We start from the raw sequence: 56317 nt of genomic DNA on the forward strand, positions 1-56317 counted from the left end.
GTGGTGCCCGACAGCTGCGAGCTGCAGGGCACGGTGCGCACCTTCACGACCGAGGTGCTGGACCTGATCGAGCGGCGCATGCAGCAGATCGCCGAGCACTGCTGCGCCGCGCACGAGGCGCAATGCGAGTTCGAGTTCGTGCGCAACTACCCGCCCACCGTGAACTCGGCGCCCGAGGCCTTGTTCGCGCGCCGGGTCATGGCCGGCATCGTCGGCGAGCAGAACGTGATGGCGCAGGAGCCGACCATGGGCGCCGAGGATTTCGCCTACATGCTGCAGGCCAAGCCCGGCGCCTACTGCTTCATAGGCAACGGCGAGGGCGAGCACCGCGATCTCGGCCACAGCGCGGGCCCCTGCACCCTGCACAACCCCAGCTACGACTTCAACGACGCCCTGATCCCGCTGGGCGCCACCTACTGGGTGCGCCTGGCCGAGCAGTGGCTGGCCGCGCCGCGGCCGGGCAAAGCCCCATGATCCCGGTGACGCAGGCCTTTGCGGCGAGCTACGCCCAGGCCCGCGTCAAGTTCCTCGAGGCCGCGGCGGCGGCGGGCACGCGCATCGAGTCCCTGCCCCACCCCCTGCCGGGCCGCGAAGGCGAGGCACTGGCGCTGGACGTGGCGCGCGACGGCCCGGCCGATGCCGACCGGCTGCTGATCCTCAGCAGCGCCTGCCACGGCGTCGAGGGCCACGGCGGCAGCGGCGTGCAGGTGGCCGCGCTGCATGACGCCGAGTGGCGCGCACAGGCGCGTGCGCAGGGCGTGGCCGTGCTCTACCTCCATGCGCTGAACCCGCACGGTTTTTCCTTCGGCCGGCGCGTCACGCACGAGGGCGTGGACCTGAACCGCAACTTCGTCGATTTCACGCGCCCGCTGCCGGTCAACGCCGACTACCGCGAGCTGCACGCCTGGCTGCTGCCCGAGCGCTGGCCGCCGGGCACCTTCAACCAGCTGCGCACGCTGCGCTACCTGACCACCCGCGGCAAGTCGGCCCTGCAGGCGGCGATCACGCGCGGCCAGTACGAGTTTCCGGGCGGCCTGTTCTTCGGCGGCTTTGCGCCGAGCTGGAGCAACCTGGCGCTGCGCCGGCTGCTGCGCGAACAAGGCCGGCAGGCGCGGCGCATCGCCTGGATAGACCTGCACACCGGCCTGGGGCCGAACGGCGTGGGCGAGCGCATCTTCGCCGGACGCGGCGACGACGCCGCGGCACTGAGGCGCGCGCGGTCCTGGTGGGGCGGGCAGCTGACCTCCACCCACGACGGCTCGTCCAGCTCGGCCGAGCTGAGCGGCGAGATGTGGAACGCGCTGTACGAGGAATGCCCGCAGGCCGAGTACACCGGCATCGCGCTCGAATTCGGCACCCGGCCCCCGCTCGAGGTCATGCAGGCGCTGCGCGCCGACCACTGGCTGGCCTGCCACCCCGGGGTCCCGGCCGAGCTGGCGCGGCAGATCCGCCAGCAGATGCGCGAGGCCTTCTACTGCGACACCGAGGCCTGGAAGGGGCAGCTCGTCAGCCAGGCGCGACAGGCGCTGTTTCAAGCCGTCGACGGCCTGGCCGCCTGAGCATCCCTCACTGACCCGACAGCTGCCGCATCTCCGCGTAGAGGTCGGCCTTGCCCTCGAAGCCTATGCCCGGCAGGGCAGGCAGGTTCACGTAGCCGTTGTCCACCTTGACGCCGTCCGGGAAGCCGCCGTAGGGCTGGAACAGGTCGGGGTAGGACTCGTTGCCGCCCAGGCCCAGGCCGGCGGCGATGGCCAGCGACATCTGGTGGCCGCCGTGCGGAATGCAGCGCGAGGGTGACCAGCCGTACTCGCGCAGCATGTCCAGCGTGCGCAGGTACTCGACCAGGCCGTAGCTCAGCGCGCAGTCGAACTGCAGCCAGTCGCGGTCGCGGCGCATGCCGCCGTAGCGGATCAGGTTGCGCGCGTCCTGCATGGAGAACAGGTTCTCGCCGGTGGCCAGGCTGCCCACATAGGCCTCGCCCAGGCGGGCCTGCAGCTCGTAGTCCAGCGGGTCGCCGGCCTCCTCGTACCAGAACAGCGGGTACTGCGACAGGGCCTTGGCATAGTCCAGCGCCGTCGCCAGGTCGAAGCGGCCGTTGGCGTCCACGGCCAGTTGCTGGCCGGGCTGCAGCATCTTGAGCACGGCCTCGATGCGCTCCTGGTCCTCGGCCAGCGAGGCGCCGCCTATCTTCATCTTGACCACCGAATAGCCGCGGTCCAGGTAGCCCTGCATTTCGTCGCGCAGGCCCTGCAGCCCCTTGCCCGGATGGTAGTAGCCGCCGGCCGCGTAGACGAACACGCGCGGGTTGGCGCGGCCGTTGCCATAGCGCTGGGCCAGCAGCTCGTGCAGCGGCTGCTCGGCGATCTTGGCCACGGCGTCCCAGACCGCCATGTCTATCGTGCCCACGGCCACCGATCGCTCGCCGTGGCCGCCCGGCTTCTCGTTGCTCATCATGCAGGCCCAGACCTTGTGCGGGTCGAGGTTGTCGCCGCTCTCGTCGACCAGGGAGGCCGGGGCGGCCTCGAGCACGCGCGGGCGGAAGCGCTCGCGGATCAGCTGGCCCTGGCCGTAGCGGCCGTTGGAGTTGAAGCCGTAGCCGATCACCGGCCGGCCGTTGCGCACCACGTCGGTGACCACGGCGACCAGGCTCAGGGTCATCTTGGAGAAGTCGATGTAGGCGTTGCGGATGTCCGACTTGATAGCACGGGTGGATTCGAGGATGTCGACGATGTTCATGGGAGGAATGATCGAGCCCCCGCACGATCGCGTCCAATACCCGAATCGCATACAAATATTCATTCATGGGACCTGTCAACCGACCGCTTGACCTGGAATGGCTGGAGGACTTTCTGGCCCTGGCCGAGAGCGGAAACTTCTCGCGCGCCGCGCAGGCGCGCGCGATCGCCCAGCCCGCGTTCAGCCGCCACATCCGCTCGCTCGAGGAATGGGCGGGCCTGGCCCTGGTGGACCGCACCACGCATCCGGTGGCGCTCACCGCGGCCGGCCAGGCCCTGCAGCCGCTGCTGGCCGAGGTGGTGCAGCGCCTGGTGCAGGCGCGCACGCGGGCGCACGAGGCGCAGGAGGCCTCGGACCGGCGCCTGCAGCTCGCCGCCACCCATGTGCTGTCCATGACCTACTTCCCGCTCTGGCTGCAAAAGCTCGAGTCGCGGCTGGACATAGGCGCGATCCAGATGGTGTCGGACAGCTTCCAGGCCTGCGAGGACCTGATGCTGCAGCGCAGGGTGCAATGCCTGCTGTGCCACGGCCATCCGGCGCTGAAGACGCGCCTGGCCGAGCCCGATTTCATCCATGTGGCGGTGGACCAGGACCTGCTGCTGCCGGTGGCCGCGCCGCTGCCCAGCGGCCGGCCCGCGTTCGAGATCGAGTCGGCTGCGGACCGGCCTCTGCCCATGCTGTGCTACAGCCAGGAGTCGGGCCTGGGCCAGATCATGCGCGCCGCCCTGCCCCAGGCCTTAGCCGAGACGCGCTTCGTGCCGGGCTTCACCTCGCACCACGCGGTGTTGCTCAAGACCATGGCGCTGGAAGGCCGCGGCCTGGCCTGGCTGCCGCGCAGCCTGATCGCGCCCGAACTCGCTCAGGGCACGCTGGTGCCCGCGGGCGGCGAGGCCTGGCAGATCCCGGTCGACATCCGCCTGTATCGCCAGCAGGGGCCGCTGTCGACCGCGGCCGAGGCACTGTGGCGCCTGGTCCAGCCGCAGTAAGACCTGTTCACGCCTGAGCCGCGAAGCGCTGCTGCGCCACCACCAGCAGGCCGTCGAAGATCAGGCTCTCGACCAGCTCGAAGCTCACCGACATGCTGGGCGCCATCTTCCAGCCCGCGCCGCCGGTCATCACGCACAGGGGCTCGGCGCCGCAGTGCGCGCGCACATGCTGGACCATGCGCTCGCAGGCGCCGGCGATCGCGTAGGTGCCGCCGCTGGTCAGGGCGTCGCTGGTGTTGGTGGGGAACTCGCACACCTCGCCGGTGGGCACATGCAGGCCGGCGGTGCCGGACTCCAGGGCGCGCAGCATGATGCCGTGGCCCGGCAGGATGTAGCCGCCCAGGAACCTGCCGCCGGCGTCTATCGCCTCCACCGTCACGGCCGTGCCGACCATGACCACGACCATGGGCCGGGCCGGCCCGCTGGCCAGCATGCGGTGGTAGGCGCCTATCATGGCCACCCAGCGGTCGGCGCCCAGGCGCGTGGGGTGGTCGTAGCCGTTGACCAGGCCGGCCTCGGCGGCGCTGGCCACCACCCATTGCGGCGCCACGTCCCACAGCTCCATCTGCTCCTGCACACGGCCGCGCACGGCGTCGCCCGCGACGATGCAGCCCAGCATCTGCGCAGGGACGGGCAGCTCGGCCCAGGCCCCGTCGGCGAGCTTCTCGATGTTCTCGAGGAACTCGGCGCCATGGGCCAGCAGGGCCGCGCCGGGACGCGGCGCCTCGTACAGCGCCCACTTGAGGCGGGTGTTGCCCACGTCGATCGCCAGAAAACTCATGGTGTGTCTCTCTCTGGGCGCATTATGCGGGCGCGCGCCCCAACATGGGGAACGGCGCGCCGCCTACCCTGGCTCAGGGCCGGGTGCGCGTGCCAGGCGCCAGCTTCTTCCAGGGCAGGTCGGCCGGGTCGGCCGCCATCGGTCCGGCGGCCTTGGCCACCAGGATCTGCGAGGCGATGGGCGTGAAGTCGGCGCGGAAATGGTTGGAGCTCTTGACGGCCAGGATCTTCATGGCCTCGGGCTCTATGCCGACCATGCGGAACAGCTCGCGGTCCAGCATCTGCTGCTTGCCGCTGGCCACGGCCACCAGCAGGCCCTCGATCTCCAGGCAGGCGCAGGCGCCGAGCTGCACGCTGAGGCCGGTCATCATCGGCCCCTTGAGCGTTACCGCGCCGCCGCCGACGGCACGCACCGTGAAGCGCCCGGCCAGCGGCGGGTCGCTGGGCCGGCCGGTGAAGGTGGGCACGGCCGCGCCCAGCGTCAACGGCAAGGTCGCGCCAGGCCCTGCGGCGCAGGCGGCCGCGGCCGCCTGCGGGTCGTACATCAGGCCCAGCGCGACCCGGCCGGGAAAGCGCCGGCCAGCACCCTGCTGCAGCAGCGCGTGCAGCAGGCCCGTGGTGTTGCTGTCGCCGCCGGCGCCCGGGTTGTCCTGGGTGTCGGCCAGCACCACGGGGCGCTCGCTGTGCTCGGCCAGGGCCAGGGCGCGCTGCACGGCGGGGCCGGCGTCCAGGTACTCGGGACGCCACTGCGTGGGCTCGGCCGCGCGCGCGGCCAGGCGGTGCACGGCTTCCTCGGCCCGCGCACCATGGCCCCAGACCATGGGCGCGCATTCGGCGAAGTCGGCGGCGGGAAAGCCCATGCAGAAGCTCAGCACGCAGTCGAAGTCGCGCGAGAGCTCGGCCAGCTCCTCGTAGATCGCCTGGGCCGGCGCCATCCAGGTGCTTTGCGCGTTGAGCGGGATCAGGAAGGGCAGACGCTGGGCGTGCATGGGCTCGCGCCGGCCCAGCCTGAGGCGCCGGGCCAGCAGCTGCGCGGCCAGCTCACCGGTGGCCGCCATGTCCACATGCGGGTAGCTGCGGTAGGCCACCAGGGCGTCGGCCTCGGCCAGCATGCGATGGCTGACGTTGGCGTGCAGGTCCAGGCTGGCGACGATGGGCAGCCCGGCGCCGACTTCGCGGCGTATGCGCGCGATCAGCTCGCCCTCGCTGTCGTCCACATGCTCGGCCACGGCCGCGCCGTGCAGGTCCAGGTAGACCGCGTCGAAGCCGCCGCGCCGCACGTCGGCCAGGATGGCGGCGGCGATGCGCTCGAAGGCGTCCTCGGTCACGTAGGACGAGGGGATGGCGCCGCACCAGCTGCTGGGCACGAGCTGCCAGCCCAGGCTGCGCGCCGCGTCGATGAAGCCGCCGACCGGCAGGTTGACGCCGCTCAGCTGCGCCAGCATGGCCCGGCCATGGACGAAGGCCGGGAAGGCGTCGCCGCGGTTGAACGCGGCCCAGTCGGCGCGGGTCGGGGCGAAGGTATTGGTTTCGTGCTGGTAGCCGGCGACCAGGACTTTCATGACGGCCCCCTTTGTCGTCCTAAAGCGCGCCCAGCCAGCAGGCGCGCTGGATGGCGGCGAGCTTGCTGTCCACGCGCAGCTTGGCCATGGCGTTGGCCAGGTGGTAGTTCACCGTGCGCTCGCTGCAGTCCATGCGCGCCGCGCTCTGGCGCGCGGTCAGCCCCTCGAAGGCCAGGGCCAGGCATTCGCGTTCGCGCGGGCTCAGCAGGGCGCGCTCGGCCACCAGGGCGCGCCGCACCTGCGGCCAGATGTTGAGCGCCGACCAGACCAGCATGGCGGCCTCGGCGCGCTCGTGCAGCTCGCGCGGGCTGAACATGAAGCACTCGAAGGCGCGCTCGGCCGGCAGCGAGAACTCGACGCGGATCACGCTCTGGAAGCCATGCGCCAGCCACAGCCGGCGCCAGCGGCTGTGGCCCGAGGCGTCGTTGCGGCCGATGTGCTGCCAGGCCACCAGCGGGGCGTCCGACTCGCGCCAGGGCGCGCCGAAGTCGCGGCTTTGCGCCAGCGAGTGGGCCGCCTCGGCCAGCACCGGCGGGTGCACCGCCACCACCTGGCGGTCGTCGCGCCCGCCGAAGGGATCGGGTGCCAGCACCACCACCGCCTCGACCGCGAACTCGCGCAGGGCCAGCACCCAGTCGCTGAGCAGACCGTCCAGCTTGACACTGTCAAAGTTAACAGGTACTTGCATCGCCATGTATCCAGGAGGCGGGACAATAGCACGGACCACCCTGACCGAACCGCCCCTTGCCGATCGCCCGCCTCCGCCCCAGCTCGCCAGAACGCCGCCGCCCCGGCGCGCGCAGCTGGCGCGCGCGCCTGGCCGCGAGCCTGAGGGACTGGCCGCTCGAGCCCCTGCTGCACGCCTCGCCCTGGCGGCTGCGCCTGATCGGCCTGTTCAACCTGGTGGGCCAGCCGCTGTTCGGCTGGATCTGGACGGTCTGGCTGCCCCAGCCCTGGGAGAGTCCCTGGCTGCGCCTGGGGGTCGCCGCGCTGGGCATCCCCTTCCTGGCCCAGCGGCGCCTGCGCGAGCCGCAGGGCGACCGCGCCCGGCAGCTGTTCGCGCTGATCTGCTGGCTGCAGCTGCCGCTGTACTTCAGCTGGATGTACCTGTGCAACGGCGGCAACGCGGTCTGGCTGTCCAGCCTGGCGGCCGTGATCCTGATCTACCACCAGCTGACCGACTGGCGCCTGGCCGCGCTGGGCACGGCGACCGGCGGCGGGCTCGCCTGGCTGCTGTTCCTGTGGCTGGCGCCGGCCGGCGCGGCGCCCATGGACGCCACGCAGGCGCAGGTCAACGCCCTGGTGCTCGTCTTCGCCTGGAGCACCGCGCTGGCGCTGGGTTTTTCCGCCGCCAACCTGCGCCGCGAGCAGGTCAGCCACACCCTGGCCAGCATGGGCATCATGGCGCACGAGCTGCGCACGCCGCTGGCCACCATGGCCCTGGTCGGCGACGCGCTGCGCGGCGAGGCGGCGCAGGCCGAGGCCGGCGCCGCGCAGGAGCGGCTGGAGCGCCTGGCCGGCAGGCTGCACAGCCTGGTGCGGCACATGAACCACCAGATCGACATGCAGATAGCCAACGCGCGGCTGCTGCGCCTGCGCGCCCACGCCGACACCGTCTCGGCCGCCGACGTGGTGCGCGACGTGGTGCACAACTACCCTTACCGCAGCACGCGCGAGCGCGAATGCCTGACGCTGGACATCAGGCAGGACTTCCAGTTCGTGTCCTCGTTCACGCTGTTCACCCAGGTCATCGCCAACCTGCTCAAGAACGCCCTCCACGCGCTGGCCGCGACCGGCGAGACGCCCCGGCCCGGCGACCTGCACATCGAGGTGAACCGGCGCGGGGCGCTGGGCCTGATCGTGGTGCGCGACGCCGGCGTCGGCATCGCGCCGCGGCTGCAGACGCGCATCTTCGAGCCCTTCTTCTCCACCAGCCACGACACCGGCCACGGCCTGGGCCTGGCCTTCTGCCGCCGCGTGCTCGACAGCGTGCACGGCCGCATCCGCGTCGCGTCCCGGCCCGGCCAGGGCGCCACCTTCACCCTCGAAATCCCGCTCCACTAGCCATGTCCTTCCCCCTGTTCCGCCGCCCCGGTGCCGTGGTCTTCCTCGACGATGATCCGGCCTACCTCGACATGCTGGCCGTGATCCTGCCGCCGCGCTGGCCGGTCAGCCTGTTCGTGCGCCAGCAGGCCTGCCTGCAGCACCTGCAACCCGAGGCCGAGCGCTGGGAGGCCGACGCCTGGACCCAGCAGCAGATCATCGAGCGCTGGCGCGGCGGCGCGGCGCTGATCCCGCAGATCCTGCGCTACTGGGCCGGGCACGAGCAGCGCCAGGCGCTCACGCGCGTGTGCGTGGTCGACTACGCGATGCCGGGCATCAACGGCCTGCAGGTGCTGCAGGCCCTGGGCGACTGGCCCGGCGCGCGCGTTCTGCTGACCGGCCAGGCCGACGAGCAGCGCGCGGTGGACGCCTTCAACCAAGGGCTGATCGACCAGTACATCCCCAAGCAGTCACCCGACATCGCGCGCCGCCTGGTCGACGCGGTGCAGCAGCTGCTGGACCGGCCGCACCCGCGCCAGGCCCAGATCTGGCACGCCACGCTGAGCCCGGCGCAGCAAGCCCTGCTGCGCCGGCCCGCGGTGCAGGACGAGCTGTCGCGCCTGATGCGCAGCCACTGGGTCGAGCATGTGGTGCTGGGCGACCCGTTCGGCGTGCTGGGCATGGACGCACTGGGCCAGGTCAGCTGGCTGCAGCTGGAGCCGGCCACCGGCCTGGCCGAGCTGGCCGAGCTCGCGGCCGCCCAGGGCCTGGACGAGGCGGCGCTGGCCGAGCTGCGCGCGGGCCGCAGCCTGGCCGGCCTGGAGCTGCACCAGGCCCTGGGCCAAGCCGCGCCGGCGCTGGCACCGGCCTTCGAAGTCGGCCAGGGCAGCGGCCTGCTCGGCGCCCTGTTCTCGGTCGACCCCCGCCCGCTCGGCATCGCGCCGGCCGGCCACGCGGCTTGGCTGGCGCGGCAAGGGCCGCGCCTGGTACACGACTGAGGCCTGTCATTGCGAGCCCCGCGGGGGCGCGGCAATCCACGGTGGATCGCCACGGCCTTCGGCCTCGCGATGACGCTATCGCCAACGCTTTCAGGCCGCCGCGCCGGCCCGCGCGCGGCGCGCGATCGGCCAGTCCCAGGGGCGCAGCTCGCGCGCCACGGCCCTGGCCGCGGCTTCGACATGGCTGAGCTCGGCCTCGGTCAGCGTGGCGTGCAGGGTCAGCCGCACCATGGCGCGGTTGCGGCTGGTGGCCGGGGCGCAGAACACGGCGCCGTACACCTCGTGCGCCTCCAGCGCGTCGCGCAGGCGCATGGTGTCTGGCTCGGAGCCCGCCTCCAGCGCGATGATCTGCTCGCTGCCCTGGTGGATGGGGTAGCCCAGCGCAGTCAGGCTGGCGCGCAGGCGGCGCGTGTGGGCGTGCAGGCGCCGGCGCCCGTCGTCGCTGCGGCGGATCACGCCCAGCGTGGCCGCCAGGCCCGCGATCTCGTGCGGCAGAAGGCAGGAGCTGAAGATGTTGGGGAAGCTGTGGTGCAGCACGAAGTAGCGCAGCTCGGCCGGCACGGTGAAGAAGCCGGCGCGCCCGGCGAAGGCCTTGGCCAGGCTGGCGGTAATGAAGTGCACGCGCGACACCAGGCCCAGCTCGGCGCACAGGCCGGCGCCGCCGGGGCCGTGCGTGCCCAGCGAGTGCGACTCGTCGACCAGGATCATGCAGCCCCCGCGCTCGGCCGCCTCGACCATCTCGGCCAGTGGGCACAGGGCGCCGGTGGTGCTGTAGACCGAGTCGACGATCACCAGGCCCGGCCCGTGGCGCGCGATCATGCGCGCCAGGTGGCCCGGGTCGTTGTGGCGGAAGGCATGGGCCGTGGCGCGCGCGGCATGCACGCCCTCCCAGAGCGAGGTGTGGGCCAGGGTGTCCAGGTAGACCGGCGTCTGGTCATCGGCCACGGCCTGGATCAGCCCCACGTTGGCCGCATAGCCCGACTGGCAGACGAAGCCGTCCTCCTTGCCTATCCAGGCCGCCAGCGACTTCTCGAGGTCGCGCACCGGGTTGGAGTCGAGCAGGAAGGCGCCGGACTGGATCACGCTGTCCTGGCCGCGCCGCAGCACCTCGGTCTGGGCGCGCACGATGTCGGGGTGGCCCGACACGCCCAGGTAGTCGTTGCCGTCCAGGCGCACGGCGTTCGGCCCGGGCTCGCGCCCGTGCAGTATGCATTTGCCGCCCCACTCGCGGTTCCAGTGGTCGAGGAAGACCTGTTCGTAGCGGCGCTGCAGGCGCGGCAGCAGGGGCGGGTTGACGCGGGTGCGCGGGGCGGTCTGGACGGGGGTGTCGACGAGGCTCATGGAGGCTCCTGTTACGGATGGAAACCTCCAATTGAAGGGCCAAAGCCCTGGAAACGCCGCTCAGACCCTGTCAGGATTGACAGGGGCTTGTACTTGAGACTTGAGCGCCGCCGGGCCGCCCCAAGGCGCGAAGGCCCCCTTGGGGGGCAGCGACCCACACGCAGTGGGGGAGCGTGGGGGCTATTTCAACCCTGGCGCCAGGGCAGGCCGTGGAAGCGCCAGCCGCCGGTATGGCCGCGCTGGGCATGGGTGTCCGGGTCGCCCTCGAAGCCCTCGAGGATGTTGTAGGCCTCGTAGCCGAGCTCGGTGGCGCGGCGCGACGAGGCGATCGAGCGCACGCCGCTGCGGCACAGCATCACCAGCTTGCGCCCCGGCGGCACGGCGGCCTGCAGCTGGGCGTCGAAGTTCGGGTTCACCGCCATGCCGGGCCAGAGCTTCCACTCCACCGGCACGGCGCCGGGGATGAAGCCGACCCAGGCCCGCTCGGCGTCGCTGCGCACGTCGACCAGCACCGCCTCGCCAGACTGCCACCATTGGCAGGCCAGCTGGGGCGAGACGTCGCCCGCGTAGCCCTGGGCCGGATGCGGCTGCGCCAGCGCCCCGCCGCCCGCGTCGTGGCGCAGGCCCGAGCTTAGGTTGGCCGGCACGGCCTCGTCGATGCGGCGCGGCTTGGGCAGGTGCAGCGAGTCCATGATGGCCACGAACTCGGCCAGGGTCTTGCCGGCCACGCGGGCGTTGCCGGCCTTCTCGGCGGCGATGGTCGAATGGCTGCGGCCCTGGTAGTCGTGGGCGGGCCAGACCAAGGTGTCGTCGGGCAGCTTGAACAGCACCTCGGTGAGGCTGCGGTACAGCGCCTCGCTGCTGCCGGACTGGAAGTCGGTGCGGCCGCAGCCGTTGATCAGCAGGGTGTCGCCGGTGAACACATGACGCCCGTCGGGGCGCTCCCAGTAGTAGCTCATGCTGCCCGCGGTATGGCCCGGGGTGTGCAGGGCGCGGATGCGCTGGGCGCCGAAGCTCAGCTGGTCGCCGTCGTTCAACTGCACCGCGGCGGTGCTGATGCCGCAGCCCGCGGGCGCCGCGGTGCGCGCGCCGGTGTGCTCGGCCAGCAGCCCGGCGCTGGTGATGTGGTCGGCATGGGCATGGGTCTCCACGGTCCACAGCAGCTTGAGGCCGTATTCGCGCAGCGTGGCCAGGTCGCGCTCGAGCTGCTCGTCCACCGGGTCGATGAGCAGGGCCTCGCGCGTGGCTTCGTCGAACAGCACGTAGGTGTAGGTGCTGGAGGCGGGGTCGAACAGCTGGATCGGGTTCATGGTGGCTCGGGCAGGTGGGGGCGGCATTCCGGCGGCTGGTGGCAAGACCAATGATAGCCACGGCGGCGCCGGCGCGCAGGCTTTCCCGTGGCGGGGCGACGGGCGCCGGCCTATGCGACGCGCAGACCGGCCAGCGCGGGGTCGCTGGGCGGGTAGCGCAGGTCCAGCGCCCTCAGCGTGTCGTGCACCACGGTGGCGATCATGAGGTTGCGGTGGGTCTTGGAATCGGCCGGCACCACGGTCCACGGCGCCCAGGGCCTGCTGGTCGCCCCCAGCAGGGCTGCGTAGGCCCTTTGGTAGTCGTCCCACTGCTTGCGCACCTCCAGGTCGCCGAGGCTGAACTTCCAGCGCTTGGTCGGATCGTCCACGCGCTGCTGAAGCCGCTCGCGCTGCTCGTCGAAGCTGATGTGCAGCATGAACTTGAGGATCACCGTGCCGGTCTCGGACAGCATGCGCTCGAAGTCGTTGATGTGCGCGTAACGCTGGCGCGTCTGCTCGGGCGTGATCCAGCCGTTGACCACCGGCACCAGCACGTCCTCGTAGTGGCCGCGGTTGAAGATCATGATCTCGCCCGCAGCCGGCATGTGGCGATGGATGCGCCAAAGGTAGTCGTGCGCGAGCTCCTCCGCATGGGGCGCCTGCCAGGCCACGGTGTGCACGCCCAGCGGGCTGGTCTGGCTGAACACCGCGCGGATGGTGCCGTCCTTGCCCGAGGTGTCCATGCCCTGCAACACCACCAGCAGCTTGCGGCGCCGGTCGGCGAAGAACAGGTCCTGCAGGCTGTCGAGCTCGAGGGCCAGGGCGTCCACGAGCGCCTTGTCCTTGAGCTTGTCGCCCACCGAAAAGGGCTTGGCCGCAGGATCGAGGGCCGACAGGTCGAAGGGCTTGTCGCGCCCCCGGGTCGGCGGCTGCCAAGGGGCCAGGCGATGGGAGCGGCGGCCGTTGCGCATGTTGGTCTCCAGGGCTTGAACGCGCGGATTGTCCCGCTCAGCGGCCTGCGGGCGCCGACGCGACCGGCGCGTCGCGCCGGTAGCGCGAGGGCTGCACGCCGGTCCAGTGGCGGAAGGCGCGCCGGAACGAGCTGGCGTCGGCAAAGCCGAGCTGGGCCGCGATGTCCGGCACGCTGCGCGCGCTGGTGCACAGCTGGTGGATGGCCGCGTCGCGCCGCAGCCCGTCCTTGATCTCCTGGAAGCTGCTCCCCTCGGCCTCCAGCCGGCGCCGCAGCGTGGTCGGCGCCAGGTGCAGCGCAGCCGCCACCTCCTCGAGCACCGGCCAGTCGCCGCCGGCCAGGCTGGCGCGCAGCTGCCGCCGCACGCGCGCCGCCCAGCCCTGAGTGTTCTTGTACTTCAGGAACACGGTCTGCGGCGCCTCGCGCAGGAAGGGCTTGACCGTCTCGGCGGTCTGCACGATGGGCGCCTTCAGCACTGCGGCGTCGAAATGGATGGCGGTGGCCGGCGCCTCGAAGCGCAGGTGCTGGGAGAACATGGCCACGTACTCGTCGGCATGCGGCGGCCGCGGGCCGGCGAAATCGACGCCCGAAAGGGCGATGCGCTTGCCGGCCAGCCAGCACATCAGGCCGTGCACCATGACCAGGAAGGTCTCCTCGGCAAAGCGGCGGGCGGCGGCGTCGGCGATCCGGTTGGCCAGGACGATGGACGCGCGCTCGCCCTCCAGCCGCAGGCTGGCCGAGATGTCGTCCAGCAGCACGCCGAAGCCGCGCAGCATGCCGCGGACCGCCTGGCCGATGTCCCGGCCATGCAGCACCGCGTGGCACAGCAGCGCGAAGCTGCCGAGCTTCATGCGCCGGCTGTCCAGGCCGAAGAACTCGTCGTCGATCTCCCGCGCCACCGCCATCCACAGCGCGGCGAACGCGGCCGCGGGCACGCGTGCGTGGTCCGAGTCCAGCAGCTGCGGCCGGATCTGCGCCGCCTTCAGCACGCGCAGGCGCGCCTCGGGCGCCAGCCGGGCGATGGCCGCCCGCACGAAATGGACCGAGACGGTGTCCTTTTCCAGGTAGGCGCTGCGTGTCATGGACGGGGCGGGCCGATGGGCGCGGGGGTGGCAAAAAACGCCAGCGCGCCTGGGCGATTTCGCGCTTCCCTTGGCCGGGGCAAGCGGCTAGATTTGGCAGGATAGGAGATAGCCATGACCGATCTGTCCGCGGAGTTTAAAGCCCTCGCCCACTACCGCCCCAAGAACAAGGTGCGCTTCGTCACCGCCGCCAGCCTGTTCGACGGCCACGACGCCGCGATCAACATCATGCGCCGCATCCTGATGGGCATGGGCGCCGAGGTGATCCACCTGGGCCACAACCGCTCGGTCGACGAGGTGGTCACGGCCGCGCTGCAGGAGGACGTGCAGGGCATCGCCATCAGCTCCTACCAGGGCGGCCATGTCGAATACTTCAAGTACATGGTGGACCTGCTGCGCGCGCGCGGCGGCGAGCAGATCCAGGTGTTCGGCGGCGGCGGCGGCGTGATCGTGCCGGCCGAGATCCGCGAGCTGCACGACTACGGCGTGGGCCGCATCTACAGCCCCGAGGACGGCCAGCGCATGGGCCTGGCCGGCATGATAGGCGAGATGCTGATGCGCTGCGACCAGGACCTCTCGGCCGGCGCGCCCAGGGCGCTGGACGCCATCCAGGGCCATGGCGAACTGGCCTGGCGCGCCCTGGCCCGGCTGATCACGGCGCTGGAGAATGGCGCGGCCGATGCGGACTTGGTCCAGGCGCTGCGCGAGCAGGCCGCCCAGCGGCGCACCCCGGTGCTGGGCATCACCGGCACCGGCGGCGCCGGCAAGTCCAGCCTGACCGACGAGCTGATCCGCCGCCTGCGCCTGGACCAGGGCGACCAGCTGCGCATCGCCGTGGTCTCCATCGACCCCTCGCGCCGCAAGAGCGGCGGCGCCCTGCTGGGCGACCGCATCCGCATGAACGCGATCGGGCCGTGGGCCCCCACGCTTGCCGCTGCGCGTGCTGCGCTGCCCCCCGAGGGGGCCGCCACCGCCTTGGGGCGGCCCGGCGGCGGTGGAGCCGTGGACTCCGGGCAGCGCGTCTTCATGCGCAGCCTGGCCACGCGCGAGGCCGGCAGCGAGATCTCGGCCGCCCTGCCCGACGTGGTCGCCGCCTGCAAGCTGGCCGGCTTCGACCTGGTGATCGTCGAGACCTCGGGCATAGGCCAGGGCGACGCCGCCATCGTGCCGCTGGTGGACGTGCCGCTGTACGTGATGACGCCCGAGTTCGGCGCCGCCAGCCAGCTCGAGAAGATCGACATGCTGGACTTCGCCGAGTTCGTGGCCATCAACAAGTTCGACCGCAAGGGCGCGGCCGACGCGCTGCGCGACGTGGCCAAGCAGGTGCAGCGCAACCGCGAGGCCTTCGGCACGCCCGCCGAGCAGATGCCGGTGTTCGGCACCATGGCCGCGCGCTTCAACGACGACGGCGTCACGGCCCTGTATCAGGCGCTCAAACCCCGCCTGGCCGAGCTCGGCCTGCCGCTAGAGGCAGGCGCCCTGCCCCTGGTCGCCGTGCGCCACAGCACACACCAGAACCCGGTGCTGCCGCCGGCGCGCCAGCGCTACCTGGCCGAGATCGCCGACACGCTGCGCGGCTACAAGCGCCGCGCGCGCGAGCAGGCCGGCCTGGCGCGCGAGATCCAGCAGCTGCGCGCCGCCGCCGCCATGCTGCGCGTGGACAAGCCCGAACGCGCCCCGGCCGCCGAGGCCGCGGCCGACCTGGCCGACAAGCGCGAGCTGCGCCAGGAACCGGCCGCCAGGAAGCTGCTGGCCCAGTGGCCCGAGATGCAGAAGGCCTACGCCGGCGACGAGTACGTGGTCAGGATCCGCGACAAGGAAATCCGCACCGCGTTGACCACCAAATCACTCAGTGGCACCACCATCCGCAAGGTCAGCCTGCCGCAATACGAAGACCACGGCGAGATCCTCAAGTGGCTGATGCTGGACAACGTGCCGGGCAGCTACCCCTACACCGCCGGCACCTTCGCCTTCAAGCGCGAGAACGAGGACCCCACGCGCATGTTCGCCGGCGAGGGCGACCCCTTCCGCACCAACCGCCGCTTCAAGCTGCTTTCCGAAGGCATGCCGGCCAAGCGCCTGTCCACCGCCTTCGACTCGGTCACGCTGTACGGCAACGACCCCGGCCCACGGCCCGACATCTACGGCAAGGTCGGCAACTCGGGCGTGTCCATCGCCACGCTGGACGACATGAAGGTGCTGTACGACGGCTTCGACCTGTGCCACCCCGCGACCAGCGTGAGCATGACCATCAACGGCCCGGCGCCCAGCATCCTGGCCATGTTCATGAACACGGCCGTCGACCAGAACATCGCCAGGTTCCGCGCCGACAACGGCCGCGACCCGACCGACACCGAGCTCGCCAAGATCCGCGAATGGGTGCTGGCCAATGTGCGCGGCACGGTGCAGGCCGACATCCTCAAGGAAGACCAGGGCCAGAACACCTGCATTTTCTCGACCGATTTCAGCCTCAAGGTCATGGGCGACATCGCCGAGTATTTCGTGCACCACAACGTGCGCAACTTCTACAGCGTGTCGATCTCGGGCTACCACATCGCCGAGGCCGGTGCCAACCCGATCAGCCAGCTCGCCTTCACGCTGTCCAACGGCTTCACCTTCGTCGAGGCCTACCTGGCGCGCGGCATGCACATCGACGACTTCGCGCCCAACCTGAGCTTCTTCTTCAGCAACGGCATGGACCCGGAGTACACCGTGATGGGCCGCGTGGCGCGCCGCATCTGGGCGGTGGCCATGAAGGAGAAGTACGGCGCGAATGAGCGGTCTCAGAAGTTGAAATACCACATCCAGACCTCGGGCCGCAGCCTGCACGCGCAGGAGATCCAGTTCAACGACATACGCACCACGCTGCAGGCCCTGATCGCGATCTACGACAACTGCAACAGCCTGCACACCAACGCCTTCGACGAGGCCATCACCACACCGACCGAGGACAGCGTGCGCCGCGCCATGGCGATCCAGCTGATCATCAACCGCGAATGGGGCCTGGCCAAGAACGAGAACCCCAACCAGGGCGCCTTCATCATCGAGGAGCTGACCGAGCTGGTCGAGGAGGCGGTGCTGGCCGAGTTCGAGAAGATCGCCGAGCGCGGCGGGGTGCTCGGCGCCATGGAGACCGGCTACCAGCGCGGCCGCATCCAGGACGAGAGCCTGCACTACGAGATGCTCAAGCACACCGGCGAGCTGCCCATCATCGGCGTCAACAGCTTCCGCAATCCGCACGGCGACACCATCCCCGAAAAGCTCGAGCTCGCGCGCAGCACCGACGAAGAAAAGCAGAGCCAGCTGCAGCGCCTGGCCGACTTCCACGCGCGCCACGCCGACGAGGCGCCGGCCATGCTGCAGCGCCTGCGCCAGGCCGTGATCGAGAACCGCAACGTGTTCGAGGTGCTGATGGACGCGGTGCGCTGCTGCTCGCTGGGCCAGATCACCGGTGCGCTGTTCGAGGTGGGCGGGCAGTACCGGCGCAACATGTGAGGCAGGCGCCCCCGAGCGCCAACTTACAAACCGTTGCAAAAGCCCAGGCTTATTGCAATTTCTTTGCCATTCTTGGCGATCTTTGGCCGGCCTCGCGCGTTCTAAAAAGTAGGAGACTAACTGCGCCGAGGACACCATGATGAAACCCCATGCCCTGACCCGCGGATGCTTGGCCCGGATGCTGATGGCGCTGGTCTTGGCCTTGGCGGGCGCCCAGGCCCTGGCCCAGGCCGGCGACCCACCCGGCCGCGTGGCCAGACTCAACCACATGGAAGGCGCGGTCAGCTTCCTGCCCGCGGGCGACGACGAATGGGTCGACGCCCCGCGCAACCGGCCGATGACGCGCGGCGACCAGCTCTGGACCGACCGGGGCGCGCGCGCCGAGCTGCATCTGGGCAGCACCGCCGCGCGCATGGACGAGCGCACGCAGCTGCAGTTCACCGCACTCGACGACAAGCTGGCCCGCCTCAGCGTGCCGCAGGGCACGCTCAGCCTGCGCGTGCGCCGGCTCCACGCCGGACAACAGCTGGCGGTCGACACCCCCAACCTGCGCTTCAACGTCACGCAGCCGGGCGAATACCGCCTGGACGTCGATCCTGCGAACGCCAGCACCCGCGTCACGCTGCATTCGGGCCAAGGCACGGTCTATGGAGACAGCGGCCAGGCGCTCGGCCTCACGGGGCCGCAGCAGCTGAGCTTCTCCGGCCGCAACCTGGCGCAGCTCGGCGCCCCCGCGGCGCCGCAGCGCGACGACTTCGACCAGTGGGCCGCCGCGCGCGACCGGCAGGAGGACCGATCGGTCTCGGCGCGCTACGTGTCGCGCGAGACCACAGGCTACCAGCAGCTCGACCAGTACGGCGACTGGCGCATGGACCCCGGCTACGGCCCGGTCTGGTACCCCTATGTGACGGTCGCCAACTGGGCGCCCTACCGCTACGGCCACTGGGAATACATCCCCCCCTGGGGCTGGACCTGGATCGACGACGCACCCTGGGGTTTCGCGCCCTTCCATTACGGACGCTGGGTCCAGATCAGCCTGCGCTGGTGCTGGGTACCCGGCCCCATCGTGGTGCAGCCGGTCTACGCCCCCGCCTTGGTCGCCTTCGTGGCCAGCACCAGCGGCCCCACGCACGGGTACATCGCCCTGAGCTCGGGCCAGCCCGGCGTGGCCTGGTTCCCCCTGGCCCCGGGCGAGGCCTACCGGCCGGCCTACCGCGTGAGCCGGCACTACATAGACCGGGTCAACCGCCACCACAGGCTTGCCGACGGAGACCGCGACCGCCTCTACCGCTACCAGCGCCAGCCCGATGCGGTGACGGTGGTGCCGCGCGAGGCCTTCGGCCGCAGCCGGCCGATGCGGGGCGAGGCGCCGCCGATCGCGCGGGCCGAGCTCGACCGCGCGCGCGTGGTGGCTGCGCCCCGCTTCGCGCCCGAGCGCCGCCGTGACGAGGACGGCATCCGCCGCGCCCCGCCGGAGCGCATTCCACCGGGCTGGGAGCCACGCCAGCGCGGCATGGACCCCCGCGCAAGCGACAGGCCGGACGCACGCTTGGACCGCCGCTTCGGCGAGCGCGACGAGGATGCCCGCCGAGCCCGCCAGATGGAGAAGGAGCGGGCCCAGCGCGAACAAGCCATGCGCGAGCGCAGCGAACGCCAGCAGCGCGTCGAGCAGGAGCAGCGCCAGCAGCGCGCGATGCAGGAACAGGCTCCACGCCAGCAGCAGGCCCAGCAGATGCGGCAGCTGCGTGAGCGCGACGAGCACCGGCAGCGCGAGCAGGCCGAGCGCCAGCAACGTGCGATGCAGGAACAGGCGCAGCGCCAGCAGCAGCGCGCCGAGCGCATCCAGCAAATGCAGGTGGAGCGTCAGCGCCCGAACGAGGAGCAGCGCCGCGTTCACGGCGAGCGGCGACAGCGCACGGAAGAGGATGACGGCCGACGCTGAGCCTGCCCTTACAAGGCCGCCGCGCGCCCCGCCGCGGCATAGGCCAGCCAGCCCAGCCCCTCGTGCAGCGCCAGCTGCCAACGCAGCGCGCCGTGCACCAGCGAATACTCGGTCCACGGCGTCGTTGCGCCGGTGCGGTAGTCCACCGGGTAAGGCGTCACGTTCCAGCCCGCGGCGCGGAAGCTGGCCAAGGCGCGCGGCATGTGCCAGGCCGAGGTCAGCAGCAGCCAGGGCCGGGTCTTGTCCACGCCAGGCAGGGCCGCACTGAACTGGGCGTTCTCGTAGGTCGTGCGCGAGGCACTCTCGTAGATCAGCTGGCCGGCCGGCACGCCCAGGCTGGCGAAGAAGGCGCGCGCCTGCGCCGCCTCGGAAACGCCGGTGGCGTTGAGGCGCCCCTCCCCGCCCGTGAACAGCAGGCGCAGATGCGGGTGCTGGCGCAGCAGGGCCACGGGCGCCGTCATGCGCTCGGCCCCGGCGTTCAACGCCACCTGGCCGCGCGAGCGCCAGATGTCGGAGCGCTCCAGTGCCCCGCCCAGCACCACCACGCCGGCATAGCCGCGCAGGCTGCCCGCCGGCGGCGCGTGGCGGTTCTCCAGCGCGCGCAGCAAGGCGTCGGGCAGCGGCTCCCAGCCCACCCCCGCGCCCAGGAACAGCGCGATCGCCAGCGTCCAGCGCGCCGCGCGCGGGCGGCGCGGCAGCCACCACCAGGCGAGCAGCATCAGCAGGGCCACCCAGGCCAGCGGCTGGGTCAGGGCGGAGAGGAGCTTGGATGCGTAGAACATGGGGCTTGACATGGCGGTGAGCGGGGGCGCGATGGATGCGGCCGCCCATCCCATCTCAGCGGCGGGCGGCTGGCCCGGCAACCACATTCGCGCCTATGTCCACCGAGAGTGGAATGGCCTGACTGAATCACGCAGACGGCAGGGCCGCTACCAAAGGTTCGATGCGAGCCAGCAGGGCTTGCAGCATTGGAACAGCCTCGACCGCTTCGTTCAGATAAGCGGCTTTGAGCGCATCGTCTTGCGGATAGTCGTGGGCAAAACGGTTTCTGATGGCCCGCAAGACATGCCACTCCTCCACGCTGCCCAAGTAGCCCAACTTCTCCAAGCGATGCAGCTTGTCGAGCATGGGTCGGTCCTCGTAGGGCTCTTGCAGATAGGCCAGCACCGCCGGGAACAAACGTGCGCCCATCGCATCCTGCAGCTTGGTGAAACGCAAGACAAACTGATCCCAGTCCTGCACAGCCTCGTCGTCCAAATCGGGCAGCGCCGACGGTGGAATAGGCAACGACGGCGCCAAGGCTGCCATGGCATGTTGCAAGTGATGAAAATGCCGCTCGCACTGGCACCAAGCGTCCACCAACTGCAGTTGCGCTACATCGGTCATAGGACAACCCCTCGCTCACGCGCCACGTCATAGACAGGCATCCGTTTCTGGCGGGTCGGGAAATCGATCAAGACATCGATCTTCTGCTCACCCAGGCGCGCGTAGACGCGCGACAAGAACCGCGTATGGGCCCGCGCGATCTGTGCTGGATCGGTCATACCTGTCTCTATGAGCAGATCGATATCCCCCCCCCGGCGAGCATCGTCCGTCCGCGAGCCAAACAGCCGCACCACGGCCCCCGCGTCAAAGCAGTCGCGGGCTGCTTGCTTCAGGGTTTCACGCTCGAAGTCGCTAAGACGCATGTCAGGTATCCAAAACTGTCGCCGTCTGCTGGCATTTGGAGAATTCCAGCTCTATTTTGCCTCGGAGCCCAGGTACTCCGCCATCCTCACCGCGCCAAGCGACATGCGCAAACTCACATTCCGGACGCCATCCCATCACCTGGCCGGCCTCCCGAAGACATCGGATCCGCCGCCCCTGCAGGCCTTTGGGATAATCGGCCCATCGCCCCGCAGCCCATGACCTCCTGCATCCTCATCACCGGCGGCGCCGGCTACATCGGCTCGCACACCGCCGTCACGCTGATGGAGGCCGGCCACCGGGTGGTCATCGTCGACAACCTCTGCAACAGCAGCCCGCGCGTGCTCGAGCGGCTGCGCCAGCTGTGCGGCGATGCCTTCGAGTTCGTGCGGGCCGACCTGCGCGACGGCGCGGCGCTGGACGCGCTGTTCGCGCATCACACCATAGCGGGCGTGATCCACTTCGCCGGACTCAAGGCCGTGGGCGAATCGGTGGCCCAGCCGCTGCGCTATTTCGACAACAACCTGGGAAGCACGCTCAGCTTGCTGCAGGCCATGGGGCGCGCCGGCGTGCGGCGCCTGGTGTTCAGCTCCTCGGCCACCGTCTACGGCGACCCCGACCAAGTGCCGATTCCCGAGACGGCCCCGCTGCGCGCGACCAACCCCTACGGCCGCAGCAAGCTGGTCTGCGAGGACATGCTGCGCGACCTGCTGGCGGCCGACCCGCGCTGGCAGGTGGCGATCCTGCGCTATTTCAACCCCGTGGGAGCGCACCCCAGCGGCCTGATCGGCGAGGCGCCGAACGGCGCGCCGAACAACCTCATGCCCTATGTCAGCCAGGTCGCCGTGGGGCAGCGCGAGTGCCTGCAGATCTTCGGCAACGACTACCCCACGCCCGACGGCACGGGCGTGCGCGACTACATCCATGTGATGGACCTGGCGCGCGGCCACCAGGCAGCCCTTCGCTACCTGGCCGAGCGCCAGGCCCCGATCACGGTGAACCTCGGCACCGGCCGCGGCGTCAGCGTCAAGGAACTGGTGGACACCTTCGCCCGCGTCACGGGCCGTCCCGTGGCCCACCGCTACACCGGCCGCCGCCCCGGCGACGTCGCCGCCTGCTACGCCGACACCCGCCTGGCGCGCAAGGCCCTGGGCTGGCAGGCCGAGCACGACCTGGCGCGCATGTGCGAGGACGCCTGGCGCTGGCAGTCCATGAACCCGGCCGGGTACGACAGCTGATCGGCGGCGCCCTTGATGACAGGCACCTCTGTCATCGCGCCGCCAACCAGGCGACCGCCGCCTTGAGGTCATTCCGAGCAGGTCGTGCTCCAGGACCTCTGATGCACATCAGTGCGGCTGATCATTGGCCGCGGGCACATGCCTCGCCAAGTCCATGCTGTCGTGCAAGAGCCTGAGCACATCGATGATCTGCCCAGCGCCCGCCCGAAAAACCACAAAGTGCCGCCCCTTGCGACCCTGGCGTGCAACGTGCAACGTCCGCATGCCTGGCTCAATCTCGTCGCGTGCTTTGGCCCCCAGAACCTCAGGACCATCTCGCAAAGCCTGGATGGCCAGCGAAATCGTCTCTGCATAGGTCTTGGCCTGGACCTCACCAAAGGTCTTGGTCGTCCACCGCAGAATCTCAAAGTAGTCCTGCCCGGCCTGATGACCGAGCCGAACCGTCCAGGCGCGGCTCATTCGCCCGCGATAGCCTTGGATGCCACAGATGCCAGATGGACGCCGAGCGCCTCGGTTGATTCAAACGAGGTGAAGCGCCCCTGATCGAAGTCGGCCACCCCAACCTTGACAGCACTGCGCAGGGCCTCCAGGCGGGAAGCATCCTCCGCCTCACGCTGCTCAATCAGGCGAAGCCCTTCCCGCAAGACCTCGCTGGCATTTTGGTAACGGCCGCTGCTCACAAGCTGTTCCACAAAAGACGCTTGATGGTTGGTCAGCACAACGTTACGGGTCGGCATGTCCATCTCCTCGGTCGAGCCATTGGCAGATTATGCCAATTCGACTGCTGGCGGTCAATCTTGAAGACGACGCCCTGGTCCTGGCCGCCATCGGCGCCGAGAGCTTCCCCGCCACGCGCCATCGATAAGCTGCAGCCCAATTCATTGCAAGGCAGCCAGAGCCGCCTCGGGCGCTTTGTCGAGCACCTTCAACAGCGCTTTGGCCGCCCCCGTGGGACTGCGTTTGCCTTGCTCCCAATTGCGGATGGTGTCGAGCGAGACGTCGATGCGCTCCGCAAACTCGGCTTGGCTGAAGCCCAAGCGCTTGCGGACCCGACGCGCAAACTTGGCAACGTCCTGCATGGCCTCGGCTTCGTCAGCCGCTTTCTGCAACGCAATGTCTTTCTCAGTCATTGCGTCCACTCGGGCAGGGTCACCCATTGCCAAGGGCCAGACCAACCATCCTCGGCTGCATGCCCGCACCCCGGCATATGGTCAAATCTCGCTCCATGAGCCGGCCCTCGATTTCTGCCGTTGAGCGCAGCACCCTGGCATCCCCGACCGCTCGCCGGCAGGGAGCCCAGCTGGGCTGGTCGCTGGCCGGCGGCCTCAGCCTGCTGCTGAGCTACCTGATCGCGCTCTTGCTTCACAGGGCCGACCTGGTCACTGGCCTGTTCCCGCAGACCGTGTTGTGGTGCGCCCTGCCCTACCTGCTGGCCGCCCATTGGCTCTACCGGGGGGCGGGCCTGCCTGCCGCCGAACGGGGCAGCCTGCTGCTGGTCACCACGGCGACGCCTTTTCTGCTGACACCGCTGGGGTTCGCGCTGCTGCAGCAGCCCTATTCGCGTGGTGCGGTGCTGCTCGTCTACGCCCTGTCCACGGCTTGGTTCCTGCTGGGCGACCGACTGCACCAGCACCGCCATGTCCAGCGACTGGCTTGCCTGGACGAAGGCATCCCCGAAATCTTGCAGGCATTAATCGGCCGCGACGGCCTGCGCAGCCAGGGCATCCTGCTGCTTCCCTGGCCTGCCGACGGCCAGACGCCCGACCGGCTTCAGGTCTTCGACGGCGTGGTGCTCAATCGGCAGGCAACCACCAGCGACGCGCGCAGCCATCTGCTGAGTCACCTCAAACTCAACCACGTGCGCCTCTACAGCGTCGAAGCGGTAGCCGAGTTGCTGAGCGGGCGCAAGATGCTGCCAACGGGACAGGATGAGCTCTGGGAGATCGACGGCAACCCCGCCTACGACGTCGCCAAGAGGGTGATCGACGTGGCGCTGGTGCTGGCCACCCTGCCGCTGTGGCTACCGCTGTGCGCGCTGGTGGCCTTGGCCGTCAGGCTCGACTCCCCCGGCCCGGCCCTGTTCAGCCAGAGCCGGGTGGGGCGCGACGGCCGCAGCTTCCGGCTCTGGAAGTTCCGCAGCATGCGCCACCTTAGCCAGCCGCAGCCCGCCCGCTTCGCCGAGCAGCAGGACGACCGCATCACGCGCGCGGGTCGGGTCATCCGCCGCTGGCGGCTCGATGAATTGCCGCAGCTTTGGAACGTGCTGCTCGGCCACATGAGCCTGATCGGTCCGCGCCCCGAGCAGACGCAGTTCGTGCAGGGCTTCGCCACCCGCATCCCGGCCTACCCCTACCGCCACCTGGTGCGCCCCGGCCTCACCGGCTGGGCCCAGGTGCAGCAGGGCTATGCCGACAGCGAAGAAAAAACCATCGTCAAGCTCAGCTACGATCTCTATTACGTGGCGCACTACTCCATGGCCTTGGATCTGCTGATCGCCTACAAGACCCTGCGCATCGTGCTGAACGGTTTTGGCGTGCGGTAAATTATTTGCTTGAATCCCGATGACGCGCAGCCCGCGACCGATTCGATCTCGATCAAGCAAGCACAGCAATACCCCAGGGAATCCTCCATGAACATCGTCGTCGTAGGAACAGGCTATGTCGGCTTGGTCACCGGAGCCTGCCTGGCGGCCAAAGGCAACCGCGTCGTCTGCGTGGACAGGGATCAGTCCAAGCTCGACAAGCTGGCCAAGGGCGTGATTCCCATCCACGAACCCCAGCTGGACAAGCTCGTGCATGAGGCCGTGGCCGCAGGCCGGCTTTCGTTCGCCGGTTTTCTGGGCCAGGGCTTGGCGGAGTTGCCGGCCAGCGCCGACAACCCGCGCACGCTGATCTTCATCGCGGTAGGCACGCCGCAGGGCGAAGACGGCTCGGCCGACCTCAAGCATGTGCAGTCCGTGGCACGCGAGATCGGACAGGAGCTCAAGCAGCCGGCGATCGTCATCAACAAATCGACCGTGCCCGTGGGCACCGCCGATGTGGTCAGGGGCGAAATTGCCTGGCAACTGTTCCAGCGCAAGACCTTCATCGACTTCGAAGTTGCGAGCAACCCCGAATTCCTGAGGGAAGGTTCGGCCCTGGACGACTTCTTCAACCCCGACCGCATCGTGATCGGCACGGACAGCGCCTCGGTGCAGGCGCAGCTGTGCGCGCTGTACTCGCCTTTTGTCCAGCGCCCCGAGCAGCTGATGGTGGTGGGCGTCAAAGAGGCCGAGCTGATCAAGTACGCTTCCAACGCCATGCTGGCCACGCGCATCTCGTTCATGAACGAGATTGCCGGCGTGTGCGACCGCTTCGGCATCGACGTGGAACAGGTACGCCGCGGCGTCGGGGCCGACGCGCGCATCGGAGCCGCATTCCTCAAGCCCGGCTGCGGTTACGGCGGCTCATGCTTCCCCAAGGATGTGCAGGCGCTCGCCCGCATCGCACAGAGCGTGGGGGTGGAGCCGCTGGTGCTGAACGCCGTGGAAGCGCGCAACAAGAAGCAGAAGCAGCACATGTTCCAGAACATCGCGGTGCGCCTGGGCCACAGTCTGCATGGGCGGCTGTTTGCCGTGTGGGGCCTGGCCTTCAAGCCTGAAACCGATGACATGCGCGAGGCTTCGTCCATCGAGCTGATTCGTGCGCTGGTCGGTGCCGGCGCCAAGGTCGTGGCACACGACCCGGCGGCTGGCGAAATGGCCGGCACCGTGTTCGCCGACCTGATTCACCAGGGACAATTGCGCATTGCCGACCACGCCATGGATGCCGTGGCGGGCGCCGACGCGCTGGCGCTGGTGACGGAGTGGAGCGAGTACAAGGCGGCCGACTTTGCCGCCGTCAAAGCGGCGCTCAAGCAGCCCCTGGTGTTCGATGGCCGGAATCATCTGCCCATGACCGACCTCAAGGAACTGGGCTTCGAGTATGTCGGCGTGGGCCGCCGCTGAAGGATCGCGGGGCATGCTCGTGAAAAAGATACTGGTGACCGGCGGAGCAGGCTTTCTCGGCTCGCACCTGTGCGAAAAGCTTCTGAACCAGGGCCACGCCGTGCTGTGCCTGGACAACTTCTTCACCGGCCGTGAAGAAAACATCGCGCATCTGCGCGCCAACCCGGCCTTCACGCTCATCCGGCACGATGTGACACAGCCGCTGACGGGCGTCGCGGTCGACGAAATCTACAACCTGGCATGCCCGGCCTCGCCCCCCCGCTACCAGCACGACCCCATCCACACGATGAAAACATCGGTACTGGGCGCTCTGAACCTGCTGGAGATGGCCAAGGCGCAAGGCGCCAAGATTTTCCAGGCGTCCACTTCCGAGGTGTATGGCGACCCGTCGGTGCATCCCCAGCCCGAGAGCTACTGGGGCAACGTCAATCCCATCGGCATCCGCAGCTGCTACGACGAAGGCAAGCGCGCGGCTGAAACCTTGTTTTTCGACTACCAGCGCCAGCACGGCGTTCGCATCAAGGTGGCGCGCATCTTCAACACCTACGGCCCCCGCATGGACCCCAACGACGGGCGGGTGGTGAGCAACTTCATCGTGCAAGCCTTGCGCGGGCAGGACCTGACCATTTACGGCGACGGCTCCCAAACGCGCAGCTTTTGCTATGTGGATGACCTGATCGAGGGCTTCATCCGGCTCATGGACTCGGACGATGGCGTCACAGGCCCCATCAACCTGGGCAACCCCGGCGAATTCTCCATGCTGGAACTCGCGCAGAAGGTGCAGGCGCTCACCGGCGCCAGGAGCCGGCTGGCCTTCAAGCCGCTGCCGCAGGACGACCCCAGGCAACGCCGGCCGGACATTACGCAGGCGGAGCAGAAGCTTGGCTGGCGACCTGCCGTCCCCCTGGAGGCAGGACTTCGGCATACGATCGAGTACTTGCGCAGGCATGCCTGAGAATGAATGCGCCGGCCACATGAAACGCACACCGCCCCGCGCCCATCGCTTCCCCGTCCAATGCACACCATCAAACAGTAGCCATGCTGTCCCTTAAATCGATACTCATCACCGGTGGCACCGGCTCGTTCGGCAAGGCCTTCGTCAAGACCGTGCTGGAGCGCTACCCGGACATCAGGCGCCTCGTCATCTATTCGAGGGACGAGCTGAAGCAGTTCGAGATGTCCCAGACGTTCTCGGACCGCGATCACCCGTGCCTGCGCTACTTCATCGGCGACATCCGCGACGAGCCGCGTCTTCGCCGCGCCCTGGAAGGCGTGGACATCGTGGTGCATGCGGCGGCCCTGAAGCAGGTGCCTGCCGCCGAGTACAACCCCTTCGAGTGCATCAAGACCAATGTGCTGGGCGCGCAGAACCTCATCGAAGCCTGCCTTGACGCGGGCGTGCAGCGCGTGGTCGCCCTGTCCACCGACAAGGCGGCCGCGCCCGTCAACCTCTACGGCGCCACCAAGCTGTGCTCCGACAAGCTTTTCGTGGCCGCCAACAACATCAAGGGCGCGCGCGACATCCGGTTCAGCGTGGTGCGCTACGGCAACGTCATGGGAAGCCGCGGATCGGTGATCCCGTTCTTCCTGGGCCGGCGCAAGACCGGCGCGCTGCCGATCACCGACCCGCAGATGACCCGGTTCAACATCTCGCTGCAGGACGGCGTCGACATGGTGCTCTGGTCGATCGAGAACAGCCGGGGCGGCGAGATCCTCGTGCCCAAGATTCCCTCGTACCGCATCACGGACGTCGCCCAAGCCGTCGCGCCCGAGTGCCGGCAGGAACAGGTCGGCATCCGGCCCGGCGAAAAGATCCACGAGGAAATGATCACCGCCAGCGACAGCCTCAACACGGTGGACCTGGGGCGCTATTACGCGATTCTGCCGCCAGGTACAGACTACAGCATCGACGACTACTGCCGCGACACCGGGGCGCGCCGTGTCGAGCCGGGCTTCGCCTACAACAGCGGCACCAATCCCGACTTCCTCACGGTGGAGCAACTGCGCGCGCTGATCGAGGAACATGTCGCCAAACAGCAGGCCGATTGAACCCCTGGCCTGGCCCACCATGTCGTTCATCCCGTACAGCTGTCAGAACATCACCGACGACGACATCGCCGCGGTCAACGCGGTGCTGCGCTCCGAGTACCTGACCCAGGGCCCGGCCGTGCCTGCGTTCGAGCAGGCCTTTGCCGAGCGGCACCAGACCCGGCATGCGGTGGCGGTCTCCAATGCCACGGCGGGACTGCACATCGCCTGTCTGGCGCTGGGCGCCGGCCCCGGCAAACGGGTCTGGACCAGCCCCAACAGCTTCCTGGCTTCGGCCAACTGCGCCCTCTACTGCGGCGCCACGGTGGATTTCGTCGACATCGACCCGCGAACGCGCAACCTGTCCGTCACGGAACTGGCGCGCAAGCTCGAACGAGCAAAGGCCACGAACACGCTACCGGCCATCGTGATCCCCGTTGATTTCGCGGGTCTGCCCTGCGAGCTGCGCGAGCTGCGCGAACTGGCCGATGCCTATGGATTCCGGATCCTCGAAGACGCCTCGCACGCCACCGGGGCCAGCTACCAGCACCGGCCGGTCGGCAGCGCCTGGGCCGATGCCACGGTGTTCAGCTTTCACGCCGTCAAGATCGTGACGACGGCCGAAGGCGGCATGGTCACGAGCAACGACGACGAGCTGGCGCGCCAGCTGCGCCGGCTGCGCTCGCATGGCATGGTGCGGGAGGCTTCGGAACTGCACGCACCACCCGAAGGTCCCTGGGTCTACGAACAGCAGGCTCTCGGTTTCAACTACCGCATGACGGACGTGCAGGCGGCGCTGGGGCTGTCGCAGCTCGGGCGCCTCGACGCCCTGCATGCGCAACGCGTCGCTCTGGCGGACCGCTACGACGATCTGCTCGACGGCCTTGCGCTGATCCGCCCGATCCGGCTCGCCGACCGTGAATCCGCCTGGCATCTCTACGCCATCGAGATCGACACCGCCCGCACGCAGCGCACCCGGGCCGAGGTTTTCCAGGCGATGCGCGCCGCGCAGATCGGCGTCAGTGTCCACTACATCCCTATCCACACGCAGCCCTACTATGCGGACCTCGGATTCCGGCGCGGCGATTTTCCGGCTGCCGAGGCCTACTACGCGCGGGCGCTCTCGCTGCCCTTGTTCCCGGCGCTGACCGAGGGACAGCAGGATTCGGTGGCAGCGGCCCTGAAGCAGGCGCTCCAAGTATGAAGACCGTCATCGTCGTCCAAGCGCGCATGACCTCGACCCGGCTGCCAGGCAAGGTGCTGCTGCTACTGGCAGGCCAGCCCATGCTCATGCGCCTGATCGAGCGGCTGCGCAGGGTGAAGCAGGCCGATGCCGTCGTCGTTGCCACCACCACCAATACCACCGATGATCCGATTGCCGCCCTGTGCGAGCAGTTGGGCGTGCCCTGCCACCGCGGTAGCGAGTTCGACGTGCTCTCGCGCTACGCCGACGCAGCCCGCCTGAACGACGCCGACGTGGTGGTACGCATCACTTCCGACTGCCCGCTGATCGACCCGGCGCTGGTAGACCAATTGATCGCCACTTACCTCGAGGGCGGCTGCGACTATGTCTCCAACATGCTGCCCCCGACCTGGCCCTACGGCATGGCGGTGGAGGTGTTTTCGGCCGCGGCCCTGCGCGAGGCGCAGGCCGAGGCCACGCAGGCCAGCGAACGCGAACATGTCACCCCTTTCATCTACTGGCATCCCGAGCGCTACCGGCTGCGCAACGTCGAGAGCTCTGAGAACCTCAGCGCACAGCGCTGGACGGTGGACACGGCTGAAGACTACGAGCTGGTGCGCCGCCTGTTCGAGACGCTGCACCCGACCCAGCCCCGCTTCGCCTTGGCCGACGTGCTGGCAATCATGGAAGCGCACCCTGACTGGATGCGTATCAACCAGCACATCGAACAAAAGCAGGCCCGACCCGACACACCCACTTCCGCGGAGCAGACCCCATGACCTTCAAGACCGAACAGGAAGCCTTCTGGGCCGGCGAATTTGGTGCCGAATACATCCAGCGCAATCAGGGCGACGCCCTGCTGGCGTCCAACCTTGACTTCTTCGCCAAGGCGCTGCGCGCTGCGCGGGGCGTTCGGAGCTGCATCGAGTTCGGCGCCAACATCGGCATGAACCTCAAGGCGCTCAAGCTGCTGCACCCCGCAATCGACATGCACGGCATCGAGATCAACGCCGACGCCGCGAAGCAGCTGGGCGAGGTGATCCCGCCCGCCCACGTGCACCACGCATCCATCCTCGACTTCACACCCGAGCGTTGCTGGGACCTCACCCTCATCAAGGGTGTGCTTATCCACATCAACCCCGAGGCGCTGCCGCAGGTATACGACAAGCTGGCGGCCGCCACCAGCCGCTACCTGCTGGTGGCCGAGTACTACAACCCCGCGCCGGTAGCCATTCCCTACCGCGGCCACAGCGACCGCCTGTTCAAGCGCGACTTTGCCGGCGAAATCATGGACCGTCACCCGCAGCTCCAGCTGATCGACTACGGCTTCGCCTACCGCCGAGACCCCAACTTCCCCCAGGACGACATCACTTGGTTCCTGATGGAAAAACGCTGAACGCCCCAAGGGATCATCCGCCATGCTGACCTATTGCAAACACTGCGTGATGCCGGACACCAAGCCGGACCTGCACCTGGACGAACACGGCGTGTGCAACGCCTGTCGCAGCTATGAAAAGCGCACCGAAGTGGACTGGGACGCCCGCTACCAGGAACTGCTCCAGGTGCTGGAAAAGTATCGCCACCGCGACGGCAGCAACTGGGATTGCATCGTGCCGGTCAGCGGCGGCAAGGACAGCACCTACCAGGTGGTGCGCATGCTGCAGCTGGGCCTGAACCCGCTGTGCGTCACCTCCTCGACCTGCGACCTCTCGCCGCTGGGCCGCCGGAACATCGAGAACCTCAAGCGCCTCGGCGTGGACCATGTCGAGGTCTCGCCCAACCCGCTGGTGCGTGCCAAGCTCAACCGCTTGGGACTGACCCAGGTGGGCGACATCTCCTGGCCCGAGCACGTGGGCATCTTCACCATCCCCGTGCGCGCGGCCGTGCAGTTCAACGTGCCGCTGATCGTCTGGGGCGAAAACTCGCAAAACGAATACGGCGGCCCGGCTGCCGCTGCCGACAACAATGTGCTCAACCGCCGCTGGCTCGAGGAGTTCGGTGGGCTGCTGGGCATGCGCGTGTCGGACCTGATTGGCTTGGACGGCATCGAGGCCAAGCACCTGATCCACTACACCTACCCCACCGACGAAGAGCTCGCTCGCGTGGGGGTGACCGGCCTGTTTCTCGGCCACTACATTCCCTGGGATGGCCTGTCCAACACGCTGATCGCCCAGGCCAACGGCTTTCACACCTACGACAAGGTGGTCGAGGGCTCGATGGTCAATTACGAGAACCTGGACAACCACCAGACCGGCATCCACGATTACTTCAAGTTCCTGAAGTTTGGTTTCGGTCGCGCCACCGATCTGGCCTGTCTGCATATACGCCGCGGCCGCCTGACACGCCAGGACGGCCTGGAAGCCGTAAGACGGCTCGATGGCCTGTTCCCCTGGGAATATCTGGGCAAGCCCTTGAAGGACATCCTGCGCCCTCTGGACATGGCCGAAGAAGAGTTCATCCGCATCTGCGACAAGTTCACCAACAAGAAGATCTTCAAGCGCGACGTCAGCGGCGCCTTGCTCAAGGACCACGACGGCAATCTGACCAAGATCAACTACGACAACGTATGAGACCGTCATGCGTGTGGGTGTGATCGACTACGGCGTGGGCAACCTGGGCTCGGTGCTGCGCGCGCTCGAAGAGCTGCGAGTGGCGCCGGTGCTGGTCAACCGCGCGCTTGACTTGCACGCGGTGGACTGCCTGATCCTGCCTGGCGTGGGCAACTTCGCCGATTGCGCGCGCCTGCTCGAAGCCGGCGGCTGGCCCACCGCCCTGCGCGACGAAGTGCTGGGCTATGGCCGGCCCCTGCTAGGCGTGTGCGTGGGCATGCAACTGCTGGCCGACGCCAGCATGGAAGGCAGCGACGACGGTCAGGGCACGCCGGGTCTCGGATTCGTACCCGGTCGCGTGGAGCACCTGCGCACTCTGGGCTGCACGCTGCGCGTGCCTCACGTGGGCTGGAACGGCGTCACCCGCGCATCTGAGACCGGTGGTCTGTTTGACGGTATTCCAGACGGCACCGATTTTTACTTCGTACATAGCTATGCCTTCGTGCCGCAGGACCCTTCCGATGTGCTGGCGACCGCCGATTACGGCGTCTCGGTCACGGCCGCCGTGCGGCGTGGCCGCGTCTGGGGCACGCAGTTCCATCCCGAAAAAAGCTCGCGCGCGGGCTTTCGCCTGTTGCGCAACTTCATCTCAGGGCCGTCATGCTGAAGGTGCGCGTCATCCCAACATTGCTGTGGAAGCAGTTCGGCCTGGTCAAGGGCGTGGGTTTTGACAGTTGGCGGCGAGTCGGCCCGGTTCTGCCCGCCATCAAGGTCTACAACCAGCGCGAGGTCGATGAGCTTGTGCTGGTCGACATCGTCGCCCATCAGTCCGAAGACGACCCGGACTTCGAATCCATCGACGAGTTCGGCCAAGACTGCTTCGTGCCGCTGACCGTGGGCGGTGGCATCACCCGCATCGAGCAGGTGCAGCGCCTGCTGCGTGCCGGCGCCGACAAAGTCAGCGTCAACACTGCCATCTACACCCGCCCCGAACTCGTGACGGACATTGCCAAGCGCCACGGTGCGCAGTGCGTGGTGGCCAGCATCGACGTGCGCGCGCAGGAGGGTGGCGGCTGGGCGTGCTTTAGCCATGCCGGCAAGGAGGCCACCAACCGCGAAGTGACGGCCTTGGCGCGCGAGCTCGAAGACCGCGGCGCGGGCGAGATACTCATCACTTCCATCGAGCGCGACGGCACGATGCAGGGTTACGACCTGGCGCTGGTCGAATCGGTGGTGCGTGCGGTCCAAATCCCGGTGATCGCATCGGGCGGCGCGGGCAATTACCAGCATATGGTCGACGCCGTGACGCAGGCCGGCGCCTCGGCCGTGGCGGCGGCAAGCATCTTCCATTTCACAGAGCAGACCCCGGCCGGCGCCAAGGCCGCGCTGGCCGCCGCAGGCGTGCCGGTACGCCGGGCTTTTGTGCCTAACGGAGGCCAATGACCATGCGCGAGGTTCCACGCGTGGCTTTGCGCGTCGATGCCTCGGCGGCGATGGGCACCGGCCACCTGCGTCGCTGCCTGTCTTTGGCACAGGCCCTGCTGGAACAAGGCGCCGAGCTCAGCTTGGTCACACGCCGACTCGATGGTGTAGCGTCCCAACTGCTGGGCGCTGCTCCCTGCCCCGTCGTGTGGCTGGACGCCCCCGCACCTTGGACCACGACCGAACCGGCCCGCGACCAACCCCCGCATCACGCCTGGGCCGGCGTGAGCCAGACACGAGATGCACACGAGACCGTCGTCGCCTTGCGCGGTGCCGCACCCGACTGGCTCGTGGTGGACCACTATGCGTTCGACGCGCAGTGGCACGACGCGGTGCGACAAGGCCTGGCGTGCCGCGTGCTGGTGATCGATGACACCGCAGACCGAGCGCTGGACGCCGATGCGCTGCTCGACCACAACTGGGATGCCGACCACCGTGCGAAGTACGCACAGAGGCTGCGGCGAGAGCCGCTCTGGCTCGCAGGGCCCCGTTTTGCATTGCTGTCGTCTGCGTACCGCGAAGCGCCGCGCTACCGGTTCCAATCCGAGATGCGCAGCCTGGGCATTTTCACGGGTGGCACCGACCCCGGCGGCGCGTCTGCCCGGGTACTCCAAGTCTGCCGGGAGAGTGGCTTTCGCGGGCCGATCGAGGTGGCGTCTACCTCGGCCAACCCGCAACTCGCCGAGTTGCGCGCGGCCTGTGCCGCCTCCCCTGCCACGACGCTCTCGCTTGACGCGCCGGACCTGGCTGCGTTCTTCGCGCGGCACGACCTGCAGATCGGCGCCGGCGGCGGAGCCACCTGGGAACGATGCTGCATCGGCGCGCCCACGATCGGCCTGGTCCTGGCGGCCAACCAGTCGGTCGTCGTGCGAGCACTGGACCAGCTGGGCGCCCTGCGTGCGGCGCGACTCGACACCGATGCAGGCAACCAGAACCTTGCACCGCTGTCGCAGGTTCTGCCTGCCCTGCTGCACGATCCGCTCGTGCGTCGGGCCCTGAGCGAGCGAGCGTCGACCCTGGTCGACGGTCGTGGTGCTGAACGCGTCGCCTTGAGCCTGCTGCGTGACTCACTGAGCCTGCGGCCGGGGACCGCCGAAGACGCACTGCAGTTGCACGCCTGGCGCAACCATCCCGCCGTGCGGGCGGTATCTGGCAACACCGACTCCATAGCCTTCGCCGCCCACAGAGACTGGCTGCAGGGTGTGCTGGCCGCAGACGACCGCTGGCTATTCGTTGCCCAGGTGGGACGGCAGTCGGTGGGCAGCATCCGCTTCGATCGTCTCGCTTCCAACCGCCTTGAAGTATCACTTTACCTGGATCCCGACCTTCAGGGCCTGGGTCTGGGCACACGCCTGCTGACCGCTGGCGAACACCAGATGCGCGACCGCCTCGGCACCGGCTTTGTCGTCGAGGCCAGCGTCGTTCAGGGCAACACCGCCTCGCAGCGCCTGTTCGAGGCCTGCGGCTACCATGGTGGCCCGCTGCAGTATCAGAAGACCGTCGGCTCGGCGCCGACCTCCACCGCCGTCCTCCCATGAAGATTCTCGACCGCGAAATCGGCCCCGGCCACAGACCCTACCTGATCGCCGAAATGTCCGGCAACCACAACCAGTCGCTGGACCGCGCTCTGGAGATCGTGGACGCGGCCGCTGCGCATGGCGCCGACGCGATCAAGCTGCAGACCTACACCGCCGAGACCATGACGCTGAACCTGCGCATGCCCGGCTTCGTGATCGACGACCCCAAGAGCCTCTGGGCCGGCCGGCAACTTTATGAGCTATACGAGGAGGCCCACACCCCCTGGGAATGGCACGGCCCCATCATGGCGCGCGCGACCTCGCACGGCATGCACTGCTTCAGCACGCCGTTCGACGACAGCGCTGTCGACTTCCTCGAGTCGCTGGGCGTGCCGGCCTACAAGATCGCCTCGTTCGAGAACACCGACCTGCCGCTGATCCGCCGCGTGGCCGCCACCGGCAAACCCATGATCATTTCGACCGGCATGGCCACGGCGGGCGAGATCGACGAAACCGTGCGCGCCGCACGCGAGGCCGGCTGCCGCGACCTGGTGCTGCTCAAGTGCACCAGCACCTACCCGGCCACGCCTGAGAACACCCATATCGCGACCATCCCGCACATGCGCACTCTGTTCGGCTGCGAGGTCGGCCTGTCGGACCACACCATGGGCTGCGGTGTCTCGGTGGCGGCCACGGCACTGGGCGCGACCGTGATCGAGAAGCACTTCACACTGCGCCGTGCCGATGGAGGCGTGGACTCGGCCTTCTCGATGGAGCCACATGAATTGCGACAGCTGCGCGAGGAAACCGAGCGGGCCTGGCAGGCTGTGGGCCAAGTGCACTATGGACCCACAGCCGCCGAGATGAAATCGCTGGCCTTCCGGCGCTCGCTCTATGTCGCCCAGGACATGAAGGCGGGCGACGCGTTCACGCGCCAGAGCCTGCGCATCGTGCGCCCCGGCTTCGGCCTGCCGCCGAAGTACTACGACACGCTGCTGGGCAAGCGGGTCAACCGGGACGTGCCGGCCGGCACGCCGCTGTCATGGGACCTGATCACTTGAGCAACGCCGGCCAGCCCTTGCGCATCGGCTTTGCCAGCATCTACGCATGGCGGCCGCATGTGGAGCACCTGCATTACCTCTCGATGCTCGCGCGGCAGGATGGGCACGCCTGCTTCTTCCTGACCTGCGACGCCGACCTGCCGCACTGCTACACGCGCGAACTGCGCGACCTGCGGCCGGACTGGCAGGAGTGCCTGGCCTGCCGGGCCGGCGGGCTGCGCTCCTATGCCTCTGCGGGCGTATCCTCGATCGGTGCGTTGCAAGAGCCAGCCATCGACCTGCCTGCGGCTGCCGCGCAGTGGCCGCTGTCCAGCGCCAGCACGCTGGGGCGTTTCGAGTCGGACGAGGACTTCGCCAGCCCGGCGTTTCGCGCCCTCAACGAACGGCTCGCCCCCTCGGTCGAGCGCGCCTACCGCGCCGCCCGCAACTGGATCCGGCTCGAGAAGCTCGACGCAGTCTGCGTGTTCAACGGCCGCATGGACGCGACGCGGGCCATTTTCGAGGCCGCGCGCGATGCCGGCATCCGCGTCGTGAGCGTCGAGCGCACCTGGTTCGGCGATGGCCTGCAACTGCTGCCGGAGGAAAACTGCCTCGGCCTGCATGCGGTGGATGCCCTCGTCGGCACCTGGAGCCAGCACCCGCTGACGGAACCTCAGGCCCGCCAGGCGGCAGCCTATGTCGCCGCCCGCTTCACAGGCCGCAACCAGACCGAATGGCGGGCCTACAACACGGGCGCGTCGGCGACCGACTGGCCGGTCGCCGACGCGCGGCGGCGCGTGCTGCTGCTGCCGGGCAGCCGCAACGAAATGTGGGGGCACCCGGACTGGGAGAGTGACTGGCCCGAGCCGGTGGCGGCCTACGAGGCCGTGATGGCGCATTTCGGCCTGAAACCGGCCGACCTGGTGCTGCGCTGCCATCCGAACTGGGGCGAGAAGATCGGCAAGGCCGACGGCCAGTTGGCGGAACGCTATTACACGGACTGGGCCCGCGCCAGGGGCATCCATGTGATCGCGAGCACCGACTCCGCCAGCACCATGAGCCTGATCGCCCAATCGGACGCGATCGTCCTGGCCAGCGGCAGCGCGGCCTTCGAGGCCGGCGTCCTCGGCAAACAGGTGATCGCCACCGCGCCCTCGATCTACCAGCGCGCCGGCTTCCGCACCGACGCAAGCTCACCCCAGGCGCTGTCGCAGGCCCGGCTGCACGCCGACCTCGATCCCGAAGCGCGTGCCACGCTGAGCCGGGACATCAGCCGCAAGGCCCTGCGCTTCGGCTACACGATGGCGCGCCGCGTCGCGCAGTACGCCGCCTTTGTACGCGCCGAGTCGAGCAGCCGCTACCACTACCTGGCCGGCGCCGACCCGGGCCGCCTGACCAGGCTGCTGCGCACCGGCGTGCTGGAGACCGACGACGCCGGGTTCGCAAGCGACAACTCGGCCGAAGACCAGGTGCTTGACGCCATTGCCCGCCGGGAGTGGACCGCCTTCGCGGCCGATCGGGCCTTGCCCGAGGCCGGGGAACGACAAGCGGTGCGGCGCCGCTGGATGTTCCGCCCGATTGATACCATCCGGGCCTGGATGCCTGTCGGCGACCGATAAGCGCACCCCCACCTCTGTCCGAACCATGCCCCTGCTCAAGACCCTCGTTCGCGGCATGTCCGAAGCGCCCGGCTACACGCTGATGCGTGGCGCCGCCCGTTTTCAGGCTGTCCGAACCGCGATTGCCGCGGGGCGCCAAGCGCTGCATGCGGCGCGCCTGCCCGGGGCACTTCAGGCCCGTGAGGCGGAGATCGACCGATCGGTCTTCAGGGACTTGGACCGCGAGCGCTTCGTGCAAGCCCTGCACAGCGAGGGGGCGGCCTTCGGCCTGCACCTGCCGCCCGACATGGTCGACGCCATCTTGGGCTATGCCCGTCAGACGCCGTGCTACGCCGACCGCGATGCCGGAAAGGGGTTCGCACTCGAGCAGCGGGAGCAGGCCGAGCAGTGCCTCGGCAAGCCTATCCTGTTGGCGCAGTACTTCAATGCGGCCCAGGGCTGCCCGGCGGTTGCCCGGCTGGAGCGGGACCCGCTGCTGCACTGGATCGCCGGCCGCTACCTCGGGTCTGTGCCCACGCTCGTGGGCGTGAATCTCTGGTGGACCTTCCCGGTCGATGCCACGGACGAGGACCGCGACCTGCACGCCCAACTGTTCCACCGCGATGTCGACGATTTCAGGTTCTTCAAGTTCTTTTTCTACCTGACCGACGTCGAGCCGGGTGACGGTGCCCATGTCTGCGTGCTGGGATCGCACCAGCGGCCGCCTGCGCGCAGCTTTGCCGACCGGTGGGTGATTCGCCGCTACAGCGACGGCGAGGTGCAGGCCGCCTACCCGGCCGAGGCCATTCGCGAAATCTGCGGCCCGGCCGGTACCGGCTTCGCGGAGAACACCTTGTGCATCCACAAGGGGCAAACCCCCGTTCGCGCCCCGCGGCTGCTGCTTCAGATCCAGTTTGCGCTGTTCGACTACGGGACCATGCATGACAGGCGGGAAGCAGACCAGCTCGCCCTTCTGCCGCTCTGAGCCGGCAAGCCGATGATGGTGCTGCGAGAGATCCTGACGGCGCGGCGTCTGAAGCAGCTGTGGTATCTGCCCCTGCTGGCTACCGCCATGGGATTGATGATGCTGCGCATCCTGGCCATGGCGAGAGTCCTGGACGTCGCGGGGTTCGGCACTTACAGCGCAGGCCTTCTCGTGTCCGGGACTTTCTGCATGCTCGGCTGCCTGGGGCTGCAATCCATGTTGCAGCGCGACATGCCCGTGATGCTGATGCGGCATCGCTCGCGCGCGGCCCTGGTGCTGCTGCTGCAGTGCCTCCTCGTGGCACTGGCTTGCGCCGCTGTCGGCGTGCTTTCCGGCAGTTTTGTCGTGTCGGTCGCGGGACTGCCGTCAGTGGCCGTCACAGTGGGCATTGTCCACGGCCTTTCGCAGCAGGCGTTTCTGCTCGTCACCGTTGAAAGCCGCAGCCGCGGCGAGCCTTTGCGCTACGCTTTTCAGAACTTCTGGCGCGCCGCAAGCATTCTGGTCACCAGCCTGGTGGTCGCCGACCTGACCGGCTCGGCGGTGATGGCGCTGCTGGCCGAAGCAGCGGTGTCGATCGCGCTGTCGCACGCCACGCTGGGCCGGATCGTCAGAGAAACCCGCGTTCCGTTTGCCGGGATCGTGGCGGTTTCGCTGCGTCGTCTCGGCCAGATTCGCTGGCGTACCGCGCTTGTCCTGCTCCTGGTTTCGGTGGTCGGTTTCCTTCACGTCAATGCCGATCGCTGGGCTGCCGCCGAAGCCTTGGCGCCTGACCGATTTGCACTCTACGCTTTCGCCGCCATCGTTCTGACAGTCGCTCAATCCGTGCAGAGCATGATCAATGCATCGGTCTACCCGATGCTGTCGCGCCGCTGCGCCACGGCCGGCCCACGCGTCGCCTTCCGCCTGTGCGCGGCGCTGTCGATCGCCACATTGGCAGGAGGCCTGGTCCTGGCGATCCCGGGGCTGGTCGCCGCAGGTCACGCCATCGACTGGTGGTTTCCCGACTACCGGGCCTCGACCGGGCTCCTGACGCTTTTTTTCAGCATCGCCGTGCTGCGTGTTTCAGACTTCTGGTCGAGTTTCCTCATGATCTCCGGCCATGAAATTCGGCTTCTGGTGCTGGACGGTCTGGTCCTCACGATCGGCGTGGCCGTCTGGATGCTTTATTTGTCTGGCTACCGGAGCCAGCATTCGGATCTGGCCATCTACGGTATGCTCGCCGTCCTGCTCGCCTCGGGGCACTACCTGTGCAGCGCGGCCATGGCGTGGCGCATCCTGCACCGATCCCATGCCGCGTCGACGGCGCTGCCCAACTACTGATTTCCCATGCCCAATCCCAGCCTGATCCGCAGACACAAGGGCCTCCTGCGCCACACGCTGGACCAGCTGCTCCTGGTCGACCTGGTCCGTTACGGGGTCGTCGCGCTACGCTTTCTCTGGTTCGTCAAGGTCCTGGGACGACTCAGAACGCTGAGCCTGCCCGGCACGGCGGACGCTGCCGTGGCCGACAACACCATCTCCCACAACCTCAAGGGCCTGCGTGACCTCGCAGTGAACCGCTCCCATCTGCTGGTGCGGCCTTTGTCCGTGATCGAAGCCTTGCCGGTCGATGCGCGCGTGCTGTCGGTGGGACCGAGGACCGAGGGCGAGCTGATGAACCTGGCCGCGCACGGCTTCTCCTGGGAACAGATTTCCGGGCTGGACCTGATCTCCTATTCACCCAAGATCCAGTTGGGTGACATGCACGAAACCAAGTACGTCGACAACCAGTTCGACGCTGTCGTGCTGGGATGGGTGCTGGCCTACAGCGAGGACCCGGCGCGGGCCGCACGCGAGATGATACGGATCACCCGGCCAGGCGGCATCGTGGCCGTCGGTGTCGAATACAGCCCCCAGAGCCAGGAACAGGTGATCGCCGAAGTCGGCTACCTTCCCGGCGCGAAGGCACGGATTGGATCCTGCGAGGAAATCCTGGGTTTCTTTGGCCCTGCGGTGGACCATGTGTACTGCAGTCATGTCGTGGCGCCGCAGGCGCTTGGCAGCGTCGGTGCGCTGTGCGTGATTTTTTCGGTTCGCAAATGAACGACGAGCTGGTATCGATCATCACACCGGCCTACCGGGCAGCGAGCTACGTATCCGCCACGATCGAATCGGTGCTTGCCCAGTCCTACCCCCACTGGGAAATGTTGATCGCCGACGACTGCTCGCCCGACGACACGCGCGCCGTCATCGCCGACTGGGCACGACGGGATCCTCGCATCCGATTGATCGCGCTGCCCGTCAACTCAGGCCCAGCGGGCGCCCGCAATGCCGCGCTGTCCGAGGCACGGGGCCGGTGGATCGCATTTCTCGACAGCGACGACCTGTGGCTCCCCGATAAGCTGGAGCGATCAATCGCGTTCGCAGAGCGGCATGGCGCCGCACTCACCTATACCGGCTACCGGCGCATCAATGTTGATGGGGCACGCACCGGCCACTTCATTCAGGTGCCGCCACGGCTGACCTACCGACGATTGCTCGGCAACACGGCCATCGCCACGTCCACCGTGCTCATCGACCGTCGTCAGACCGGCGAAATCCGCATGGCCACGCACGTCTACTACGACGACTTCGTCTGCTGGCTGGGCATCCTCAAGCGTGGCCTGACCGCCCGCGGGCTCAATGAAGACCTTATGCGCTACCGGGTTCTACCGCGGTCGGTCTCACGCAACAAGCTCCGTTCCGCAAGCAAAGTCTGGAAAATCTACCGGGCCACCGAGCGACTGGGGCGCTTGGCCGCCTCCTGGCATTTCCTGAACTACGCGGGCCGGGCAATGCTGAAGTACCGGAAATTCTGAACACCGGGCGAAACAGGCCGCCCTGGCCGTACCGTCCTGCTGCTCAGAACAGTCGCTAACATAGGGCCGTTCGTCCACACTGCACGCCTGCGCCGTGGCATTCGTCCCCTTCGGCTTTCTTCTTGGAGTTTCCCGCATGAGTCAGCAAATCACCACCGTCGGCATCATCGGCGCCGGCACCATGGGCAACGGCATCGCGCAGGCCTGCGCGGTTTCGGGCATCAACGTCGTCATGGTCGACATCACGCAACCCGCCGTGGACAAGGGCCTGGCCGCGGTGGCCGGCAGCCTGGACCGGCTGCTCAAGAAGGACAAGATCAGCGCCGCCGACAAGGACGCGGCGCTGGCGCGCATCCAGGGCAGCACGAGCTACGAGGACCTCAAGGCCGCGCAACTGGTGATCGAGGCGGCCACCGAGAACCACGAGCTCAAGCTCAAGATCATCAAGCAGCTGGACGCGCTGCTGGCGCCCGAGGTGATCATCGCCTCCAACACCTCGTCGATCTCGATCACCCAACTGGCGGCGGTCACCGCGCGCGCCGACCGCTTCATCGGCATGCATTTCTTCAACCCGGTGCCCATGATGGCGCTGGTGGAGATCATCCGCGGCCTGCAGACCAGCGACGCCACGCACGACGCGGTGCATGCCTTGGCCCAGGCCCTGGGCAAGACGCCGATCACGGTGAAGAACGCGCCCGGCTTCGTGGTCAACCGCATTCTGGTGCCCATGATCAACGAGGCTTTCTTCGTGCTGGCCGAGGGCTTGGCCACGCCCGAGGACATAGACGCCGGCATGAAGCTGGGCTGCAACCAGCCGATCGGCCCGCTGGCCCTGGCCGACATGATAGGCCTGGACGTGTGCCTGGCGGTGATGGAGGTCTACCTCAAGGAATTCGGCGACAGCAAGTACCGCCCCTGCCCCCTGCTGAAGGAAATGGTGGCCGCCGGCCGCTTGGGCCGCAAGACGGGGCGCGGGGTGTACGCGTACTGAGCGCCCCGCCGGGGAGCCACTGGCAGACGTGGATCGCCACGCCCCTGCGGGGCTCGCGATGACGGACGGGGATGCGAAGCGTCACGGCGCGCGGCAATCCAGATGCCCCCTGGCGCGGCGACCCCCATGGATCGCCGCGGCCCTGCGGGCCTCGCGATGACGGGCGGAGATGCACCACGTCATTGCGAGGCGCCCAGCGACGCGGCAATCCATGCCCCGGATGGACCCTCCGCCAGAAACAGTCAGTCCTGCATGACCCCCGCCACCAAGCAGCCCTGCGTCTACATCCTCGCCAGCCGACCCAACGGCACGCTCTATGTCGGCGTGACCAGCCAGCTCACGGCCTGGGTCTGGCAACACAGGAACGACGTGGTCGAGGGCTTCACGCGCAAGTACGGCGTTCACACCCTGGTCTGGTACGAGCGCCACGAGACGATGGAAGGCGCCATCCTGCGTGAAAAGCAGCTCAAGGCGGGATCGAGGAAGCGCAAGACCGACTTGATCGAACGCATGAACCCGCGGTGGCAGGACTTGTACGAGCAGATTCTCTGAACGCCTGGATCGCCACGGCCTTCGGCCTCGCAATGACGAGGGAAGTGCGCCGTCATCGCGAGCCCCGCAAGGGGCGTGGCGATCCAGCGCGGATGCCGTGGCTGGATCGGTTGAGAGGCCGTCATGCCGTGGTATCGAGCAGCCAGTCGGCCGCACGGTGCAGCCGGACGCCGTCAGGCAACTGGAGCTTGCTGGGCGCGTCGAGGGCGACGAGGTGCATGGAGGCGCGCGGCCAATCGTGGGCCGCGTTCTGCAGCGCGCGCACTTCGCGCGCCAGGGTTTCGGGCGCTCCGACATCGGCACATGCCTGGATCAGCAGTTCTTGCCCGGAGGGCATGCGGGCATGGAAGTCCACCTCGAAATCGGCCGGGGTGCGCACGTAGGCCACTTCGGCGCCGCGGCGCTGCAACTCGTGCAGCACCACCGTTTCCAGCGCGTGGCCGGTGTTGGGTTTGCCTGAGCGGTCGAACAACGCGATCAGGCCGGTATCGACCGGGTACACCTTGCGTGGGTTGACCTGCCGGCGGCGCACCGAGTCGGTAGCAATGCCGATGCTGCATAGAAGGAAGGCGTCCTCCAGGTGCGCGAGCAGTTGGTGCAGCGTTTCCTTGGCGACGGCGACGCCGCGCGACTTGAGGTCGGCATGGAATTTGTTGATGCTGAACGCGCCCGCGGCATTGCCAAGCAGTTGCTGCACCAGCCAGCGCAGCACCTGCGGCTGGCTGACGTTGTGGCGCTCCACCACGTCGCGCAGCAGCACCACGTCCACGTAAGTGCGCAGCAGCTCCAAGCGGTTGCGCGCATCCAGCCCTTGGGCTTCGGGGAAGCCCCCGTGGACCAGATAGTCAACGACGGCGTGGTCGACGTACGAGCGCTCGGCTTTGGTCAGACGGTCGGCCGGCTTGCCGGGCTCACGGCCGGCGTGGCGCAGTGCCTCGCGGAAACTGAAGGGCGTGACCACGGCCTCCATGGCACGGCCGCGCATGCTGGTGGCGACTTCGCGCGAGAGCAGGCGCGCCGAGGAGCCGGAGAGGAAGAGCTCGATGTTCTCGCTGTCCAGCAGGCGGCGGGCGAACAGCTCCCAACCGGGCACGAGCTGGATTTCGTCCAGGAAAAAGCTGGCTCGCCGGGCATCGCGCCAGTCTGGGTGCAGGCGGTAGAACTCTTCGATCACGAGCTCGAGGTCTTGCATCTGCATGCCGGCCAAGCGCTCGTCCTCGAAGCTGAAGTACAGCAAGCCCTCGCGCAGGGTGCCGGCGGCGTGACGGTCGGCCAGCAGTTGCCACAGCAGGCTGGTCTTGCCGGCGCGCCGCATGCCGATGACGGCCGTGGCCTTGCCCTTGACAGCCGGCAACCAGACATCACGACGCGTGAGCACCGGTAATGCGGCGGCCTGGGCGTCGAGGATTTTCTGGCGAACCGTTGCTCGAAATTGACTGTCCATGGAGACAGATTTTATTTATATTTGTCTTTTTTATACGGACAATTTTTCAAAGCAACCTCAATGGCTCCGTCCAAGACAGTCTGACGACAGGAGGCGCGGCCGGCCGGCTGGGGCGCAAGACGGGGCGCAGGGTACACACGTAATGAGGGCCTGGATCGCCACGCCCCTGCGGGCCTCGCGATGACGGCACGCTTGCCCCGTCATTGCGAGGCCGAAGGCCGCGGCAATCCATGCAGCGAGCAAGGTCATCTGGCAATTTAATTGCACACAATTAAATTGCCAGAAATAATTCAACCCATGACACGCCCCCGCTTCAACGCCGAACAAGCCCTGCTGCTGGACAACCAGCTGTGCTTCGCGCTGTATTCGGCCTCGCTGGCCATGACCAAGCTCTACAAGCCCCTGCTCGAGCCGCTGGGCCTGACCTACCCGCAGTACCTGGTGATGCTGGTGCTGTGGGAGCGCGACGGCCTGATGGTGTCGGAGCTGGGCGAGCGGCTGAGCCTGGACTCGGGCACGCTCACGCCGCTGCTCAAGCGCCTGGAGGCGGCCGGCCTGATCGCCCGCCTGCGCGCCGTGGACGACGAGCGTCGCGTGCACGTCACGCTCACGACCGCGGGCCGCGAACTCAAGGCCCGCGCCGCCGAGGTGCCCGGCTGCGTGTTCGCCGCCACCGGCTGCAGCCTGCTCGAGCTGAAGGCGCTCACCCAGCAGGTCAAGGCCCTGCGCGCCCGACTCGCCGCCTGACATCCCCCTTTTTCCCCACCCGCTTCGACGAAGCATTTCACGCAAGGACCAACCATGACCACCCGACTCGACAAAGTTCTCTACACCGCCGTCGCCACCTCCACCGGCGGCCGCGATGGCCGCGCCGTCAGCTCCGACGGCCTGCTCGACGTCAAGCTCGCGCCGCCCAAGGAACTCGGCGGCATGGGCGGCGCGACCAACCCCGAGCAGCTGTTCGCCGCCGGCTACTCGGCCTGCTTCATCGGCGCGCTCAAGCATGTGGCGGGCCTGCAGAAGGTGGCCGTGCCGGCCGACACCGCGATCACGGCCTCGGTCGGCATCGGCCCGATCCCGCAGGGCTTCGGCATAGCGGCCGAGCTGGTGGTCAGCCTGCCCGGCGTGGAGCGCGAGGTGGCGCAGAAGCTGGTGGACGCCGCGCACCAGGTCTGCCCCTATTCCAACGCCACGCGCGGCAACATCGAGGTGACGATCCGCCTGGCCTGAGCGCCCGAGGGGCCGTCGGTCAGGGCCTGCGCTGCAGCTGGCGCACCTGCTCGCGCAGGCCCTGCACCTCGCGGCGCAGGGTCTGCAGCTCCTGCATCAGGTCGCGCTCGATCTGATGCTCCTCGTCCTCGACCTCCTGCTCCACGAAGATCGCGGCCAGCGAGGCCGTGACCAGCGAAAGCACGGCCAGCCCCAGCAGCACCACCAGCACGGCGAACACGCGCGAGGCGTGGCTGGACGGCACCAGGTCGCCGTAGCCCACGGTGGCCGCCGTCGTGAAGGCCAGCCACAGGCCGTCGGCCAGCGTGACCACCTGCGGGTCCAGCAGCCAGAAGCCCAGGCCGCCCAGGCCCAGGATGGCCAGCGCCAGCACCAGCGAATAGATCAGCCCGCGGCGCATCAGGCGCCGCCGGTGCAGGCGCTTGCGTGGACGCAGGTGCAAGGTCATGAAGGCATTGTGACGCTGGCCGGCGCCGCCCGTGATTGACGCAGGTCAATTCCGGCGCCTCACCCAGCGGCGCAGCCAGGCCGCCCTGGGCTAGGATGGCGCCAAGAGTCCCCCCATGAAGCTGGCACTGCTGTCCGACATCCACGCCAACCTGCAGGCCTTCCAGGCCTGCCTGGCCCATGCGCGCGGCCAGGGCGCCCAGCGCTACGCCCTGCTGGGCGACCTGGTGGGCTATGGCGCCGACCCGGTGGCCGTGGTCGAGCTGTGCATGCAGCTGGCCGGGGCCGGCGCGGTGGTGGTGCAGGGCAACCACGACGCCATGGCGGTGGCGCCGCATGAGGCCGGGCCCACGCTCGGCGCCAGCACCGCGGCCTGGACCCACGCCCAGCTCAGCCCGGCGCAGCGCGCCTTCCTGGCCGGCCTGCCCCTGCTGCACGAGGAGGGCAGCCTGATGCTGCTGCATGCCAGCGCCGACGCGCCCGCGCGCTGGCATTACGTGCAGGACGAGCGCAGCGCCGCGGCCAGCCTGGACGCCGCGACGGCCGGCCGGCCCGGGCTGCGCCATGTGTTCGGCGGCCATGTGCACCAGCAGACGCTCTACTACCGCGGCGCGGGCCGCGCGCTGATGCGCTTCGAGCCCACGCCCGGCGTGGCCTTGTCGCTGCCGCGCCACCGCCTGTGGCTGGCCACCATAGGCTCGGCAGGACAGCCGCGCGACGGCGACCCGCGCGCCATGTACGCGATCTTCGACACGGCCCGGGCCCAGCTGAGCTTTCACCGCGTGCCCTACGACCACCCGGCGGCGGCGGCGGCGATACGCCGTGCGGGCCTGCCCGAGTTCTTCGCCGCACGGCTCGGGGAGGGGCATTGAAGCTGCTCGAACCCGGCGAGCGGCTGGACGGCTTCGTCATCGGCGAATGCCTGCACGCGGGCGGCATGGCCCATATCTACCACGTGGACTTCGAGGACGGGCGCCCCGCCCCTTTCCCGATGGCCATGAAGATCCCGCGCATGACGGCCGGCGACGGTGCCGAGAACATCCTGGGCTTCGAGGTCGAGCTGCAGATCCTGCAGGCGCTGAGCGGCCCCCATGTGCCGCGCTTCGTGGCCGCCGGCGACCTCATGCGCATGCCCTTCCTGGTGATGGAGTACCTCGAGGGCGAGACCCTGCAGCAGCGGCTGGACCGCGGCCAGCGGGAAGATGCGCAGACCCTGGCCCAGCTGGGCGCGGCCATGGCGCGCGCCGCGCACAGCCTGCACCGCCAGAACTGCTGCCACCTGGACCTCAAGCCGGCCAACGTGCTGATGCGCCCCGACGGGCAGGCCGTGCTGCTGGACTTCGGTCTGTCCTGCCATGCCCATTACCCCGACCTGCTGGCCGAGGAGCTGCGCCGGGCCGTGGGCTCGCCGGCCTGGATCGCGCCCGAGCAGGTGGTGGGCGTGCGCGGCGACCCGCGCAGCGACATCTTCGCGATCGGCGTCATCCTGTACGAGCTGGCCACGGGCGAGCTGCCCTTCGGCGCCCCGGCCACCCGGGGCGGGCTGCGCCAGCGCCTGTGGATGGACCCGCCGCCGCCGCGCCGCCACCGGCCCGAGCTGCCCGAATGGCTGCAGGAAGTCATCCTGCGCTGCCTGGCGCCCGAGGCGGCGCAGCGCTACGCCTCGGCCGCGCTGCTGGCCTTCGACCTCACACACCCGGACCAGGTGGCCGTCACCGAGCGCGGCCGCAGCACGCGCGGCACGGGCTTTCGCACGCATTTCAAGCGCTGGCTCAGGGCCGCCGGCATGCATTACCAGCCCAGCCCGCTGCCGGCGCAGCAGGTCGAGGAGGTGCCCATCGTGATGGTGGCCGTGCCGCACCAGGACGTGAGCGACGCCACCCTCTACTCGCTGCGCCAGGCGGTGGCGCGCTCGCTGGGCCTGCGCCCAGGCGCGCGCCTGGCCTGCGTGACGGTGATCTCGCCCGGCGCCAGCAGCTCCACCGACAGCGCGCGCAGCGAGACCAGCCTGCACCGCCAGCACCTGGCCCTGCTGCGCCAGTGGGCCCAGCCGCTGGACCTCGCCGGCCACCAGGCCTCCTTCCACGTGCTGGAGGCCGGCGACGTGGCCCAGGCCCTGCTGCGCTACGCCCAGGGCAACCAGGTCAGCCTGATGATCCTGGGCGCGGCCACGCATGGGCTGCAGATGCAGCGCCTGCTGGCCACGGTGCCGATCCGCGTGGCCATGGCGGCGCCCTGCACGGTGATGCTGGTCAAGCAGGGGCTGCCGTTCGAGCGCCTGGGAGAGTACGGTGCCTGAAGCGGCGCAGAAGCGGAAGAGGCGGCGACAATGCCGGCATGCCATCCGACCACCTGCCACCGTCCGCCACCCACCCCTACAGCGCCCTGACCCCCGACCTGGTGCTCGACGCGCTGGCCGGCGTGGGCCTGTACGGCGACGGCCGGCTCACCGCTCTGAGCTCCTACGAAAACCGCGTCTACCAGGTCCACCTCGAGCAGCCGCAGGCCGGCCATGAGAGCGTGGTGGCCAAGTTCTACCGCCCGGGCCGCTGGAGCGAGGCCCAGATCCTCGAGGAGCACGGCTTCGCCGCCGAGCTGATGACTGCCGAGGTGCCGGTGGTCGGCCCGCTGGTGCTGCAAGGCCGTACCCTGCACCAGTTCGGCGGCTTTGCCTTCAGCGTCAGCCCGCGGCGCGGCGGTCGCGCGCCCGAGCTCGAGGACCACGAGGTGCTGGAGTGGATAGGGCGCTTTCTGGCGCGCATCCACAGCGTGGGCGCTGCCCGGCCGTTCGCGGCCCGGCCGGCGCTGGACCTGGCCAGTTTCGCCATCGAGCCGCGCGAATGGCTGCTCGCGCACCAGATGATCCCGTTCGAAGTGCAGGGCGCCTGGGAAAAGGCCTGTCAGACCGCGATCGACCTGATCGCCGCGCATGCGCCGCTGACGGGCCAGGGCGAGGGCCTGATCCGCCTGCACGGCGACTGCCACCCCGGCAACATCCTCTGGACCCCGGTCGAGCTGCCCGGCGGCGGCCCGCATTTCGTGGACCTGGACGACGCGCGCATGGGCCCGGCGGTGCAGGACCTGTGGATGCTGCTGTCGGGCGAGCGCCGCCAGCGCCAGGCCCAGCTCGGCGCCCTGCTCGACGGCTACGAGCAGTTCCGCGAATTCGACCGGCGCGAGCTGGCGCTGATCGAGCCGCTGCGCACCCTGCGCCTGATCCACTACAGCGCCTGGCTGGCGCGGCGCTGGGACGACCCCATCTTCCCGATCAACTTCCCCTGGTTCGGCAGCCCCGACTACTGGCGCGGCCAGGTCGACATGCTGCACGAGCAGATCGAGGCCATGCAGGAGGCGCCGCTGGTGGCCTGAGCGCGCGACCTGGACCCTGACGCTGCCGTGAAGCCCGCAGACTCGCCCCCTGCCGCCCGCCACCTGCGCCGGCCCGCCGCACAGGCCGCTCTGGCCGGCCTCGCCACGGGCCTGGCGACGCTGGTCTGCATGGGGCTGGACGCGCACATGTCGGTGGCGGCGCTGGCCCTGGTCTACCTGGTCGCGGTGCTGGTCACGGCCGCCCTGCTCGAGCGCTGGGCCGCGGTGCTGACCTCGGTGGCCAGCGTCTCGGCGCTGAATTACTTCTTCGTGCCGCCGCGTCACAGCTTCCAGGTCGACGGACCGGAATACCTGCTGACGCTGGCCATCCTGCTGGCCGTGTCGCTCAGCATCAACAGCCTGGTCGCCAGCCTGCGCGCACGCCGCGCACAGGCCGAGCGCCGTGCGCGCCAGGCCGGCGAGCTGCACGAGCTCAGCGAGCAGCTGGCCGAGGGCCAGGGGCCGCGGGCCGTGGCGCAGGCGGCCGCGCACTGGCTGGCAACCCGGCTCGGCCGGCCCTGCGCCGTGTTCCTGCAAGCCGACGACCCGCCGGGCGGACCTCCCGCCCTGCCCCGCGGCACGGGCGCCCAGGCCCGCGGACTGCTGTGCCTGGCTGCACCGCAGGCGGCCGGCGGCGCCGAGGCCGGGCCGGCATTTCACGCCGCCGCAGCGGCCTGGGCCATGGAGCAGAGGCGCCCGGTCGGCCGCGGCTGCCCGGACTGGCCGCAGCTGGCCCTGTGGTGCGCGCCATTCGCCGGCACCCAGCCCGGCGGCGCGGTGCAGGTCCTGCTGGCGGACGCGGCGCGGCCAGACGCGGAGACCCTGGCGCACTGGCTGGCGCTGGCGCGCCAGGTCGGCCTCTCGGTGGAGCGCGAGCGCGCCGCCGCCGCGGCACGCACGGCGCAGGACAGCGCGCAATCGGAGGCCACGCGCAACGCGCTGCTGGCCTCGCTCTCGCACGACCTGCGCACGCCGCTGGCCGGCATCCTGGGCAGCGCCAGCGCGCTGCGCGAGCAGGGCGGCGCCATGCCCGCGGTGCAGCGCGAACGCCTGCTGGCCAACCTCGAGGACGAGGCCCAGGACATGACGCTGATGGTGGACAACATCCTGCAGATGGCCCGCCTGTCGCAGGCGCAGTGCCGCATCCGGCTGCAATGGGAGTCGCTGGAGGAAATCGTCGGCGTGGCGGTGCAGCGCCTGCGCCGGCGCTGGCCGGCCGCGCGCATCCATTGGCGCGTCGGCAGGCGGCTGCCCCCCATCTTGGCCGAGGCCGGCCTGCTGGCCCAGGTGCTGGCGAACCTGGTGGACAACGCGGTGCGCCACAGCGGCGGGCAGGCCGAGGTCCTGATCCGCGCCGGCCGCACGCGCAGCGGCCTGTTCCTCGCGGTGCGCGACCATGGCCCGGGCCTGCCCGAGGGCGATCCGCAGACCCTGTTCGAGCGCTTTCACCAGGGCGCCATGTCGGCCCACGGCGACGCGGGGGCGGCCGGGCTCGGCCTGTCCCTGTGCCAGACCATCGTGCAGGCGCATGGCGGGCAGATCGCGGCGCTGCGCTGCGCGCCGGGCGCCGAGTTCCGTATCGAGCTGCCGGCCGCCGCAGCGGTGAAGGAAACCGGCCATGCCTGAGCCGTCCCGCATGCCCTGCGTGCTGGTGGTCGAGGACGAGCGCTCGATCGCGCAATTCCTCGCCGCCAGCCTGAGCGCCGGCGGCCTGCGTCCGGTCGGCGCCGGCAGCGCGGCCCAGGCCCTGGCCGAACTGGAACGGCTGGAGGGTCTGGACCCGCCGCGCCTGCTGATCCTGGACCTGGGCCTGCCCGACCTGGACGGCGTTCAGCTCATCGCGCGGCTGCGCGCCAGGCCGGCCACCCAGGCCACGCCCATCCTGGTGCTCTCGGCGCGCCTGCAGGAGGCGCAGAAGATCGCGGCGCTGGACGCCGGGGCCGACGACTACCTGACCAAGCCCTTCGGCGTGGGCGAGCTGCTGGCCCGCGTGCGCGCCATGCTGCGCCGCGCCGCCACGCCGCAGGCCAGCGCGGCGGTGCTGCGTGTGGGCGAGCTCGCGCTGCGGCGCGACACGCGCCAGGTCACGCTGCGCGGCGAGCCGCTGCACCTGAGCCCGATCGAGTACCGGCTGCTCGAGCGGCTGGCGCGCCAGCCGGGCCAGGTGCTCACGCACCGGCAATTGCTGGCCGACGTCTGGGGCGCTCAGCAAGTCGACCAGCTGCACTACCTGCGCATCTACATGGGCCACCTGCGGGCCAAGATCGAGGCCGACCCGGCCGCGCCGCGCTACCTGCTGACCGAGCTCGGCGTGGGCTACCGGCTGGCCAGCGAATGAGCGGCGCCCGGCGTGGCCGGGCATTTATGCGTTTTTTACGCGGGCCGCGCGACAAAGCAGACCTCGTTGTTCCAAAAGAGGTTTGGCATGGACACCCCACTGGCCGTTGCGGCCAAGGCCGACACGCAGGAGGCGCCGGAGCACCGCCAGGGCACGGCCGCCCTGGCCCTGGCCGCGCTCGGCGTGGTCTACGGCGACATAGGCACCAGCCCGCTGTACACGGTGAAGGAGATCTTCGGCCATGTCACCGGCGTGCCGCTGAACCCCGAGACCGTCGTGGGCGCGGTTTCGGTGGTGCTGTGGGCGCTGATGCTGGTGGTCACGCTCAAGTACGTGGTGCTGGTGCTGCGCGCCGACAACCGCGGCGAGGGCGGCATCATGGCCCTGCTGGCCCTGGCCTCCGAGACCGCCGCCGGCCAGCCCGTGTTGCGGCGCCGCCTGCTGCTGCTCGGCACCTTCGGCGCCTGCCTGTTCTACGGCGACAGCGTGCTGACCCCGGCGATCTCGGTGCTCAGCGCGGTCGAGGGGCTGGAGATCGCCACGCCGGCGCTCAAGCCCTGGGTGCTGCCGATCTCCATCGGCATCCTGGCCGGCCTGTTCGCGGTGCAGCGCCATGGCACGGCCGTGGTGGGCCGCTGGTTCGGGCCCATCATCGTGCTCTGGTTCCTGGTGCTGGGGGCCGTGGGCTTGTCGCAGATCGCGCAGGCGCCGCAGATCCTGCAGGCCATCGACCCGCGCCACGCATGGTTGTTCCTGTCGCAGCGCGGCTGGGGCCTGTTCCTGGCCGTGGGCGCCGTGGTGCTGGCCGTGACCGGCACCGAGGCGCTCTACGCCGACATGGGGCATTTCGGCAAGCGGCCGATCCGCCTGGCCTGGAGCGGCTTCGTGCTGCCGGCACTGGCGCTCAATTACGCCGGCCAGGGCGCGCTGCTGCTGCACAGCCCGCAGGCGGTGAGCAACCCCTTCTACCTGATGTTCCCGCCGGCCCTGCTGTGGCCTGCGGTCGTCATCGCCACGGCCGCCACCATCATCGCCTCGCAGGCCGTGATCTCGGGCGCCTATTCGCTGACCCAGCAGGCGATACAGCTGGGCTTCCTGCCGCGCATGCGCATCGTCCACACCTCGGCGCACGAGAAGGGCCAGATCTACGTGCCGGCCGTCAACTGGCTGCTGCTGGCGGCCGTGGCGCTGGCCTGCCTGGGTTTCGGCAGCTCGTCGGCCATGGCCTCGGCCTACGGCATCGCCGTCACCGGCACCATGCTGATCACCACCGTGCTGACCTACTACGTGGTGCGCCGCGCCTGGGGCTATCCGGCCTGGGTCTCGGTCGGGGCCACGGCCTTCTTCGTCGCGCTGGACGCGCTGCTGCTGGCCTCGTGCTCGGTCAAGATTGTCGAGGGCGGTTGGTTCCCGCTGGCGCTGGCGGCCGGCCTGCTGCTCGTGATGACGACATGGGAGCGCGGGCGAGAGCTGCTGATGGCCGAGCTGCATGCCCACCAGCCGCGGCTGGACGAGTTCGCCGCCAGCCTGGCGCATGAGCCGCAACCGCGCCGCGTGCCGCGCACCGCGGTCTTCCTCTCGGCCGAGCGCGGCGTCGTGCCCCAGGCGCTGCTGCACAACATCAAGCACAACCTGGTGCTGCACGAGCGCAACATCGTGTTGACGGTGCAGTTCCACGAGCGGCCCTGGATAGGCTTCGATGAGCGCGCGGAGGTCGCGCAGGTAGGCCACGGCTTCTGGCAGGTCAGCTTGCATTTCGGCTTCATGAACCAGCCCGACATCCCGAAGGCGCTGGAACTGTGCGCGGCGCAGGGCCTGGCGATAGACCCCTTCGCGACCTCGTTCTTCCTCAGCCGCGAAACCGTGGTGCCCTCGTCCGGCCCGAAGATGGCCCTGTGGCGCGAGCGCCTGTTCGAAACCATGTCACGCAACGCCGGGCGTGCCGTGGAGTTCTTCAGCTTGCCGCACAACAGCGTGATCGAGCTCGGGACGCGGGTGCAGATATAGGGGTCGCCGAGCCGTCCATGCACGGCCGCGAACAGTTCCTGCGCCAGGCTCAGCGTGAGCGCGTTCAGGCGCTGGGGGCGGTTCAGGCGCAGCTCAAGGACGCCATCACCGAGGTGGGTGGTGATGTCCATCAACGCCTCACGCCGCCCGAGCCATCGACTCGATCTGGTCCAGCACGCGCAGCAGTTCGGTCACCTGGGCGGGCGTGAACAGGCCGTCTGGCCCGCGCGGCGCCACATCGGTGAAAGGCGGCTCGTACAGCAATGCCGTCGCCATCACGCCCTGCTCGGTGAGGTGCGTGACGATCAGGCTGATGAATTCCAGCTGGTTCGCGCTCAAGGTCTTGCCGGCCACGAAGGCACCCAGGGCCTGCGTGGCGGCCTCGCGATCCAGCCCCACCAGGGAACGCACGAACAGGCCCAGCCCGTGCGCCTGTTCGCTGGCCCGGTGCACATCGTCCGCGCTGCCCGCGCCGCTGTCCACCAACATGCGCTCCAGTTCGGCCAGGTCCGCCGCCGTCAACGGCTGGTTGCGGCGCAGCTTGTGCAGCGCGAGGTGGTTCTCATGGGCGCGCAGGAAGGCACGCGCCTTGAGACGAAAGCGCTCGAAGTCGCCGGCGCTGCCGCTCAGCGGAAGGCTCACCTCGGACACCTCGCCCAACTCATCGGCGAAGTCGGTGTAGACGACCTTGCGCCGGGCTTTTTCCAGCAGCTTGATCAGGGCGCGCAGCTTGCGGCGTGCCTGCTCCAGCATGGGCAGGGTCACGTCCTGCCACCAGTCATCGCCAGCCACCGCCTCGATCAGCAGCATCTGCTCACGCACGGCTGGAATGCTGGCCAGTTCCAGAAGGCCTTCGGCCAGCGCGCGGACCTGGTCGCGCAGGCGCTCGAAGCCCGGCTCGGCGCGCAGGCTGGCGAGTTGCAGGCGCAGCATCAGCAGGTCGAAACGCTTGGCGTCCTCGTCATCGTCGCGCACGGCCGTGGGCAGGCCCGACACATGGGCGGCGATGTCCTCAAGCTGCTCGGGCGAGACGCGTTGCCACGCGTCGGTCTGGCTCCAGGCCTCCACCCAGCGGCGCTGCGGACGCACCACGAAGTTGTCCAGGCTCATGCCCGCCACGGCCGCATGCAGTAGGGCCGCCGTGTCACGGCGGATGCCTTCCTCCGTCAGCGCCAGCCCCGGCGGCGACCTGTCCGCGGCCATGCGCCCGCCCGCCGCCAACCGCGCATCCAGCTCCCCCAGCAGCGCGAGTCGCGCCTTGAACAGGCGCTGGCCCAGCGGCTCACCCAGCGCGCCGTCGCTGCCTTCGAGGTTCTGGCTGAAGTATTCAAGGTTCTGGCAGAAATCAAAAACCATGAACTCGCGCTTGTGGTTTTCCGGCCCATCGCCCGGACCGAACAGGTTCGGGCACAGCCGCGTGCCGCGCCCCAGCATCTGCCAGAACTTGGCCTTGGAACGCACGATCTTGAAGAACACCAGGTTCACCACCTCGGGCACGTCGATGCCGGTGTCGAGCATGTCCACCGAAATCGCGATGTGCGGCGCCTTGTCCTTTTGGGAAAAATCGTCGATCAGGCTCTGGGCGTACTCGGTCTGGTAGGTGATGACCCGCGCGAACTGGCCTGCGTAGTGCGGGTAGTTGGCATTGAAGCGCCGGGCGATGAACTCGGCGTGGTCGCTGTTCTTGGCGAAGACGATGGTCTTGCCCAGCCGGTCGCCGCCCGCCACGCTCTGGCCGCGCGTCATCAACAGCTCCAGCACCTTGTCCACGGTGTCGGTGTTGAACAGCCACTTGTTGACGGCCTCGGCCCCCACCTCGTCCGGGGTGTTGCCGTCCTCGTCCCACTCCAGTTCGTCCCACTGCGCCTGCTCCTCCTCGCTCAGGTCGACATAGCGGATGCCCTCGCGCTGGAATTTCAACGGCACCGACACCGCGCGCGGCGGCACCAGGTAGCCCTCCGCAATGGCATCGTCCAAACCGTAGGCGTCGGTCGGCACGCCGTCTTCCAGGCCGAACAGGCTGTAGGTGTTGCGGTCGATCTCGTCCTTGGGCGTGGCCGTCAGGCCCACCAGCAACGCGTCGAAATAGCCGAAGATGGCGCGGTACTTCTGGTAGATGGAGCGGTGCGCCTCGTCCACGATGATCAGGTCGAAGTGGCCCACGCCGAAGCGGCGCTGCCCGTCCTGGGATTCATTGATCAGCCCCATCATCGTCGGGTAGGTGCTGACGTAGACGCGACCGTCGGTTGCCTTGTCCGTCACCAGGTTCACCGCCGCCGCGTCGGGCAGGTGCGCCTTGAAGGCATTGGCCGCCTGCCGCACCAGCGCCACCCGGTCGGCCAGGAACAGCACGCGCTTGGCCCAGTTGGCGCGCATCAGCAAGTCCACCAGCGCGATCACGGTGCGCGTCTTGCCCGCGCCGGTGGCCATCACCACCAGGGCCTTGCGCTGCCGGTCCGCTTCAAAGGTCTCGCCGATGCGGCGGATGGCCCGTTGCTGGTAATGGCGCTCCACGATCGCCGCGTCGATCGGCATGACGGCCAGGGGCCGCGCCGTGCCGCGCCGCTGCACCTGCAGTTGCAGCTCG

52 protein-coding genes and 1 pseudogene (2 of these 53 only partly in view) are annotated in these 56317 nt (G+C 69.0%); 35 read left to right on the top strand and 18 right to left on the bottom strand.

Features of this window, described 5'->3' with window-relative positions; all coding sequences use genetic code 11:
• Positions 1 to 474, top strand: the 3' portion of a protein-coding gene (locus tag FFS10_RS01740) for a M20 aminoacylase family protein (protein WP_137890840.1). The gene continues 744 nt to the left of window position 1, outside the view; the window shows 474 of its 1218 coding nt (coding positions 745–1218); its start codon lies beyond the left edge, outside the window; its stop codon occupies positions 472 to 474.
• Positions 471 to 1559 carry a M14 family metallopeptidase gene (locus FFS10_RS01745; protein ID WP_137890841.1) on the top strand — a complete coding sequence of 363 codons (1089 nt, stop codon included), beginning with the start codon at positions 471 to 473 and terminating at the stop codon, positions 1557 to 1559. The genes FFS10_RS01740 and FFS10_RS01745 overlap by 4 nt, the downstream gene beginning before the upstream one ends.
• Before the next feature lie 7 nt (positions 1560 to 1566).
• On the opposite strand, the gene FFS10_RS01750 is transcribed toward FFS10_RS01745, so the two are convergent.
• Positions 1567 to 2736 (bottom strand): mandelate racemase/muconate lactonizing enzyme family protein, encoded by a 1170-nt coding sequence (locus FFS10_RS01750; RefSeq protein ID WP_137890844.1) that lies wholly within the window; start codon positions 2734 to 2736, stop codon positions 1567 to 1569.
• Between the two features lie 65 nt (positions 2737 to 2801).
• On the opposite strand from FFS10_RS01750, the gene FFS10_RS01755 reads away from it, so the two are divergent.
• Entirely contained in the window at positions 2802 to 3722 is a 921-nt protein-coding gene (locus FFS10_RS01755; protein WP_137890846.1) for a LysR family transcriptional regulator, read from the top strand.
• A gap of 7 nt (positions 3723 to 3729) precedes the next feature.
• Here FFS10_RS01755 and FFS10_RS01760 read toward each other — a convergent pair whose 3' ends face one another.
• The 3 genes from FFS10_RS01760 to FFS10_RS01770 form a co-directional block, all read right to left on the bottom strand.
• Positions 3730 to 4503, bottom strand: a complete 774-nt coding sequence (locus FFS10_RS01760) for a type III pantothenate kinase (protein ID WP_137890848.1) — start codon at positions 4501 to 4503, stop codon at positions 3730 to 3732.
• 73 nt (positions 4504 to 4576) lie between these two features.
• Positions 4577 to 6064 (bottom strand): M81 family metallopeptidase, encoded by a 1488-nt coding sequence (locus FFS10_RS01765; RefSeq protein ID WP_137890850.1) that lies wholly within the window; start codon positions 6062 to 6064, stop codon positions 4577 to 4579.
• Positions 6065 to 6083: 19 nt separating this feature from the next.
• On the bottom strand, positions 6084 to 6752 hold the full coding sequence (locus FFS10_RS01770; RefSeq protein ID WP_137890852.1) for a helix-turn-helix transcriptional regulator: 669 nt from the start codon (positions 6750 to 6752) through the stop codon (positions 6084 to 6086).
• Between the two features lie 56 nt (positions 6753 to 6808).
• On the opposite strand from FFS10_RS01770, the gene FFS10_RS01775 reads away from it, so the two are divergent.
• Positions 6809 to 8128 (top strand): sensor histidine kinase, encoded by a 1320-nt coding sequence (locus FFS10_RS01775; protein WP_137890854.1) that lies wholly within the window; start codon positions 6809 to 6811, stop codon positions 8126 to 8128.
• A 2-nt stretch (positions 8129 to 8130) separates the two neighbouring features.
• Complete coding sequence (locus FFS10_RS01780) at positions 8131 to 9105, top strand: DNA-binding transcriptional response regulator (RefSeq protein WP_137891088.1); 975 nt, start codon at positions 8131 to 8133, stop codon at positions 9103 to 9105.
• A 90-nt stretch (positions 9106 to 9195) separates the two neighbouring features.
• Here the strand turns inward: FFS10_RS01780 and cqsA are convergent, their stop codons facing one another.
• From cqsA to FFS10_RS01800, 5 genes and pseudogenes are all read right to left on the bottom strand, one after another.
• Positions 9196 to 10446, bottom strand: a complete 1251-nt coding sequence (gene cqsA / locus FFS10_RS01785) for an alpha-hydroxyketone-type quorum-sensing autoinducer synthase (protein ID WP_137890856.1) — start codon at positions 10444 to 10446, stop codon at positions 9196 to 9198.
• 185 nt (positions 10447 to 10631) lie between these two features.
• The gene (locus tag FFS10_RS23325; protein ID WP_249931134.1) at positions 10632 to 11069 is read right to left on the bottom strand and encodes a rhodanese-like domain-containing protein; all 438 of its coding nucleotides are present in this window, start codon (positions 11067 to 11069) and stop codon (positions 10632 to 10634) included.
• Positions 11064 to 11756 (bottom strand): annotated as a pseudogene (locus FFS10_RS23330) (MBL fold metallo-hydrolase); the annotation flags it as partial. The gene FFS10_RS23325 and the pseudogene FFS10_RS23330, both read right to left, overlap by 6 nt.
• Positions 11757 to 11866: 110 nt before the next feature.
• Positions 11867 to 12706, bottom strand: coding sequence for a PPK2 family polyphosphate kinase (locus tag FFS10_RS01795; RefSeq protein ID WP_137890860.1), 840 nt, complete (start codon positions 12704 to 12706; stop codon positions 11867 to 11869).
• 37 nt (positions 12707 to 12743) lie between these two features.
• Positions 12744 to 13787: an AraC family transcriptional regulator gene (locus FFS10_RS01800; RefSeq protein WP_249931128.1), complete on the bottom strand. Its 1044-nt coding sequence runs from the start codon at positions 13785 to 13787 to the stop codon at positions 12744 to 12746.
• A 114-nt stretch (positions 13788 to 13901) separates the two neighbouring features.
• On the opposite strand from FFS10_RS01800, the gene icmF reads away from it, so the two are divergent.
• Both icmF and FFS10_RS01810 read left to right on the top strand, forming a co-directional pair.
• A complete protein-coding gene (gene icmF / locus FFS10_RS01805; RefSeq protein ID WP_137890862.1) occupies positions 13902 to 17282 on the top strand; it encodes a fused isobutyryl-CoA mutase/GTPase IcmF in 3381 nt (1126 codons plus the stop codon).
• A 136-nt stretch (positions 17283 to 17418) separates the two neighbouring features.
• The gene (locus FFS10_RS01810; protein WP_137890864.1) at positions 17419 to 19224 is read left to right on the top strand and encodes a DUF6600 domain-containing protein; all 1806 of its coding nucleotides are present in this window, start codon (positions 17419 to 17421) and stop codon (positions 19222 to 19224) included.
• Positions 19225 to 19232: 8 nt separating this feature from the next.
• On the opposite strand, the gene FFS10_RS01815 is transcribed toward FFS10_RS01810, so the two are convergent.
• The 3 genes from FFS10_RS01815 to FFS10_RS01825 all read right to left on the bottom strand — a co-directional run bounded on the left by FFS10_RS01815 (position 19233) and on the right by FFS10_RS01825 (position 20912).
• On the bottom strand, positions 19233 to 20006 hold the full coding sequence (locus FFS10_RS01815; RefSeq protein ID WP_171015990.1) for a YdcF family protein: 774 nt from the start codon (positions 20004 to 20006) through the stop codon (positions 19233 to 19235).
• A gap of 127 nt (positions 20007 to 20133) precedes the next feature.
• Complete coding sequence (locus FFS10_RS01820; RefSeq protein ID WP_171015989.1) at positions 20134 to 20610, bottom strand: hypothetical protein; 477 nt, start codon at positions 20608 to 20610, stop codon at positions 20134 to 20136.
• Positions 20607 to 20912: a nucleotidyltransferase domain-containing protein gene (locus FFS10_RS01825; RefSeq protein ID WP_137890868.1), complete on the bottom strand. Its 306-nt coding sequence runs from the start codon at positions 20910 to 20912 to the stop codon at positions 20607 to 20609. The genes FFS10_RS01820 and FFS10_RS01825 overlap by 4 nt, the downstream gene beginning before the upstream one ends.
• Positions 20913 to 21128: 216 nt before the next feature.
• On the opposite strand from FFS10_RS01825, the gene galE reads away from it, so the two are divergent.
• Positions 21129 to 22148 carry a UDP-glucose 4-epimerase GalE gene (galE, locus tag FFS10_RS01830; RefSeq protein WP_137890870.1) on the top strand — a complete coding sequence of 340 codons (1020 nt, stop codon included), beginning with the start codon at positions 21129 to 21131 and terminating at the stop codon, positions 22146 to 22148.
• A gap of 108 nt (positions 22149 to 22256) precedes the next feature.
• Here galE and FFS10_RS01835 read toward each other — a convergent pair whose 3' ends face one another.
• The 3 genes from FFS10_RS01835 to FFS10_RS01845 form a co-directional block, all read right to left on the bottom strand.
• Positions 22257 to 22607, bottom strand: coding sequence for a type II toxin-antitoxin system RelE/ParE family toxin (locus FFS10_RS01835; protein WP_137890871.1), 351 nt, complete (start codon positions 22605 to 22607; stop codon positions 22257 to 22259).
• On the bottom strand, positions 22604 to 22885 hold the full coding sequence (locus FFS10_RS01840; protein WP_137890873.1) for a type II toxin-antitoxin system ParD family antitoxin: 282 nt from the start codon (positions 22883 to 22885) through the stop codon (positions 22604 to 22606). The genes FFS10_RS01835 and FFS10_RS01840 overlap by 4 nt, the downstream gene beginning before the upstream one ends.
• A gap of 141 nt (positions 22886 to 23026) precedes the next feature.
• Positions 23027 to 23305: a helix-turn-helix domain-containing protein gene (locus FFS10_RS01845; protein WP_137890875.1), complete on the bottom strand. Its 279-nt coding sequence runs from the start codon at positions 23303 to 23305 to the stop codon at positions 23027 to 23029.
• A gap of 68 nt (positions 23306 to 23373) precedes the next feature.
• Between FFS10_RS01845 and FFS10_RS01850 the strand changes: the two genes are divergently transcribed.
• The 19 genes from FFS10_RS01850 to FFS10_RS01940 all read left to right on the top strand — a co-directional run bounded on the left by FFS10_RS01850 (position 23374) and on the right by FFS10_RS01940 (position 42895).
• Positions 23374 to 24690: a sugar transferase gene (locus FFS10_RS01850; protein ID WP_249931130.1), complete on the top strand. Its 1317-nt coding sequence runs from the start codon at positions 23374 to 23376 to the stop codon at positions 24688 to 24690.
• 87 nt (positions 24691 to 24777) lie between these two features.
• A complete protein-coding gene (locus tag FFS10_RS01855; RefSeq protein WP_137890877.1) occupies positions 24778 to 26133 on the top strand; it encodes a UDP-glucose dehydrogenase family protein in 1356 nt (451 codons plus the stop codon).
• Positions 26111 to 27088 carry a UDP-glucuronic acid decarboxylase family protein gene (locus FFS10_RS01860; protein ID WP_249931131.1) on the top strand — a complete coding sequence of 326 codons (978 nt, stop codon included), beginning with the start codon at positions 26111 to 26113 and terminating at the stop codon, positions 27086 to 27088. Before FFS10_RS01855 ends, FFS10_RS01860 begins: the two co-directional genes overlap by 23 nt.
• Positions 27089 to 27171: 83 nt before the next feature.
• Positions 27172 to 28182, top strand: coding sequence for a UDP-N-acetylglucosamine 4,6-dehydratase (inverting) (gene pseB / locus FFS10_RS01865; RefSeq protein WP_137890879.1), 1011 nt, complete (start codon positions 27172 to 27174; stop codon positions 28180 to 28182).
• A 19-nt stretch (positions 28183 to 28201) separates the two neighbouring features.
• Positions 28202 to 29365, top strand: a complete 1164-nt coding sequence (gene pseC / locus FFS10_RS01870) for a UDP-4-amino-4,6-dideoxy-N-acetyl-beta-L-altrosamine transaminase (protein WP_137890881.1) — start codon at positions 28202 to 28204, stop codon at positions 29363 to 29365.
• On the top strand, positions 29362 to 30123 hold the full coding sequence (locus FFS10_RS01875) for a cytidylyltransferase domain-containing protein (RefSeq protein WP_137890883.1): 762 nt from the start codon (positions 29362 to 29364) through the stop codon (positions 30121 to 30123). The genes pseC and FFS10_RS01875 overlap by 4 nt, the downstream gene beginning before the upstream one ends.
• Complete coding sequence (locus FFS10_RS01880) at positions 30120 to 30740, top strand: pseudaminic acid biosynthesis-associated methylase (RefSeq protein ID WP_137890885.1); 621 nt, start codon at positions 30120 to 30122, stop codon at positions 30738 to 30740. Before FFS10_RS01875 ends, FFS10_RS01880 begins: the two co-directional genes overlap by 4 nt.
• 22 nt (positions 30741 to 30762) lie before the next feature.
• On the top strand, positions 30763 to 31914 hold the full coding sequence (locus tag FFS10_RS01885; protein WP_137890887.1) for an N-acetyl sugar amidotransferase: 1152 nt from the start codon (positions 30763 to 30765) through the stop codon (positions 31912 to 31914).
• Between the two features lie 7 nt (positions 31915 to 31921).
• Positions 31922 to 32560, top strand: coding sequence for an imidazole glycerol phosphate synthase subunit HisH (hisH, locus tag FFS10_RS01890; protein ID WP_137890890.1), 639 nt, complete (start codon positions 31922 to 31924; stop codon positions 32558 to 32560).
• A complete protein-coding gene (gene hisF / locus FFS10_RS01895; protein WP_137890892.1) occupies positions 32554 to 33336 on the top strand; it encodes an imidazole glycerol phosphate synthase subunit HisF in 783 nt (260 codons plus the stop codon). Before hisH ends, hisF begins: the two co-directional genes overlap by 7 nt.
• Positions 33333 to 34913, top strand: a complete 1581-nt coding sequence (gene pseG, locus FFS10_RS01900; RefSeq protein WP_137890894.1) for a UDP-2,4-diacetamido-2,4,6-trideoxy-beta-L-altropyranose hydrolase — start codon at positions 33333 to 33335, stop codon at positions 34911 to 34913. The genes hisF and pseG overlap by 4 nt, the downstream gene beginning before the upstream one ends.
• The gene (gene pseI / locus FFS10_RS01905) at positions 34910 to 35953 is read left to right on the top strand and encodes a pseudaminic acid synthase (protein ID WP_137890896.1); all 1044 of its coding nucleotides are present in this window, start codon (positions 34910 to 34912) and stop codon (positions 35951 to 35953) included. The genes pseG and pseI overlap by 4 nt, the downstream gene beginning before the upstream one ends.
• Complete coding sequence (locus FFS10_RS01910) at positions 35950 to 37551, top strand: glycosyltransferase (protein ID WP_171015987.1); 1602 nt, start codon at positions 35950 to 35952, stop codon at positions 37549 to 37551. The genes pseI and FFS10_RS01910 overlap by 4 nt, the downstream gene beginning before the upstream one ends.
• Before the next feature lie 25 nt (positions 37552 to 37576).
• Entirely contained in the window at positions 37577 to 38515 is a 939-nt protein-coding gene (locus tag FFS10_RS01915) for a hypothetical protein (RefSeq protein ID WP_137890900.1), read from the top strand.
• 12 nt (positions 38516 to 38527) lie between these two features.
• Positions 38528 to 39835, top strand: coding sequence for a lipopolysaccharide biosynthesis protein (locus FFS10_RS01920; RefSeq protein ID WP_137890902.1), 1308 nt, complete (start codon positions 38528 to 38530; stop codon positions 39833 to 39835).
• A gap of 6 nt (positions 39836 to 39841) precedes the next feature.
• A complete protein-coding gene (locus FFS10_RS01925) occupies positions 39842 to 40597 on the top strand; it encodes a class I SAM-dependent methyltransferase (RefSeq protein ID WP_137890904.1) in 756 nt (251 codons plus the stop codon).
• Entirely contained in the window at positions 40594 to 41352 is a 759-nt protein-coding gene (locus FFS10_RS01930) for a glycosyltransferase family 2 protein (RefSeq protein WP_137890906.1), read from the top strand. The genes FFS10_RS01925 and FFS10_RS01930 overlap by 4 nt, the downstream gene beginning before the upstream one ends.
• A gap of 136 nt (positions 41353 to 41488) precedes the next feature.
• Positions 41489 to 42343: a 3-hydroxybutyryl-CoA dehydrogenase gene (locus FFS10_RS01935; protein ID WP_137890908.1), complete on the top strand. Its 855-nt coding sequence runs from the start codon at positions 41489 to 41491 to the stop codon at positions 42341 to 42343.
• Between the two features lie 252 nt (positions 42344 to 42595).
• Positions 42596 to 42895, top strand: coding sequence for a GIY-YIG nuclease family protein (locus tag FFS10_RS01940; RefSeq protein WP_137890910.1), 300 nt, complete (start codon positions 42596 to 42598; stop codon positions 42893 to 42895).
• A 121-nt stretch (positions 42896 to 43016) separates the two neighbouring features.
• Here FFS10_RS01940 and FFS10_RS01945 read toward each other — a convergent pair whose 3' ends face one another.
• The gene (locus FFS10_RS01945; RefSeq protein WP_137890912.1) at positions 43017 to 44339 is read right to left on the bottom strand and encodes an ATP-binding protein; all 1323 of its coding nucleotides are present in this window, start codon (positions 44337 to 44339) and stop codon (positions 43017 to 43019) included.
• A gap of 297 nt (positions 44340 to 44636) precedes the next feature.
• On the opposite strand from FFS10_RS01945, the gene FFS10_RS01950 reads away from it, so the two are divergent.
• Positions 44637 to 45086: a MarR family winged helix-turn-helix transcriptional regulator gene (locus FFS10_RS01950; RefSeq protein ID WP_137890914.1), complete on the top strand. Its 450-nt coding sequence runs from the start codon at positions 44637 to 44639 to the stop codon at positions 45084 to 45086.
• A 54-nt stretch (positions 45087 to 45140) separates the two neighbouring features.
• On the top strand, positions 45141 to 45569 hold the full coding sequence (locus FFS10_RS01955) for an organic hydroperoxide resistance protein (RefSeq protein WP_137890915.1): 429 nt from the start codon (positions 45141 to 45143) through the stop codon (positions 45567 to 45569).
• A gap of 19 nt (positions 45570 to 45588) precedes the next feature.
• Here FFS10_RS01955 and FFS10_RS01960 read toward each other — a convergent pair whose 3' ends face one another.
• Complete coding sequence (locus FFS10_RS01960) at positions 45589 to 46017, bottom strand: potassium channel family protein (RefSeq protein ID WP_137890917.1); 429 nt, start codon at positions 46015 to 46017, stop codon at positions 45589 to 45591.
• Positions 46018 to 46132: 115 nt separating this feature from the next.
• On the opposite strand from FFS10_RS01960, the gene FFS10_RS01965 reads away from it, so the two are divergent.
• The 6 genes from FFS10_RS01965 to FFS10_RS01990 all read left to right on the top strand — a co-directional run bounded on the left by FFS10_RS01965 (position 46133) and on the right by FFS10_RS01990 (position 53730).
• Positions 46133 to 46888 (top strand): metallophosphoesterase family protein, encoded by a 756-nt coding sequence (locus FFS10_RS01965; protein ID WP_137890920.1) that lies wholly within the window; start codon positions 46133 to 46135, stop codon positions 46886 to 46888.
• On the top strand, positions 46885 to 48315 hold the full coding sequence (locus FFS10_RS01970; RefSeq protein WP_137890922.1) for a serine/threonine protein kinase: 1431 nt from the start codon (positions 46885 to 46887) through the stop codon (positions 48313 to 48315). The genes FFS10_RS01965 and FFS10_RS01970 overlap by 4 nt, the downstream gene beginning before the upstream one ends.
• Positions 48316 to 48353: 38 nt before the next feature.
• The gene (locus FFS10_RS01975) at positions 48354 to 49385 is read left to right on the top strand and encodes a serine/threonine protein kinase (RefSeq protein WP_137890924.1); all 1032 of its coding nucleotides are present in this window, start codon (positions 48354 to 48356) and stop codon (positions 49383 to 49385) included.
• Between the two features lie 27 nt (positions 49386 to 49412).
• Complete coding sequence (locus tag FFS10_RS01980) at positions 49413 to 51011, top strand: DUF4118 domain-containing protein (RefSeq protein WP_137890926.1); 1599 nt, start codon at positions 49413 to 49415, stop codon at positions 51009 to 51011.
• Entirely contained in the window at positions 51004 to 51723 is a 720-nt protein-coding gene (locus FFS10_RS01985; protein WP_137890928.1) for a response regulator, read from the top strand. Before FFS10_RS01980 ends, FFS10_RS01985 begins: the two co-directional genes overlap by 8 nt.
• Positions 51724 to 51810: 87 nt before the next feature.
• On the top strand, positions 51811 to 53730 hold the full coding sequence (locus tag FFS10_RS01990) for a potassium transporter Kup (protein ID WP_137890930.1): 1920 nt from the start codon (positions 51811 to 51813) through the stop codon (positions 53728 to 53730).
• A gap of 138 nt (positions 53731 to 53868) precedes the next feature.
• Here the strand turns inward: FFS10_RS01990 and FFS10_RS01995 are convergent, their stop codons facing one another.
• Positions 53869 to 56317, bottom strand: the 3' portion of a protein-coding gene (locus tag FFS10_RS01995) for a DEAD/DEAH box helicase family protein (protein ID WP_137890932.1). Its footprint extends 1001 nt past the window's final position; only the last 2449 of its 3450 coding nucleotides appear in the window; its start codon lies off the right edge, out of view; the stop codon is at positions 53869 to 53871.

It is taken from the genome of Ramlibacter sp. 2FC (assembly GCF_005503345.1).
Taxonomy (GTDB): Bacteria; Pseudomonadota; Gammaproteobacteria; order Burkholderiales; family Burkholderiaceae_C; genus SCMQ01.

Bases quoted from the DNA above. Each gene is read 5' to 3' on its own strand.
- FFS10_RS01760 (WP_137890848.1), bottom strand. From the start codon at position 4,503: ATGAGTTTTCTGGCGATCGACGTGGGCAACACCCGCCTCAAGTGGGCG.
- hisH (WP_137890890.1), top strand. From the start codon at position 31,922: ATGCGTGTGGGTGTGATCGACTACGGCGTGGGCAACCTGGGCTCGGTG.
- pseG (WP_137890894.1), top strand. From the start codon at position 33,333: ATGACCATGCGCGAGGTTCCACGCGTGGCTTTGCGCGTCGATGCCTCG.
- cqsA (WP_137890856.1), bottom strand. From the start codon at position 10,446: ATGAGCCTCGTCGACACCCCCGTCCAGACCGCCCCGCGCACCCGCGTC.
- FFS10_RS01945 (WP_137890912.1), bottom strand. From the start codon at position 44,339: ATGGACAGTCAATTTCGAGCAACGGTTCGCCAGAAAATCCTCGACGCC.
- FFS10_RS01745 (WP_137890841.1), top strand. From the start codon at position 471: ATGATCCCGGTGACGCAGGCCTTTGCGGCGAGCTACGCCCAGGCCCGC.
- FFS10_RS01765 (WP_137890850.1), bottom strand. From the start codon at position 6,064: ATGAAAGTCCTGGTCGCCGGCTACCAGCACGAAACCAATACCTTCGCC.
- FFS10_RS01795 (WP_137890860.1), bottom strand. From the start codon at position 12,706: ATGCGCAACGGCCGCCGCTCCCATCGCCTGGCCCCTTGGCAGCCGCCG.
- FFS10_RS01780 (WP_137891088.1), top strand. From the start codon at position 8,131: ATGTCCTTCCCCCTGTTCCGCCGCCCCGGTGCCGTGGTCTTCCTCGAC.
- FFS10_RS01825 (WP_137890868.1), bottom strand. From the start codon at position 20,912: ATGCGTCTTAGCGACTTCGAGCGTGAAACCCTGAAGCAAGCAGCCCGC.
- FFS10_RS01950 (WP_137890914.1), top strand. From the start codon at position 44,637: ATGACACGCCCCCGCTTCAACGCCGAACAAGCCCTGCTGCTGGACAAC.
- FFS10_RS01940 (WP_137890910.1), top strand. From the start codon at position 42,596: ATGACCCCCGCCACCAAGCAGCCCTGCGTCTACATCCTCGCCAGCCGA.
- FFS10_RS01820 (WP_171015989.1), bottom strand. From the start codon at position 20,610: ATGACCGATGTAGCGCAACTGCAGTTGGTGGACGCTTGGTGCCAGTGC.
- icmF (WP_137890862.1), top strand. From the start codon at position 13,902: ATGACCGATCTGTCCGCGGAGTTTAAAGCCCTCGCCCACTACCGCCCC.
- FFS10_RS01915 (WP_137890900.1), top strand. From the start codon at position 37,577: ATGCCCCTGCTCAAGACCCTCGTTCGCGGCATGTCCGAAGCGCCCGGC.
- galE (WP_137890870.1), top strand. From the start codon at position 21,129: ATGACCTCCTGCATCCTCATCACCGGCGGCGCCGGCTACATCGGCTCG.
- FFS10_RS01750 (WP_137890844.1), bottom strand. From the start codon at position 2,736: ATGAACATCGTCGACATCCTCGAATCCACCCGTGCTATCAAGTCGGAC.
- FFS10_RS01880 (WP_137890885.1), top strand. From the start codon at position 30,120: ATGACCTTCAAGACCGAACAGGAAGCCTTCTGGGCCGGCGAATTTGGT.
- FFS10_RS01850 (WP_249931130.1), top strand. From the start codon at position 23,374: ATGAGCCGGCCCTCGATTTCTGCCGTTGAGCGCAGCACCCTGGCATCC.
- FFS10_RS01965 (WP_137890920.1), top strand. From the start codon at position 46,133: ATGAAGCTGGCACTGCTGTCCGACATCCACGCCAACCTGCAGGCCTTC.
- FFS10_RS01860 (WP_249931131.1), top strand. From the start codon at position 26,111: ATGTCGGCGTGGGCCGCCGCTGAAGGATCGCGGGGCATGCTCGTGAAA.
- FFS10_RS01955 (WP_137890915.1), top strand. From the start codon at position 45,141: ATGACCACCCGACTCGACAAAGTTCTCTACACCGCCGTCGCCACCTCC.
- FFS10_RS01845 (WP_137890875.1), bottom strand. From the start codon at position 23,305: ATGGGTGACCCTGCCCGAGTGGACGCAATGACTGAGAAAGACATTGCG.
- pseC (WP_137890881.1), top strand. From the start codon at position 28,202: ATGTCGTTCATCCCGTACAGCTGTCAGAACATCACCGACGACGACATC.
- FFS10_RS01755 (WP_137890846.1), top strand. From the start codon at position 2,802: ATGGGACCTGTCAACCGACCGCTTGACCTGGAATGGCTGGAGGACTTT.
- FFS10_RS01855 (WP_137890877.1), top strand. From the start codon at position 24,778: ATGAACATCGTCGTCGTAGGAACAGGCTATGTCGGCTTGGTCACCGGA.
- FFS10_RS01990 (WP_137890930.1), top strand. From the start codon at position 51,811: ATGGACACCCCACTGGCCGTTGCGGCCAAGGCCGACACGCAGGAGGCG.
- hisF (WP_137890892.1), top strand. From the start codon at position 32,554: ATGCTGAAGGTGCGCGTCATCCCAACATTGCTGTGGAAGCAGTTCGGC.
- FFS10_RS01800 (WP_249931128.1), bottom strand. From the start codon at position 13,787: ATGACACGCAGCGCCTACCTGGAAAAGGACACCGTCTCGGTCCATTTC.
- FFS10_RS01835 (WP_137890871.1), bottom strand. From the start codon at position 22,607: ATGAGCCGCGCCTGGACGGTTCGGCTCGGTCATCAGGCCGGGCAGGAC.
- FFS10_RS01975 (WP_137890924.1), top strand. From the start codon at position 48,354: ATGCCATCCGACCACCTGCCACCGTCCGCCACCCACCCCTACAGCGCC.
- FFS10_RS01930 (WP_137890906.1), top strand. From the start codon at position 40,594: ATGAACGACGAGCTGGTATCGATCATCACACCGGCCTACCGGGCAGCG.
- FFS10_RS01770 (WP_137890852.1), bottom strand. From the start codon at position 6,752: ATGCAAGTACCTGTTAACTTTGACAGTGTCAAGCTGGACGGTCTGCTC.
- FFS10_RS01960 (WP_137890917.1), bottom strand. From the start codon at position 46,017: ATGACCTTGCACCTGCGTCCACGCAAGCGCCTGCACCGGCGGCGCCTG.
- FFS10_RS01920 (WP_137890902.1), top strand. From the start codon at position 38,528: ATGATGGTGCTGCGAGAGATCCTGACGGCGCGGCGTCTGAAGCAGCTG.
- pseI (WP_137890896.1), top strand. From the start codon at position 34,910: ATGAAGATTCTCGACCGCGAAATCGGCCCCGGCCACAGACCCTACCTG.
- FFS10_RS01935 (WP_137890908.1), top strand. From the start codon at position 41,489: ATGAGTCAGCAAATCACCACCGTCGGCATCATCGGCGCCGGCACCATG.
- FFS10_RS01875 (WP_137890883.1), top strand. From the start codon at position 29,362: ATGAAGACCGTCATCGTCGTCCAAGCGCGCATGACCTCGACCCGGCTG.
- FFS10_RS01810 (WP_137890864.1), top strand. From the start codon at position 17,419: ATGATGAAACCCCATGCCCTGACCCGCGGATGCTTGGCCCGGATGCTG.
- FFS10_RS01985 (WP_137890928.1), top strand. From the start codon at position 51,004: ATGCCTGAGCCGTCCCGCATGCCCTGCGTGCTGGTGGTCGAGGACGAG.
- FFS10_RS01925 (WP_137890904.1), top strand. From the start codon at position 39,842: ATGCCCAATCCCAGCCTGATCCGCAGACACAAGGGCCTCCTGCGCCAC.
- FFS10_RS01885 (WP_137890887.1), top strand. From the start codon at position 30,763: ATGCTGACCTATTGCAAACACTGCGTGATGCCGGACACCAAGCCGGAC.
- FFS10_RS01840 (WP_137890873.1), bottom strand. From the start codon at position 22,885: ATGCCGACCCGTAACGTTGTGCTGACCAACCATCAAGCGTCTTTTGTG.
- pseB (WP_137890879.1), top strand. From the start codon at position 27,172: ATGCTGTCCCTTAAATCGATACTCATCACCGGTGGCACCGGCTCGTTC.
- FFS10_RS01815 (WP_171015990.1), bottom strand. From the start codon at position 20,006: ATGTTCTACGCATCCAAGCTCCTCTCCGCCCTGACCCAGCCGCTGGCC.